At 52.4% G+C, this 53,740-nt stretch carries 61 protein-coding genes (1 of these 61 cut by a window edge); 27 read left to right on the top strand and 34 right to left on the bottom strand.

Annotated elements, in window-relative coordinates:
• A protein-coding gene (locus ACZ5ER_RS09340; protein WP_464935186.1) for a DEAD/DEAH box helicase crosses the window boundary here: on the bottom strand, positions 1–2,560 show its 5' portion. It extends 224 nt beyond the left edge of the window; the window shows 2,560 of its 2,784 coding nt (coding positions 1–2,560); its start codon is at positions 2,558–2,560; the stop codon falls past the left edge of the window.
• A 102-nt stretch (positions 2,561–2,662) separates the two neighbouring features.
• On the opposite strand from ACZ5ER_RS09340, the gene ACZ5ER_RS09335 reads away from it, so the two are divergent.
• From ACZ5ER_RS09335 to ACZ5ER_RS09325, 3 genes are read left to right on the top strand one after another with little or no spacing between them, the layout of a single operon-like run.
• Positions 2,663–4,882 (top strand): DEAD/DEAH box helicase, encoded by a 2,220-nt coding sequence (locus ACZ5ER_RS09335; protein ID WP_050003663.1) that lies wholly within the window; start codon positions 2,663–2,665, stop codon positions 4,880–4,882.
• Complete coding sequence (locus ACZ5ER_RS09330; RefSeq protein ID WP_464934287.1) at positions 4,879–7,788, top strand: hypothetical protein; 2,910 nt, start codon at positions 4,879–4,881, stop codon at positions 7,786–7,788. Before ACZ5ER_RS09335 ends, ACZ5ER_RS09330 begins: the two co-directional genes overlap by 4 nt.
• Entirely contained in the window at positions 7,788–9,038 is a 1,251-nt protein-coding gene (locus ACZ5ER_RS09325; RefSeq protein WP_464934286.1) for a hypothetical protein, read from the top strand. Before ACZ5ER_RS09330 ends, ACZ5ER_RS09325 begins: the two co-directional genes overlap by 1 nt.
• Here ACZ5ER_RS09325 and ACZ5ER_RS09320 read toward each other — a convergent pair.
• Positions 9,035–10,882: a hypothetical protein gene (locus ACZ5ER_RS09320; protein WP_464934285.1), complete on the bottom strand. Its 1,848-nt coding sequence runs from the start codon at positions 10,880–10,882 to the stop codon at positions 9,035–9,037. The two genes, ACZ5ER_RS09325 and ACZ5ER_RS09320, sit on opposite strands and share 4 nt — an antisense overlap.
• Before the next feature lie 103 nt (positions 10,883–10,985).
• On the opposite strand from ACZ5ER_RS09320, the gene ACZ5ER_RS09315 reads away from it, so the two are divergent.
• The 3 genes from ACZ5ER_RS09315 to ACZ5ER_RS09305 all read left to right on the top strand — a co-directional run bounded on the left by ACZ5ER_RS09315 (position 10,986) and on the right by ACZ5ER_RS09305 (position 13,641).
• Positions 10,986–12,470, top strand: a complete 1,485-nt coding sequence (locus ACZ5ER_RS09315) for an MFS transporter (protein ID WP_464934284.1) — start codon at positions 10,986–10,988, stop codon at positions 12,468–12,470.
• 72 nt (positions 12,471–12,542) lie between these two features.
• The gene (locus ACZ5ER_RS09310) at positions 12,543–13,046 is read left to right on the top strand and encodes a hypothetical protein (protein ID WP_464934283.1); all 504 of its coding nucleotides are present in this window, start codon (positions 12,543–12,545) and stop codon (positions 13,044–13,046) included.
• Complete coding sequence (locus ACZ5ER_RS09305) at positions 13,039–13,641, top strand: hypothetical protein (RefSeq protein ID WP_464934282.1); 603 nt, start codon at positions 13,039–13,041, stop codon at positions 13,639–13,641. Before ACZ5ER_RS09310 ends, ACZ5ER_RS09305 begins: the two co-directional genes overlap by 8 nt.
• Before the next feature lie 12 nt (positions 13,642–13,653).
• Here the strand turns inward: ACZ5ER_RS09305 and ACZ5ER_RS09300 are convergent, their stop codons facing one another.
• Entirely contained in the window at positions 13,654–14,790 is a 1,137-nt protein-coding gene (locus ACZ5ER_RS09300) for an iron-containing alcohol dehydrogenase (RefSeq protein ID WP_464935185.1), read from the bottom strand.
• A 118-nt stretch (positions 14,791–14,908) separates the two neighbouring features.
• On the opposite strand from ACZ5ER_RS09300, the gene ACZ5ER_RS09295 reads away from it, so the two are divergent.
• A complete protein-coding gene (locus tag ACZ5ER_RS09295; RefSeq protein ID WP_464934281.1) occupies positions 14,909–15,226 on the top strand; it encodes a hypothetical protein in 318 nt (105 codons plus the stop codon).
• Here ACZ5ER_RS09295 and mtnA read toward each other — a convergent pair.
• A complete protein-coding gene (gene mtnA, locus ACZ5ER_RS09290; protein ID WP_464934280.1) occupies positions 15,218–16,291 on the bottom strand; it encodes an S-methyl-5-thioribose-1-phosphate isomerase in 1,074 nt (357 codons plus the stop codon). The two genes, ACZ5ER_RS09295 and mtnA, sit on opposite strands and share 9 nt — an antisense overlap.
• A gap of 56 nt (positions 16,292–16,347) precedes the next feature.
• Between mtnA and ACZ5ER_RS09285 the strand changes: the two genes are divergently transcribed.
• Positions 16,348–16,878 (top strand): NTPase, encoded by a 531-nt coding sequence (locus ACZ5ER_RS09285; RefSeq protein WP_464934279.1) that lies wholly within the window; start codon positions 16,348–16,350, stop codon positions 16,876–16,878.
• Here the strand turns inward: ACZ5ER_RS09285 and ACZ5ER_RS09280 are convergent.
• The 3 genes from ACZ5ER_RS09280 to albA form a co-directional block, all read right to left on the bottom strand.
• Positions 16,875–17,399, bottom strand: coding sequence for a CBS domain-containing protein (locus tag ACZ5ER_RS09280; protein ID WP_464934278.1), 525 nt, complete (start codon positions 17,397–17,399; stop codon positions 16,875–16,877). The genes ACZ5ER_RS09285 and ACZ5ER_RS09280 overlap by 4 nt on opposite strands.
• A 38-nt stretch (positions 17,400–17,437) precedes the next feature.
• The gene (locus tag ACZ5ER_RS09275; RefSeq protein ID WP_464934277.1) at positions 17,438–17,998 is read right to left on the bottom strand and encodes an ArsR/SmtB family transcription factor; all 561 of its coding nucleotides are present in this window, start codon (positions 17,996–17,998) and stop codon (positions 17,438–17,440) included.
• A 76-nt stretch (positions 17,999–18,074) separates the two neighbouring features.
• Positions 18,075–18,350: a DNA-binding protein Alba gene (albA, locus tag ACZ5ER_RS09270; RefSeq protein WP_013467275.1), complete on the bottom strand. Its 276-nt coding sequence runs from the start codon at positions 18,348–18,350 to the stop codon at positions 18,075–18,077.
• Positions 18,351–18,555: 205 nt separating this feature from the next.
• Between albA and ACZ5ER_RS09265 the strand changes: the two genes are divergently transcribed.
• The 4 genes from ACZ5ER_RS09265 (at position 18,556) to purB (ending at position 22,487) form a co-directional block, all read left to right on the top strand.
• Positions 18,556–18,939 carry a hypothetical protein gene (locus ACZ5ER_RS09265; protein WP_464934276.1) on the top strand — a complete coding sequence of 128 codons (384 nt, stop codon included), beginning with the start codon at positions 18,556–18,558 and terminating at the stop codon, positions 18,937–18,939.
• A 38-nt stretch (positions 18,940–18,977) separates the two neighbouring features.
• Positions 18,978–19,616, top strand: coding sequence for a hypothetical protein (locus ACZ5ER_RS09260; protein WP_464934275.1), 639 nt, complete (start codon positions 18,978–18,980; stop codon positions 19,614–19,616).
• A 20-nt stretch (positions 19,617–19,636) separates the two neighbouring features.
• On the top strand, positions 19,637–21,043 hold the full coding sequence (locus tag ACZ5ER_RS09255) for a hypothetical protein (protein ID WP_050003651.1): 1,407 nt from the start codon (positions 19,637–19,639) through the stop codon (positions 21,041–21,043).
• An 88-nt stretch (positions 21,044–21,131) separates the two neighbouring features.
• Positions 21,132–22,487: an adenylosuccinate lyase gene (purB, locus tag ACZ5ER_RS09250; protein WP_464934274.1), complete on the top strand. Its 1,356-nt coding sequence runs from the start codon at positions 21,132–21,134 to the stop codon at positions 22,485–22,487.
• 1,569 nt (positions 22,488–24,056) lie between these two features.
• Here purB and ACZ5ER_RS09245 read toward each other — a convergent pair.
• Positions 24,057–24,410, bottom strand: coding sequence for a DUF134 domain-containing protein (locus tag ACZ5ER_RS09245; protein WP_050003649.1), 354 nt, complete (start codon positions 24,408–24,410; stop codon positions 24,057–24,059).
• Positions 24,411–24,482: 72 nt separating this feature from the next.
• Here ACZ5ER_RS09245 and ACZ5ER_RS09240 point away from each other — a divergent pair, with 72 nt between their 5' ends.
• Positions 24,483–24,938, top strand: a complete 456-nt coding sequence (locus tag ACZ5ER_RS09240; protein ID WP_050003648.1) for a 6-pyruvoyl trahydropterin synthase family protein — start codon at positions 24,483–24,485, stop codon at positions 24,936–24,938.
• Here ACZ5ER_RS09240 and ACZ5ER_RS09235 read toward each other — a convergent pair.
• Positions 24,935–25,459 (bottom strand): hypothetical protein, encoded by a 525-nt coding sequence (locus tag ACZ5ER_RS09235; RefSeq protein ID WP_464934273.1) that lies wholly within the window; start codon positions 25,457–25,459, stop codon positions 24,935–24,937. The genes ACZ5ER_RS09240 and ACZ5ER_RS09235 overlap by 4 nt on opposite strands.
• Before the next feature lie 171 nt (positions 25,460–25,630).
• On the opposite strand from ACZ5ER_RS09235, the gene ACZ5ER_RS09230 reads away from it, so the two are divergent.
• Positions 25,631–25,936, top strand: a complete 306-nt coding sequence (locus ACZ5ER_RS09230; RefSeq protein ID WP_464935183.1) for a PPC domain-containing DNA-binding protein — start codon at positions 25,631–25,633, stop codon at positions 25,934–25,936.
• Here the strand turns inward: ACZ5ER_RS09230 and ACZ5ER_RS09225 are convergent.
• The 5 genes from ACZ5ER_RS09225 to ACZ5ER_RS09205 all read right to left on the bottom strand — a co-directional run bounded on the left by ACZ5ER_RS09225 (position 25,908) and on the right by ACZ5ER_RS09205 (position 29,159).
• The gene (locus ACZ5ER_RS09225) at positions 25,908–26,486 is read right to left on the bottom strand and encodes a DUF998 domain-containing protein (RefSeq protein ID WP_464935182.1); all 579 of its coding nucleotides are present in this window, start codon (positions 26,484–26,486) and stop codon (positions 25,908–25,910) included. The genes ACZ5ER_RS09230 and ACZ5ER_RS09225 overlap by 29 nt on opposite strands.
• A gap of 178 nt (positions 26,487–26,664) precedes the next feature.
• A complete protein-coding gene (locus ACZ5ER_RS09220) occupies positions 26,665–27,150 on the bottom strand; it encodes a NifB/NifX family molybdenum-iron cluster-binding protein (RefSeq protein ID WP_464934272.1) in 486 nt (161 codons plus the stop codon).
• Between the two features lie 55 nt (positions 27,151–27,205).
• On the bottom strand, positions 27,206–27,448 hold the full coding sequence (locus tag ACZ5ER_RS09215) for a hypothetical protein (protein WP_050003643.1): 243 nt from the start codon (positions 27,446–27,448) through the stop codon (positions 27,206–27,208).
• A gap of 57 nt (positions 27,449–27,505) precedes the next feature.
• Complete coding sequence (locus ACZ5ER_RS09210; RefSeq protein ID WP_464935181.1) at positions 27,506–28,117, bottom strand: NifB/NifX family molybdenum-iron cluster-binding protein; 612 nt, start codon at positions 28,115–28,117, stop codon at positions 27,506–27,508.
• Between the two features lie 88 nt (positions 28,118–28,205).
• On the bottom strand, positions 28,206–29,159 hold the full coding sequence (locus tag ACZ5ER_RS09205; protein ID WP_464934271.1) for a radical SAM protein: 954 nt from the start codon (positions 29,157–29,159) through the stop codon (positions 28,206–28,208).
• Positions 29,160–29,238: 79 nt separating this feature from the next.
• Between ACZ5ER_RS09205 and ACZ5ER_RS09200 the strand changes: the two genes are divergently transcribed.
• From ACZ5ER_RS09200 to ACZ5ER_RS09175, 6 genes are all read left to right on the top strand, one after another.
• A complete protein-coding gene (locus ACZ5ER_RS09200) occupies positions 29,239–29,883 on the top strand; it encodes a class I SAM-dependent methyltransferase (protein ID WP_464934270.1) in 645 nt (214 codons plus the stop codon).
• A 159-nt stretch (positions 29,884–30,042) separates the two neighbouring features.
• Positions 30,043–31,656 (top strand): ABC transporter substrate-binding protein, encoded by a 1,614-nt coding sequence (locus ACZ5ER_RS09195; RefSeq protein ID WP_050003639.1) that lies wholly within the window; start codon positions 30,043–30,045, stop codon positions 31,654–31,656.
• Entirely contained in the window at positions 31,653–32,594 is a 942-nt protein-coding gene (locus tag ACZ5ER_RS09190; RefSeq protein WP_464934269.1) for a FecCD family ABC transporter permease, read from the top strand. The genes ACZ5ER_RS09195 and ACZ5ER_RS09190 overlap by 4 nt, the downstream gene beginning before the upstream one ends.
• Complete coding sequence (locus ACZ5ER_RS09185; protein WP_050003637.1) at positions 32,581–33,405, top strand: ABC transporter ATP-binding protein; 825 nt, start codon at positions 32,581–32,583, stop codon at positions 33,403–33,405. The genes ACZ5ER_RS09190 and ACZ5ER_RS09185 overlap by 14 nt, the downstream gene beginning before the upstream one ends.
• Complete coding sequence (locus ACZ5ER_RS09180) at positions 33,402–34,130, top strand: hypothetical protein (RefSeq protein WP_464934268.1); 729 nt, start codon at positions 33,402–33,404, stop codon at positions 34,128–34,130. Before ACZ5ER_RS09185 ends, ACZ5ER_RS09180 begins: the two co-directional genes overlap by 4 nt.
• 4 nt (positions 34,131–34,134) lie before the next feature.
• Positions 34,135–34,875: a Rossmann-like domain-containing protein gene (locus tag ACZ5ER_RS09175; protein WP_464934267.1), complete on the top strand. Its 741-nt coding sequence runs from the start codon at positions 34,135–34,137 to the stop codon at positions 34,873–34,875.
• 31 nt (positions 34,876–34,906) lie between these two features.
• On the opposite strand, the gene tsaA is transcribed toward ACZ5ER_RS09175, so the two are convergent.
• The 6 genes from tsaA to ACZ5ER_RS09145 form a co-directional block, all read right to left on the bottom strand.
• Positions 34,907–35,398 (bottom strand): tRNA (N6-threonylcarbamoyladenosine(37)-N6)-methyltransferase TrmO, encoded by a 492-nt coding sequence (gene tsaA, locus ACZ5ER_RS09170; protein WP_050003634.1) that lies wholly within the window; start codon positions 35,396–35,398, stop codon positions 34,907–34,909.
• 213 nt (positions 35,399–35,611) lie between these two features.
• Positions 35,612–36,145, bottom strand: coding sequence for a DUF2250 domain-containing protein (locus tag ACZ5ER_RS09165; protein WP_050003633.1), 534 nt, complete (start codon positions 36,143–36,145; stop codon positions 35,612–35,614).
• A gap of 98 nt (positions 36,146–36,243) precedes the next feature.
• Entirely contained in the window at positions 36,244–37,506 is a 1,263-nt protein-coding gene (locus ACZ5ER_RS09160) for an RNA-guided endonuclease InsQ/TnpB family protein (RefSeq protein ID WP_464935180.1), read from the bottom strand.
• 35 nt (positions 37,507–37,541) lie between these two features.
• Positions 37,542–37,976 carry an IS200/IS605 family transposase gene (tnpA, locus tag ACZ5ER_RS09155; protein WP_464934266.1) on the bottom strand — a complete coding sequence of 145 codons (435 nt, stop codon included), beginning with the start codon at positions 37,974–37,976 and terminating at the stop codon, positions 37,542–37,544.
• Between the two features lie 93 nt (positions 37,977–38,069).
• Complete coding sequence (locus tag ACZ5ER_RS09150) at positions 38,070–38,204, bottom strand: hypothetical protein (protein ID WP_265100826.1); 135 nt, start codon at positions 38,202–38,204, stop codon at positions 38,070–38,072.
• 3 nt (positions 38,205–38,207) lie between these two features.
• Positions 38,208–38,615, bottom strand: coding sequence for a NifB/NifX family molybdenum-iron cluster-binding protein (locus ACZ5ER_RS09145; protein WP_464935178.1), 408 nt, complete (start codon positions 38,613–38,615; stop codon positions 38,208–38,210).
• A gap of 73 nt (positions 38,616–38,688) precedes the next feature.
• On the opposite strand from ACZ5ER_RS09145, the gene ACZ5ER_RS09140 reads away from it, so the two are divergent.
• The 4 genes from ACZ5ER_RS09140 (at position 38,689) to ACZ5ER_RS09125 (ending at position 41,353) form a co-directional block, all read left to right on the top strand.
• The gene (locus tag ACZ5ER_RS09140; RefSeq protein WP_050003630.1) at positions 38,689–39,558 is read left to right on the top strand and encodes a P-loop NTPase; all 870 of its coding nucleotides are present in this window, start codon (positions 38,689–38,691) and stop codon (positions 39,556–39,558) included.
• Positions 39,558–40,448, top strand: coding sequence for a nucleotide-binding protein (locus ACZ5ER_RS09135; protein ID WP_050003629.1), 891 nt, complete (start codon positions 39,558–39,560; stop codon positions 40,446–40,448). The genes ACZ5ER_RS09140 and ACZ5ER_RS09135 overlap by 1 nt, the downstream gene beginning before the upstream one ends.
• Before the next feature lie 62 nt (positions 40,449–40,510).
• Complete coding sequence (gene pfdA / locus ACZ5ER_RS09130; protein ID WP_050003628.1) at positions 40,511–40,933, top strand: prefoldin subunit alpha; 423 nt, start codon at positions 40,511–40,513, stop codon at positions 40,931–40,933.
• An 84-nt stretch (positions 40,934–41,017) separates the two neighbouring features.
• Complete coding sequence (locus tag ACZ5ER_RS09125; protein ID WP_050003627.1) at positions 41,018–41,353, top strand: PRC-barrel domain-containing protein; 336 nt, start codon at positions 41,018–41,020, stop codon at positions 41,351–41,353.
• Here the strand turns inward: ACZ5ER_RS09125 and ACZ5ER_RS09120 are convergent.
• The 3 genes from ACZ5ER_RS09120 to acs are packed head-to-tail and all read right to left on the bottom strand — an operon-like array spanning position 41,350 to position 44,144.
• Positions 41,350–42,057: a metallophosphoesterase family protein gene (locus ACZ5ER_RS09120; protein WP_464935177.1), complete on the bottom strand. Its 708-nt coding sequence runs from the start codon at positions 42,055–42,057 to the stop codon at positions 41,350–41,352. The two genes, ACZ5ER_RS09125 and ACZ5ER_RS09120, sit on opposite strands and share 4 nt — an antisense overlap.
• 32 nt (positions 42,058–42,089) lie before the next feature.
• Positions 42,090–42,692 (bottom strand): hypothetical protein, encoded by a 603-nt coding sequence (locus ACZ5ER_RS09115; RefSeq protein WP_464934265.1) that lies wholly within the window; start codon positions 42,690–42,692, stop codon positions 42,090–42,092.
• 60 nt (positions 42,693–42,752) lie between these two features.
• Entirely contained in the window at positions 42,753–44,144 is a 1,392-nt protein-coding gene (gene acs / locus ACZ5ER_RS09110) for an acetate--CoA ligase alpha subunit (protein ID WP_050003624.1), read from the bottom strand.
• A 437-nt stretch (positions 44,145–44,581) separates the two neighbouring features.
• Here acs and ACZ5ER_RS09105 point away from each other — a divergent pair, with 437 nt between their 5' ends.
• Entirely contained in the window at positions 44,582–45,043 is a 462-nt protein-coding gene (locus ACZ5ER_RS09105) for a phosphate-starvation-inducible PsiE family protein (RefSeq protein ID WP_464934264.1), read from the top strand.
• A gap of 93 nt (positions 45,044–45,136) precedes the next feature.
• A complete protein-coding gene (gene fen / locus ACZ5ER_RS09100) occupies positions 45,137–46,156 on the top strand; it encodes a flap endonuclease-1 (protein WP_464934263.1) in 1,020 nt (339 codons plus the stop codon).
• On the opposite strand, the gene ACZ5ER_RS09095 is transcribed toward fen, so the two are convergent.
• From ACZ5ER_RS09095 to ACZ5ER_RS09075, 5 genes are all read right to left on the bottom strand, one after another.
• Positions 46,153–47,052 (bottom strand): transcription initiation factor IIB, encoded by a 900-nt coding sequence (locus ACZ5ER_RS09095; RefSeq protein WP_050003621.1) that lies wholly within the window; start codon positions 47,050–47,052, stop codon positions 46,153–46,155. The genes fen and ACZ5ER_RS09095 overlap by 4 nt on opposite strands.
• A gap of 22 nt (positions 47,053–47,074) precedes the next feature.
• A complete protein-coding gene (locus ACZ5ER_RS09090; protein WP_464934262.1) occupies positions 47,075–47,368 on the bottom strand; it encodes a hypothetical protein in 294 nt (97 codons plus the stop codon).
• Between the two features lie 14 nt (positions 47,369–47,382).
• Positions 47,383–47,721, bottom strand: coding sequence for a DNA-binding protein (locus tag ACZ5ER_RS09085; protein ID WP_050003619.1), 339 nt, complete (start codon positions 47,719–47,721; stop codon positions 47,383–47,385).
• Between the two features lie 75 nt (positions 47,722–47,796).
• Positions 47,797–48,249: a 30S ribosomal protein S19e gene (locus ACZ5ER_RS09080; protein ID WP_050003618.1), complete on the bottom strand. Its 453-nt coding sequence runs from the start codon at positions 48,247–48,249 to the stop codon at positions 47,797–47,799.
• Between the two features lie 3 nt (positions 48,250–48,252).
• A complete protein-coding gene (locus ACZ5ER_RS09075; protein ID WP_050003617.1) occupies positions 48,253–48,663 on the bottom strand; it encodes a YhbY family RNA-binding protein in 411 nt (136 codons plus the stop codon).
• Between the two features lie 111 nt (positions 48,664–48,774).
• Between ACZ5ER_RS09075 and ACZ5ER_RS09070 the strand changes: the two genes are divergently transcribed.
• On the top strand, positions 48,775–49,389 hold the full coding sequence (locus ACZ5ER_RS09070) for a DUF7411 family protein (RefSeq protein ID WP_050003616.1): 615 nt from the start codon (positions 48,775–48,777) through the stop codon (positions 49,387–49,389).
• Here the strand turns inward: ACZ5ER_RS09070 and rpl18a are convergent.
• The 6 genes from rpl18a to ACZ5ER_RS09040 all read right to left on the bottom strand — a co-directional run bounded on the left by rpl18a (position 49,373) and on the right by ACZ5ER_RS09040 (position 53,674).
• Positions 49,373–49,606: a 50S ribosomal protein L18Ae gene (gene rpl18a, locus ACZ5ER_RS09065; RefSeq protein ID WP_062370322.1), complete on the bottom strand. Its 234-nt coding sequence runs from the start codon at positions 49,604–49,606 to the stop codon at positions 49,373–49,375. The genes ACZ5ER_RS09070 and rpl18a overlap by 17 nt on opposite strands.
• A 45-nt stretch (positions 49,607–49,651) precedes the next feature.
• Entirely contained in the window at positions 49,652–50,338 is a 687-nt protein-coding gene (locus ACZ5ER_RS09060; protein ID WP_050003614.1) for a translation initiation factor IF-6, read from the bottom strand.
• 27 nt (positions 50,339–50,365) lie between these two features.
• Positions 50,366–50,635, bottom strand: coding sequence for a 50S ribosomal protein L31e (locus ACZ5ER_RS09055; RefSeq protein WP_050003613.1), 270 nt, complete (start codon positions 50,633–50,635; stop codon positions 50,366–50,368).
• A gap of 10 nt (positions 50,636–50,645) precedes the next feature.
• Complete coding sequence (locus ACZ5ER_RS09050) at positions 50,646–50,801, bottom strand: 50S ribosomal protein L39e (RefSeq protein WP_042690350.1); 156 nt, start codon at positions 50,799–50,801, stop codon at positions 50,646–50,648.
• A gap of 90 nt (positions 50,802–50,891) precedes the next feature.
• Positions 50,892–52,295 (bottom strand): CGP-CTERM sorting domain-containing protein, encoded by a 1,404-nt coding sequence (locus tag ACZ5ER_RS09045; RefSeq protein ID WP_050003612.1) that lies wholly within the window; start codon positions 52,293–52,295, stop codon positions 50,892–50,894.
• An 86-nt stretch (positions 52,296–52,381) separates the two neighbouring features.
• Positions 52,382–53,674: a dicarboxylate/amino acid:cation symporter gene (locus ACZ5ER_RS09040; protein WP_464934261.1), complete on the bottom strand. Its 1,293-nt coding sequence runs from the start codon at positions 53,672–53,674 to the stop codon at positions 52,382–52,384.
• Positions 53,675–53,740 lie beyond the last annotated feature (66 nt).

Genomic DNA, 53,740 nt, shown 5'->3' with positions numbered 1-53,740 from the left:
GCTTCCTGTAAACCCTCTCCTCTTTCTTATCTAACGGTTTTCCATGGCGAACTTTCTCCAGAACCGGGAGAAACTCCTCCGCGTCGATCGGGTGGGCAACAGCCAGCATTCTCGAACCGCAGCGCGGGCACTCCCAGTACTTAATTCTCTCCTCCAGGCGTGAGACCTTCGTCTTCGAGTTCCAGCCGCAGTTGGTGCAGACTAAAACGACCTCGTGGTCGAGGAGCCTCTTCTTAAACAGCTCAAGTATCTCGTCCCTCTCAAGGACGCCGGAGAGCAGGAACTCCCCTCCGACGCTCATGTTAAGCTTAGCCAGCGTTGATGGCTCTCCCCTCAGCTCGGTCTTCACCCTAAGGGTGCCCCGCTTAAGCATTTCAAGCAGGAGCTCACCCTTCCTCACGTTGACCTTATCGTGGTAGAGCTCGTTGAGTGTTTCTTTCTCAATCACCGTGCCCTCGAAGAGCCTTTCAATCCTCCTTATTTTCGCGTCCCGTCTCAGCGCGCCGAAGCGCTTTGCTACGTTCATCATCCTCCAGCGGTAGGCGTGGGAGTCTCTTATGGCGCGGGAAACTATGAACTCCAGACTCTCTGGCTCCTGGTAGAGGTAGCCCTTCACCTCCTCAGGGTTTAGCTGGAACGGTGTCTTGAAGACTATCGCGTGGGCCTGGGAGCGGACTGAGAAGACTCTCCCATACCTCATGATTAGGAGGGAGTGAACCAGCTGGCCAAGGGCCTCGTTCGCCCTGTTCCCGAAGTCAGCGTGGATTATCGTAGCCTTCGGCGTGCTCTCGACGACTATATCGCGGTCGGTGGAGAAGGGTTCGTCCTTGATTTCTTCGAAGGCCCTTCTAAGTTCCTCCTCTTTGAACTCGACCCCTTTCAGGAGATCCTTCGCTTTCTCAAAGTCGAAGGCAAGCTCCCTCTTCAGTCTGCCGACGTCAAGGGCAACTCTGAACGGGACGGGAATCATCTCACCCTCCCAGCTCGGTATCGCGCTCTCAAGGCTCCTGCTCTCGCGCACCTTCAGAAGCCTCGCCTCATCGTCTATCTTGAGCACAATCCAGCTCCGCCCGTTCATTACGAACTCCATACCCTCCTCCAGATCCATCACAAAGCTCTCGTCCAGTCTGCCTATGATGTGCCCGCTCTTCGCGTCAAAGACCCTCCATGAGACCTCATCGGGAATCGTCGAGAGGTTTTCGTAGTAGTACTGGAATGCCCCGCGCCTCAGGTAGAGCAGGCCGCTCTCCTCGTCGTAGCCGACCAAGTGAGCGTCCTCCAAAACGCGGAGAACGTCGAGGTAGTCGCTCCAGCTCAAGTCCCTGTAAACGTACGCCCTCCTTGCTATCTCATAGGGCCTCTCGCGTGGAAGCTTTTTGTACTCTATGAGCAGGCCGACAACAAAGTGGGCCAGAACGTCCAGCCCTCCCATCGGCTCGACCGCCTCAAAGCGGCCTTCGAGGGCGTGCTTAGCTATGACAAGGCTCTGAAGGTAGTCCTCGACGTTGGAGGTTATGATGTAGCCCTCGCTGACCTCGCCAATCCTGTGCTTCGCCCTCCCGACGCGCTGGACGAGCCTGTTGACCTGCCTCGGGCTCATGTACTGGATTACGACGTCCACGTCGCCGATGTCTATTCCCAGCTCCATTGAAGAGGTGCATATCAGCGCCCTGATTTTACCCTCCTTCAGCGCCCTCTCCGCCTTAACGCGCGCCTCCCTCGAAAGCGAGCCGTGGTGAACCTCAACAGGCTTTCCCCAGGCCTTGAGGCGGTGTGCTAAAATCTCCGCGAACTGGCGCGTGTTGGTGAATATGAGGGCCTTTCCGTGCTCCTCGACTATCTCCCACAAAAGTCTAAGCCTCGCCGCTATCTCTGGCGAGAGGCTCAGTTTCTCGGCCAGCTCCATGGCCTTTTCAGTAGGCTTTGGATATAGCACGTGGAAGCGGTAGCTCTTCTTCCAGCTCGGCCTGACTATGACGTCCGCCTTCAGCCACTCTCTCACCTCGTCCTCGTTGCCCACCGTTGCAGTCATACCTATCCTTCTGAAGTCGGCTATCTCGGCCAGGCGCTCAAGGTTTAGGAGGAGCTGCGCCCCGCGCTTGTTGTCCACGAGTTCAGCGATTTCATCAACAATCACGAACTTCACGTTCTCTAGGTGCTTTCTAAGAGACTTAACCGTCAGAATCACCGCGAGAGTTTCGGGGGTTATGATGAGCATCTGCGGGGGGTTCTTCGTCTGCTTTGCCTTCCTGTAAGCCGAAGTGTCACCGTGTCTGACCTCGACCGTTATCCCTAGCTTCTTTCCCCACCATTCGAGCCTCTCAAGCAGATCCCTGTTGAGGGCCTTGAGGGGAGCTATGTAGAGCGCCGAGATAGGTTTGAGCCCCTCCTCGAGTATCTCGTTGAAAACCGGCAGGACTGCCGCTTCTGTCTTTCCAGAACCAGTTGGGGCGATAATCAAAACGCTCTTTCCGGAGCTAACCTCTCTAAAAGCGTCTTGCTGGAGCCTGTTGAGCCTTCCAAAGCGCTCTTTGATGACCTTCTTGAGGAGGGTGTGCATGGTTGGCATTCGGGTTGAGTCTATAAAACTTTGTTGTGTTTTTGATCAATAGTTGGGGGAATCTTTTTAAATCCCAATAGCGTTTATACGCTAGGTGATTGCATGGAAGCTATTTATGTTAAGTGTTACCATGCTCTTTTAAAATCCGAGTTTAATGTTTATGTTAACAGTACGGAAGTAAAGAGCAGTGAGTACAAAGCGGGGACTCTGAAGCTTGGCATTGAGACTAAGAGTTTCTCCAGAGATCGAATAGTCCAGCTCTTCTCAAGATACACCGACAGGCCCGATGAATGCTTTAACGGGCTTGTCAAAAGAGGGTTCATAGTGAAAGTCGGAAACGGCTACCGTTCCCTACATATGGACGTTGCCATCAGGAGTGCGTTTCTCAGAACTTCCCCCAACTCGCCTCCCTATGTGGTCAGCCCCAGGTTGGCGCTCTACGAGATTCCCATACCGTCTAATGAGGACCGCAGGATTTCCCCGGGCAGGCACTACAGGGATGAAGGCTTTAAGAAGGTTGAAAATGTCCTCGTGAAGAGCATCGTCGGCTTTTTCGGAGAAAATGGGACGAAATACGCTGAGATATACAAGGAGTTTCTCAGAAGACATTTCGGCGACGGCGGTCTCGATGCGTTTCAGGCCCTCGCCCTTTCTAGACTCCTCAGGGAAGGCTATCCCCCTGTTGGTAAGACCTTCATAATCACCGCTCCCACAGGTTCCGGAAAGACTGAAATCTTTACCCTCTACATGATAGCCAAGCTTATCAAAGCTGTGATGGACGGTACTGAGGAGCGCGTGGTTCTTGTTTATCCGCGAAAAGCCCTCTCCGTTGACCAGGCAGGCAGGATTATCGAGATGTTAAAGCTATTGAATGACATTCTTAGGAGGCACGGCATAGAGCGGAGGATAACCTTTGGAATCAGAGATGGAGAAACACCCCGCGATTTGGGTAAACTTAAAGAGTTCCTCAGGGAGTCCAACTCGTTCAGGGGCATACTTGGAAAGGACAAGAATAAGTTCGTTTACGAGATAAGAGATGGAAAAGCCGTGGTTTCCAAAAATGGTGTTGTTTACGACTTCATAGTTCCACTTCGGAGGGACATGGGCGATAATCCACCAACGGTTCTCGTCACAAACACGTGGGCCCTTGAAACGCGCCTCTTGGATAACACAAAAAAAGACATCGGAGCCAGGTACTTTGAAAAAGTCTCCCTGGTTGTTTTCGACGAAGCGCACGAGTACACAGGCCTTGGAGGGGCCCTCGTTGCAGGTAACATCGAGCTGATGGCAAAGGTTAGCAAGATGCCTCTGGACATTGTTCTTTCCTCTGCAACCGTTCCCAATCCAAAGGATTTCGCAGAAAGGCTTTCCGGTCGGAGCAATGTTGTCCACGTGGATTTCAGGGAGCACGTCAAGGTCCTTGAAGGGGACTATGGAGTTAAGTTCAAGGGCAAACGCCTAGTCCTCATGGGAATATATGACATCCTCCCCACAGTATCGTGGAGTACCTACGCCCAGCTTTGGGCCGTCTACATGTCATTCCTCCACTACTGCTACTCCAATGGTGGAAAGAACTACTGGCCGAAGTCTCTAATATTCATACAGAATATCAAGGAGATACGCAGGGTTAAAAGAGGTTTTGACAACAACATCTCCCTCGGTGAGCCGAAGGACCACCTTTACCTGTTTGGAGATAGACGGCCTTCCACCGACCCATTCTCGTATACCCATTATGTTCCTCCAAGTCTATGGGGGTACCTTGACTCCGTTTTTACTAATGAGAGTCCTTACCTCAAGGAACTCCTTGATAAAGTGGCGATGATGTATAGCGAGCTTCCTAAGGGGGAGCGTGAGGCGATCATAAAGGATCTGAAAGAGCCAAAATCAAACCTCGCGACCGTTCTGACGACCTCGTCCCTTGAGCTTGGAGTTGACTACGATGGGGTTTCTTTTATTCTCAACGTTGGCTTTGAGAACCCAATATCTCTAAGACAGAGGATTGGAAGGGGCGGTCGTTCAATGGAGTCCATGAGGACCGTCTTGGGCATAATCCTCACTAAGAAGGTGCCCACTGAGGCGTTCCTTCTCTATGATCCAAACATCTGGGATAAGCTTCACCCGATGCAGAGACAGGACGAAGGACAGCTCATAGTCTCGACCGAGAATCCGCAGGTCAAGGTGAGGAACCTTCTCACTGAGGCAGTTGTTAATCTTGCCCTCGCCGGAGAACCAACGTATGCCTCAGATGAGGCGCTCAAAGGTAAGGACAGGATGGTGGAGTTCCTCAAGAAGGTTCTAGATAAGGTGGAGGGTGGGTTATGACCGGTGAGTACAATTACCTGGACCTCATTCGTTCCGTTGTTGATTTACTCTCCCGTGACCTCGACGAGGTAGAAGAAATAATAGAAAGTGCCCGCGTTAGGGACGAGGTCCCCTTTGCAGTCATAAAGGCGAGGCGTGCGATTGAGGACCTCATGGAGGACGTTAAGAACTTTGAGCAGGAGATCGAGAGTCCGGAGGCTAGAGAGGTCCTTGAGGAGCTCATCATTAAACTGCAAGAAGCTCTTGAAGCACTTAATAGGTGTCAGAATGGCTCTGAGAAGTGCTACTCTGGCAATGAAATTGATATGGAATGCGTTGATTGTCACTACAAGGTTCTGCGGGAAGTTCGTAGGACTCTTCTTGAAGTTGAGGATGATTTAGATAGCATAAGACGCAAACTTCGCAAGACGGGCGAGAGGGGGTCCCTTCTTAGGTCCCAGAAAGAGAATCGTAAAAAGTTTCTTGGAGACGCAAGTAGGTTGCGTGATTTCATTGAGGACACCCTCACTGAGCGTGCGAATGAACTCAACGCCATAGCTCAAGTGCTTGATAATGTCTCAAACCCCACCAATCTCTTTGAAAACATAGACGATAGGACGGTCTTCATACTCAGACTCCTTCTTGAACTATCTGAATCCGGGGTGTATGTTGGTGAGGTCCTGAGCGCTCTGACTGGTTTGAAGTCGGTCACGGCCGATCCCGTTGACCGGGAGGTTAATATTAAGCTTCCCTCCAAGAATTCAGAGACGAGTTATTATGAGCAAAGTCTTCCTCTTCAGACCCTCTTCTATCGCTATCCCCCCTTCGAGCCGATATCCCTAGAGGACAGAGATGGCATCAGTGGTTCCCATGTCTGGTTCGTCAAAATCAAGAACACTGACTACTACAATCACAAGGGCTATATGTACGTTCATCCCCAATCAATAAAGGACTTGGGTTTTGATCCAAGAAACCCTGTCCACGATGCCACCATTAGTGACACCCACGAGACGATGGGGGCAATCTATCCCGAGCATGTCTTTAAGATTAAACCCGTGAGTGTTTTAGAAGCCAAAGATGGCTACATAATCCTGGCGGTCTCAATCAATCCGAAAAAACGGGAGAGAGTTTACATAAAGTACGGCTCCGAGTTCATTAAGGAAGTGCTTGAGAAGAAACTGAATAAACAGAGTATCAGGGACATCTACGTTGACGAGCTTAGGAAAAAAGGTCACAGGGGTAAGGTCTACGAGCCCACAGACCTCACCTACACGTGGTACTGCACTTCTGGATATGGCCTCTCAACCGATCCCCTTGACGTGAAGTGTCCCTTCCGTAAATGGTGCAAGTATGGTAACGAATGTGGGGGCAGAAAGTGGAAGTGGACGAGACGCATCTTTCCAAAGGTCTTCCTTGACGTTGAGAGGAGTTACAGCGGTGTTGAAAACACCAATGGTCTATTGTCTCCGATAGTCATGAGGAACGTCCGGATTGAGGAGGAGTATCCCTCCGCCCACCTTTCGATGCCCGAATCTGGCCTCCCGGTCGTGTTCAAGTTTAAAGTTCCCTTCAGAAGGTCGCTTCCTAAGACCAACGTCATAGGCTTCAAAATTGCCCCCGAGTTCCTTGAGCTGGTCGTTAGAACGGCCCTCGATGAGAGGGCCCTCCGTTCTCCTGAGCTTGCCAAGGTCCTCACGTATGAGCTTTGGAAAGGCGGTCCTGAGGTCAAGCTCGGTGATGTTCTACTGACCAAGTTCTTCATTTACGATAAGGCCGAGAAAGGCTTCAGGACCTACGACCTCCTGAGGAAGAGGAGCAGCAGTCTACTCAAGGAATATCTCCGGATGAGGGAGAACCTCCTCGTCAAGAGCATGCCATACAATAAGAGATATTTCAGGAAGTTCCTCGAGTGGGCCACCAAGACGGTACTCCACTCCCTAGCCCACGCGTTTCTTTCCTACGTTTCCGTGGAGCTCCAGATTGAAACAAGCAATCTGGTTTACCTCTACGATGAGAGGGAAGGGTTGGTTCTCGTGGCCGAGAACAGCCCTATTGGAGCCATAGACATCATCGGCGCCCTCAACGAGTGGTGTAAGGCTAACGGGTACGGAGACAGAAACTGTTATAAAAACTTCATCGAGAAATTCTTTAGAAAGGAGCTGGAGTTCCTTCGGGAGCACGAGGAGGATACGGTTCAGTACGCTGACAGGGTCAAGTCCGTTGTCTCATCGGTTTCCAGAGAGGACGATCTTAAAGACCTTAGAGATGCTATAATAAATCTCTACAATGAGTTCATCGAAAACGGTCTAGTACTCGATGTCCATAGCCTATCAACTCATCTTCTCCTCTCTTCAGCCGGGGAGACAAACCTTGAAAAGTTGATAGCTGAAAAGGAGCTTGGTGTAGACACCAAGAAGGCCCACCGCTACTTCGATGATATTCTCCTCACGGCAGTTCCCAACTACTGCATTGACGGCTGTACAACCTGTGTTGTAGTGGATAGAGGCTGCACCGAGGGACTCGGCCAGACCTACACGGTTTCGAGAAAGCTTATGGAGTTCACCATTGGGGTTCTCCTCGGGGAGTATCCCCTTCGCGGACCTGGGGGGAGCTACCTTAAAAAGCTCCTCGGCATTGCGAGAGAGAGTGTGGAAGCAATGTCTCCTTACCTAGATGATGAAGGAATTGAAACCCTCATTGAGCTAGCCGAGAAGGGAATTCACGTGAAACTTTCAACGAGGCCAGAGTTCGTTCGGGAATACGGAGAGAAACTCAGAAAGGCAGGGATTGAAGTCATGGAGATCAGGAACGAGCACGACAAGTGGTACTGTCTCGACGGGTGGCTACTCATAAAACCCACCGCAAACATGAACCTTGAGTCCGAGAACTATAACAGTTTCGTCATAAAGCTCGGACGGTGTTGGTAATGGAGTTCTTCGCTGAGGTTGCCAAAATAGATGCGGAACTTGAGAGGTTGGGCAACGCCCTGGCCGTTCCCTTTCTTTACGACCTCTATGTCCCATATCACAAACGGTTTGTAGATCTACGCTCTGACATAATTAGGGAGTTCTTTGTGTCATATTCAATGTATCCCGTTGTTATGTTGGGGACCCCTATAATTAGGGGCATTCGAACAACAGCGGACATAGATTTGTCCAGTAGTGCCGTTCATATAGAAACTCTCAAAAGAAAGGGCAAATCTTATGGGACTGACTTTCCTGGAAGTTTTGTAACCTGGGGGAACGTTCACGAATTTCTTAATGACTCCAAAATCCCTCTCGAACTAATCCAACTTCTTTGGTACTTTGCCGTTCTAAGGGCCAAGCCCCTTGGTATTCCCCACGACAAATCTAAAAGGTATTACAACAACATAATTCCCAGTCCCCTTTCTATCTTCACGATTCTTGATAGAGATAATCAGCCATTGGTGGTTTCTCCCTTCTCAGCAGTTATGGTTCTGGAAGTTGAGAAATCCCCTTCGGAGTGGGTGCCCTACTTCCCCGAGACATTTCATGTCAGGCGTGCTAGGGCCTACACCTTCGTGACGGACGGAAGGCGCGTCCGCTTTGCGGGACCCTTTAGGACGTTCGTTCCCGACGTGGACGGGATAAACGTGGGGATTGAACCTGGGGAGGCACTTCTTGACTACTACCTTGGGCTTGCTGTGTTTCCCTTCCGGGGCAACTCTATCGGATATGTGAGTAGTATCTATGGAGGCAGATCTTCACCGGGCTACTTCCTCGTTTTTGGGCGCCTTCCATTCAGTTCAGAGATATACTACCTCCTAAACTTTGGGAGCACTGGAGACTGCGGAAAACGTAGAATCGTGGGAGAAGGAGACTTTAGGCTATGGGCCGAGGATTTCAACAAGGCCCTGACTGTGCTTCACACGAAAATGAACTTCAGGGAGGAGTGGACAGGGGACATGTTCTTTAAGCTCTACAGAAAATGGGTAGAAAAATCCAACTCTCTGCTGGGAAGTTACGAGGGTCATTTTCTTCTGAAAGCCCTGGCATTGGGAATTAACCCCTTTGAGGAGTCTCTGGATGAGATTCTTAGGCACCCACGGGACCCGCTCTTTGAGATTCCTCATCCGGTATCCCTTTCGAAGGTCTCGAAAGACGCGGATTTATTAATAAAGAACCTACTTAAAATTGGATTAGGAATTATGATTTAGAGAACCACTACCTCCACCTCATCATTATAAATCCTGCGTATTGCATTTGAGAGTGCCTTCATGGCTGACTTTTCAACTTTCTTATCCAAAAATATAGCATTAGAAGCCCTTTGTAAGGGTTTGGTAAACACTATTCTGCTTTTCGTAGGTTTTTCTCTTGTGAGTATGACTACAAAGACACCCCTCAACCTGGACCTAGCAAGCCTTCCGGGGGGCTCTCCAATTACCCAGTAGGAAACGCTCGGATGTAGTCCGCTCTCAACGGAAGCCTGAAGTATATTCTCCCAGTCAATCACGGATTTTCTGTTATAGAACAGCACGACTCTTCCACTGGGGGTTAAAACCCTCTCAATGTTGGAGAATACAAGCTTCATGGCTTCTCCAAAGCCTGTCCTATCGCGGGGTATCTCGTTCCTTTCCACATTATCCAGGATTACATCGTTTGATATTCCGACGATTTCATCGAACACGCGCATTGCACCATAGTGAACTATCGAGAGCGAGGCATAGCTCCTAACGGTGTCCATGTATGGCGGGTCCACTATCGCTATATCAATGGGCCTGTCTGGCACAAACGTTCTGGCATCGCCTATCTTCGCCTCTACAGCGACGTCTCTGCTAATCCTAAGCTCGCTACTGGCTATGCGAACCGCCCTCCTTATCGAGGACGCCAAGGCGTTTCTAGCGAGTGGAGCCAGTTTTTCAGGAACCCTCGCTAGGGGATTAGTCTCGACTGTGTACTCAGGAACCCAGTAGGTTTTCATGGCAACCGCCGGTACAGGCTCTCCGATTGGAGAATGCCACTTAGCGACAAGGCTTGACGATTTCGCGCTCTCACTGAGGAACACAGAGAAGATTTCAATGAGCTCTTCATCCAATCCTAGTTCCTTGCAGGCCTCGGCAAAGGCAACGAAAGTTGCGAGCTGTCTCGTGGTAAAGAGCTGTGAGAAGCGCTTAATGCCCTCACGCTTTAGCCTTCTCCCTTCCATCAGGTCCTCTAGCGGAATTGGATCGAGGATTTTGCGGGCTTTGTTCGCTTTTCCCATAGCTTTAAAGTGACTTTCCCGAAGCCAATTTAGGATTTCCCTGGCGTCGAGGACCCTTTTTCTCCATTTTTTCCCATCTCTCTCGCGAACCTCAGCGGCCCATATAGTGTAACCGTCCTGGGTAGGATATCCTTCGCCCAAGCGAAACTTCGGTTTGTGAGTTACCTCAAAGGATCTTCCACAGTGTGGGCACGTTTCCTTTTCAGAGCTCCTAGGAGATTCAAAAATAGTGCCACAGTAGGGGCATCTTAAAATCCTAATGGGCTTTCCGTTTCTGCTGTACTTGTCGATCCACGACGGAATCTTTCCCTTAGTTATAAAGATATAGGAGACAATCTTTCCTTTCACATTCCATGACCAGCCAGTTTCAATTAGCTTTTCTTCGGTTTTTCTGAGAATAGTTTTTCCTTTTGACTCAATTTCCTTGGCATCTACTTTGCCTTTAAGCAGATTCGATGTTGATTTGGCTATTCTAACCGCAACTGGATTGATGTCTATCCCTATGGAATGATAGCCCATTATGGCCGCTTCAATTATACCAGTTCCCCCACCCATGAACGGCTCATAGAAGACTTTTCCTCTAGCAAGGATTTCAATGGCCTTTGGGTTATCAAGACTTTCACGAACAAGCTCTTTTGAGTCTGTTAGGTATGAGGCCAGTATCGCCCTGTAGAGAATGGCAAAGCGCCTCGACCACCAGCGGTGAAGACTGTGATGGGGTAACCTCTGACCCTTTTCGATAAGAGCCTTTTCGACAATCTCTGCCGTGAACTCTGGTGTCATTTTATCCAGCAACATTGTAACCCCCACACCTGAATGTGGATGACGCCTAAAAAGTTAGCGCTCGATGAACCGTTACCTTTATAAAACAACATATCGTCCGACATGTCGGTGAAGAACCATGGACGCGATGAAAAACGGTGAAACCTACGACCTCAGCTACGCGAAGAAGGCGATGCTGGTAGTCGTCATCCTTCCACTCCTCGTCATGTACACAGAGGCGATGCTGACGCCCGCTTTGCCCACAATACAGAAGGAGTTCGCGATAAACCCCAACGACGTCAGCTGGGTTCTGACCATCTACCTGCTCGTTGGAACGGTCAGCGTGGCCCTCTTTGGAAAGCTCGGCGACATGTACGGCAAGAAGAAGATGTTCCTCGTTGCACTGGGCTTCTACACACTCGGCGTCATCCTGAACGGCTTTGCGCCAAGCTTTGAGGCGCTCCTCGTCACGAGGGCAATCCAGGGCTTTGGAATGGCCATATTCCCGCTCGCCTTCGCCCTCGTCCGTGAGGAGTTCCCGCCGAGCATGGTGCCTCAGGTTCAGGGAATGATAAGTGCCATGTTTGGAGTCGGTATGGTCATAGCCCTGCCCCTCGGCGCCTGGGTCACCGAGAACTGGGGCTGGAGGTGGACATACCACACGGCGGCCCCGTTCGCAGTCCTAATGTTCATCCTCGCCTGGAAGGTTCTCCGCGAGAGCCGCTACATCAACCCCGGAAAGCTCGACTGGCAGGGCGCTCTGCTCCTCGTCTGGGCCGTCGTGCCGATGCTGGTCGGTGTAACCCGGGCCCCGAACGTCGGCTGGACGGCGACTCAAACGCTCCTCCTCTTCGCGGTCTCGATAGTTGGCTTCATACTCCTCGGTATCTGGGAGAAGAGGGTGGAGAACCCGCTCCTTCCCCTCGACATCATAACCTCGCGCAACCCTGCCATAGTGAACGTTGGAATAATGTTCGCGGCCTTCGGTATCTCCATGATGAGCCAGGCGAACACCTACATCTTCCAGATGCCGGAACCCTACGGCTTCGGCAAGACGATACTCCAGAGCGGCCTCCTCATGACCCCTCAGGCCCTCGTGATGCTTATACTGGCCCCGCTCGCCGGAAAACTGATGCCAAAGGTCGGCGCAAAGCCAATAGCCCTCACGGGCGCTCTGGTGGCCAGCGCTGGCCTTGCGTTCATGTCAAAATACGCTACCGGCCTCTCACTGTGGCAGTACGTCGCTATGATTGCAGTAGTCGGAGCGGGGATAACCCTCATGAACATCTCGCTGATAAACATCTTAGTCTTCAGCGTCCCGCCGAGGATCATGGGCGTCGCAACAGGTGCAAACAGCCTCTTCAGGAACTTCGGTTCGACCTGGGGGCCGGCAATAGCGGGAACAATAATGAGCACCTACTACGTCCTCTTCCACCCGCCGGGGGCTCCGGAGTTCGTGCAGATTAAAATCCCAACGGAGGAGGCCTACTCGGTGCTCTTCGGCGGGGCGGCAGCGGTTTACCTGTTCCTGGCGCTCCTTGTCCTTGCAACGAGAGAAGTCATGAAGGGCGGAAGGATACATGAGGTCGAAAATGAAGGGGAAACAGAAATAAATGTCGCCTAAAGAATCTTTTCATATTTTCCCCTTTTTGGTTGATGAGAATTTTTATAAGTTTTAACACCTCTATGTTACTTGGTGGTACCTAGTATGTCTTATGCATTTCCTATTAAATACTATCCAGATACTGCTGGTGTTGTTATGAGCTCCCGCCATAATATTGCAGGGATTGTTTTTGAAAGATATATTGAGGGTATGGTTTACAACTTCTTAAACAAGAAGAATCTTCACTTGGTAAGTATGTATACTAGAACTACTTTTCCAAAACTGTTCGAGAATGCCGGTCTTTCTACTGAGAACTTGTATATCATTAATGTGGAGGGGTCTATTTTCCTCTACGAAAACTCAATAACAAAGTGGTTTTACGATAAACGCTTGAAGTGGCTAAGTGAATTCCATAAAGCGTGGTGGTGGGAACGAGAAGCGGCAGATAAAGTTTTGTCAGGGGATTTCTCAAAGATTGTAATTCAACCGTTTTCTAAGGATCGACATCGACCCGATTTTCTCTTTGTTGCAAAGAAGAAAACAGACATTCACATTTTTATTGGAGATGCAAAATACAGAAGTGGCAAGTATGGCTAAAGGTTGGGATATAGAGCATATTTATGTATTCGGTAATCAACCACGTGTTGGTCATCTCTCGTATTCAACAGAATACCTTGAAGATGATTATGGAAACAGCTCAGAGGAGCTTGTTAAATATCAACTGTGGGAGGGGAAAGTTAGTAGGATCCCAGATAAGTTTTTTGGAAGTGCCCTTGAGCTGGAACTTTATCCCAAAGGTCGGACTGATGGCTCTCCAATGTTCACAATCAGATACATTCCTGTGGCCCAATTAGTTACAAAGGGTCTGGTGGATCCTCAAATTAATGTGGTTGTATGTCCTCGGTATGCTGGAACGAAAAAAGGAGAAACAGATATCACACCACCTTATTTTGTATTATCTAATATTTTTCGAATGAGGGACTCTCCATATGCCAAATTTTATTTTAATGACGGGACTTCATTGAAAGGTTATGTGATATACAAAGGAACAGTTGGAAGTGGTACTCCTCTTACTGAAAAAGATGCATATAAAATACATTCGGAGTTCAAGTACGCACAAGTTGGAACTAACGTTTTGATTGGAGCACCTAGCGCCTCCCGAGGAAAAATACAGAGATGCAAAAGATTTTAAAAAATTCGTGTTTTACTCCTTGTAAAATGCCCTCAGATACAGCTCCTTTATCTCCTCTGGCTTCGGCTCGACGGGGTTGAAGGCTGTAAGCCCGTCGCGGTAGGCCTTCTCCGCCATCTCGTCGAGCCTCGCCATAAAAGTTTCTTCATCAACGAGCTCGCCCAGTGTGGGCACTCCGAGCATCTCGTTGAGCTCCTTAACGACCTCGATGAGGTCTTTTGCAGTCTGGAAGCCGAGCTCCCTCGCTATCTCCGCGTAGCGCCTCCTTGCGTAGTCGCTCCTCTTGGCGTTGAATTCCATCACGTAGGGCAGGAATATTGCGTTGAGCAGGCCGTGCGGACCGAGCCAAGCGGCCTTGTGGCTCATCGCGTGGCAGAGTCCGAGGCGCGCGTTCAGGAAGGCGATGCCGGCCATAGTCGCCGCGTAGTGGACTTTCTCGCGGGCCTCTTCGTCGCCCTTGACCGAGAGCGGAAGCCACTTGTAAACTGTCTTTATCGCCCTAATCGCCATTGCGTCGCTGAAGTCGTTTGCCACCTTGGTGGTGTATGCCTCTATCCCGTGGACAATGACGTCTAGACCGGAGTTTCTGGCGACTTCCCTCGGCATCGTCATCGGCAGGCGGGGGTCGAGGATCGCCACGTCGGGCGCTATCTCTGGTGTGACTATGTTATACTTGACATCGCCCTTCTTCAGAACGCTGGCAGCGGAGACCTCGCTTCCAGCCCCGCTCGTTGAGGGTATCGCTATGAGTCTCGTCTTCAGCTTTGGAACAGGCTTTGGCTTTGAGAAGCGGTCAATGAAGGCTATCTCCTCGAATTCCAGCTCGGGGGCGTCGTAGAAGACCTTCAGAGCCTTGGTCGCATCTATTACGCTTCCTCCACCGAGGGCAACGAGAAGGTCAGGTTCGAACTCCCTCACCTTCGGCAGGAACTCCTCTATTGTTTCCACGCTCGGCTCCGCCGGAAGGCCGGTTATCGAGAAGACCTCCGCACCGGCTTCCGTCACGTAGTCCTCGGCCTCGCTGAGAAAACCATGCCTCTTCATCGAGTTGCTCGACAGAACGAGAACCCTCTCGTGCCCCTCAGCTTCCTTTTTGAGCTTCTCAAGGGAGCCCCTGCCCTCGATGATTCTCGTCTTGAGCCAGAACATTGTACTCACCGATAAAAATTGGGTACATTGACTTTTAACGGTCTCGATGATGTTAACTTCTCGTTTTCAACCTCCCGTTCAAAAAAGGCCTTTAAGCTGCCCTTCTTTACTATCTCCGATGCTCGTCAGGGGAAAAGTGGTGGGGAAGGAAGGGACGGCCCGTTTTGAAGCCCGGAAGGGTGAAGAGGGAATATCGCTCAGGGTGGAGTTTCCAGACGGAGAGCCAATCGACTACTCTATCGACTGTCCCTGTCTGGAGCCCCTTGAACTCCTCGGCCTCCTTCTGCCTGCCATAGAAGAGAGGCTCGGGGAGATAGATGCAGTCATCGTGGAAGAAGCCGTTGAGGACAGGAAATCCGTTTTAGACAAGATTAAGAAGCTTCTGGGAAAAGAGAAACGAAAACCAATTGATAGGGGCGCCCATCAGTCATTCTAACTCTTTGAACAGCCTCTTCAGGTTCCTCTCAAAGGGCGGGTAGACGATGCCCCTGTCCGTTATTATGCCGGTCAGGTACTTGTGCGGCGTCACGTCGAAGGCCGGGTTGTAAACGTCCACGTCCGGTGCTATCTTACAGCCGCCGCAGGTGAGAACTTCCTCCGGCTTTCTTTCCTCAATCGGTATCTCCTTCCCGCTCTTCAGGCTCATGTCAATCGTCGAGAGCGGGGCAACGGTGAAGAACGGTACCCCGTGCTCCTTCGCGAGGACGGCGAGGGTGTAGGTGCCTATCTTGTTGGCGAAGTCGCCGTTGGCCACTATCCTGTCGGCGCCAACTATTATCGCGTCAACCCTCCCCTGCTGCATCACGAAGCCGGCCATGTTGTCGGTTATCAGCTTGAGCGGGATTCCATCGTAGTGGTACTCCCACGCGCTAAGCCTGGCCCCCTGAAGGACGGGCCTCGTCTCGTCCACCCAGAGGAGCTTGAGTGTCCCATCGCGGTGCATCACCCTGAGAACAGCCCCAACGGTTCCGAGCTGGACTGTAGCCAGGCTTCCGGCGTTGCAGTGGGTTAGGACGTTCCCTTCCGGCAGAGCCTCGGCACCGTAGTGGCCCATCCTAAGGTTCGCCTCAACGTCCTCGTCCGCTATCTTCTGGGCCTCGGCCACAATCATGCGCTTTATCTCGTCGAGCGGGCTCTCAAGGTTCTCCTCGACGAGCTTCTTAATCCTGTTGAGGGCCCAGAAGAGGTTCACAGCGGTTGGCCTCGTGTTCTTCAGGGTCTCGTATGCCCTGTAAAAGCCGTCCATGAACTCGTCCTTGGTCTTGGCCTTCGTCGTGTCCGCATAGAGGGCCAGCCCGAAAGCGGCTGAAGCCCCAATCGCCGGCGCACCGCGAACCTTCATCGTGACTATCGCTTCGGCTACCTCCTCAACAGTTCTCAGCTCAATCGTCCTGAATTCCCTCGGGAGTAGGGTCTGGTCGATCATGATGACCTTTCCAGTCTCGTAAGTCACGCTCCTCGGGAGCTTCGTGAGTTCCTCCGGTCTGTACCTTATCTCCACGGCGATCACCCCAAAGGGTTTAAGGGAGGAACTTAAAGCTCCTTCGGTGATGGAAAATGGTCAGGGTTTTTGTAACGGGCCCGGCTGGAGTCGGGAAGACGACCCTCGTGGAGAGGGTGGCAAGGGAAGTCGAGAGATGGGGCTACATCGTTGGAGGCATGATGACGAAAGAGGTGAGGAGAGGCGGAAGGCGTGTGGGCTTTAAAATCCTCGCCCTCGACACTGGAGAAGAAGGCACCCTCGCGAGCCTCCGCGGGACTTCTCACCTTCCGGGTGTTCCCTTCGGAAAGTACGTCGTCCATGTTGACGAGCTTGAGAGGGTAGGTGTTTCTGCTATAAGGCGCGCCCTCGTTGAGGCAGACCTCATTGTCATAGATGAAATCGGGCCCATGGAGTACAAGAGCGATGAGTTCCTCCGGGCGGTGGGCGAGGCCCTGAAGTCGGACAGACATCTCCTCGCCACAGTGCACAGGAGAATGGCGGACAGGTTCAGGCCGCTCGGAAAGTTCCACGTCCTTAGCGTGGAGAATAGAAATAGAGAGTTCGGAATAATCCTGGACGAGATAATGAGGGGGCTGAGGGGTTAAAGGTTGAGCTCGTCCTTGCAGGCCTCACAGACCCACTTTTCCTGGCCTTCGATGTAAACCTTGTAGAGGGGGCCGTACTGACCGCAGATCTCACAGATGCCGTAGACATCAGTCTCCTCGACGGCTTCCTGCTCCTCCTCGTTGTTCATGCTGTTGAGGGCGGCGAGCAGGTCTGCGGCAGTTACAAAACCGAGGGGCTTCCCGAGCCTGGTGACGAGGAGCCTCCTGATGCCCTTCTCCATCATCTTGTCGATTGCGTCGCTTATGTCGTAGTCGTCTTCGATGGTTATCGGATTCTTTGTCATGACCTCTCGGACCTTGACGGTCTTGGGATCCCGCCCTCTGGCAACGACCTTGTCAAGGATGTCGCGGTCAGTGATGACACCGACTATCTCGTCGTTTTCAACGACGACTGCGCTTCCAACCTTGTGCCTTGAGAGTATTCTGGCGACCCTCTCGATGGTGTCGTCGGGTTTTACAATCACTGCTTTTCTCTTGACAACCTGCCCTACGGTCATCATTGGCACTCACCTCTTGGTTGGGGGTTGATTTGAGTTTCTTAAAAACGTTTCCTAAGGAGCCACCCCGCGGACACGACGATTGCAAAGACTATCACAGCCAGGAGAACAGGGAGATAGCCTGACGACGCTGTCTGTCTAGTGGTTTCTGAAGAGAGTATTTTTATGGGCTCCGATTGCGCTGAAAAACCCCTCTGGGACCCAAGATATCTTTCCGAGAGCCAGTAAACGATGACCGAAAGCCCCGTCGCTACTGAGAGGGTTATCACCTTCAGCCTGTCCAGAGTTGAGAGCCTCTCTCCCGCGGGCCTGGGTAGCAGAAGAATCGGCCTGCTTGAAGCCCTGTAGAGCTTTACCTCCTGCAGTCTTTTCCCGTACTTCTTACCGGAGACCTCAACCAGCCCCACGCGGAGTAGCTTATCAAGATGATATGAAACTGTGGATATTGGCATGTTGAGCTCCTTCGCAATCTCGCTCATCGAGAGCTCGCGCTCGCGGAGAAGCCTCAGAATGGCCATCGCTCTTTCATTGGCGAGAACCTGCGCGAGTTCTCGAACCCGCTCATCGGTAACGTCTATGGTCTCGTACTCCAACGGGTCCACCAGAAGGGGTACGAGACGGTGCTATTAAGCTTTACTTCCCTAGAAGAAACCCGAAGGAAAAGGAAAGGAGTCAAATTCACGGCTTCTCGAGAATGATCTCGATGGTCGAGGTGTTGGCGGTCCTGCCGTCGGCAGTCGGGAGCTCCTCGGTGCCGATCTTGATCTCCTTGACCCTGACCTCTGGGAGGAACCTGTTCCTGACGATCTCGGCGACGTCAACGGCCCTGCTGATGGCCCTACCGCGAGCCTTGATGCTGACCTCCTTAGCGCCCTCGTTGAACTGGGTTATCACGGCGAGGACGTAGTTCATAACCGGCTTCTTTCCGATGTAGACGACGTGCTCCTCAGCCATTTCTGGCACCTCCGGAAGTTTTGTCATCAGCCTATCGCGGGCATAGGGTTAAATACTTTTCGGTTTATGTAGCTCTGAAACATGGAGCTTTCTGCATTTTTGAGTGGGGTTTAGTGGAATGATGCCGATTAAAACCACGTCTATTTAGCTTTGTTAAGTAGATTAAGTGGTAAAACTTGTAAAGCTATGATATCATGCCGATTCGGTGATTTACTTGAAAAGAATCATTGGACTGTTAATATCGGTTTTAATATTTGGATTGATAGTAAATCCAGCACTTGCCTTGGGGGAAGCAACGCAAGGGACAAACGCTGGGGTTAAAACATATGAAATCGAAATTTACGGAGTTCCAACAAGGGTAACCATAGCCGAGAACTCCCTACTGAAAACTCCTGAAGAGGTTAAAGCCTTCATTGAAAGCCACGTCAGCAGAGAGGACTTTTTGAACGGTGTTGTTGTGAATGTTTCCGAAGTCTCCTCCGGGAATTCCCCACAAAGCGAAATGACAAAGGAATTCACTGTAAGTTCTCTAAAGGAACCCCTCAGTGTTGGACGCTCCTTTCCAGTGTTCTCGAGGTTTTCTCCATAGGTCCTTTTATCCTCAGCGGCCCTTATGCGTTGCTTGCAATGGCGATAATAGCAGCTGCAATTACCGTCGCGTATGCAGTATACGGTGACGAAATCAGCGATGAAGTTCGTGAAAAGCTCGACAGTGCTTACCAGTACTTCTACAATTACATTGAGGAGAGGAAGAAGGATGAAAAAACGATTCACATATATGAAAGAGAGTTTCACGGTGGTCTTCCGAAAAGAATTTACGTGAAAGACTTCGTTCATAAAAAGGACTTTAAGGTCACTGTCGGGGAGCTAACTGGCGCAATTCTCATTGTGCCTTCCGGTAGGCTTGCCCTCAATGCAACCGTGAAAAATTTGAAGGAAGGCAACTGGGAATTAGCGGCTTTAAAGGGAATAAGGTTCATCATCGGCGCAACAGGAGAAGCCGTAGCATATCTCGCAATGAGTAAGGTCTATGGAGCTACAAATATTACTACTCCAGAAAAGCCTAATGAAAAAGGTCCAGATTTTCCCTATGTCGAGATTCCCAACATTCCATTAACCAAATGGGAAGCAAAAGGAACCACCGTCTTCAGGGTCACCACATTAATTCGGGATGGATACAACCGCAATCTGGAAGGCCAGCCGGGCATAGTCTCCGTTTACAGAATGAAAGGCTCAAATCTTTACGTGGCATTTATCTACGGGTAGTTTCCAAGGAGGTGTAGATAATGAATATCCTCTCTATCGCAGGGAACTACGTCTTGGCTAAAAATATGTGGGATGGCATAAAGAATGGGAGGAGTGTAATAAGTGGAAAACCACTCTCCCAGGAAGAAAGTGCAAAACAACTAAAAGAGCGACTACCGCAGATACTCTCTGGGTTTTCATGGGGGGTTATCGGGTTTTTTGGAAATGATGAGATAACTCTTAGAAAAGAACTTGGGCCTGCTATTATACTGTTGGGAACTCACAACAGAGATTCGATCCTCACTGAAGCATGCTCGTATCTCAAGGAAGTAATGGAGTACTCAAAAAAGGTGAACATTGACTTAAATCGTATTTTAGAGAATGATCCAGCTATTCAAACCAACTTTAGAATCGCGAGCCTTCTGTGCAAACTCCACTCCAAAGCAATCCAAAAGGATGAGATTTCTTTACTGTGCAGTTTGGTTATTCCGAGAGCTACACAAGGTATTTTTCGCCAAGTTCTCCTCACTCTCAAGAAGTATCTTGAATCTCAGGGTTATGATGTTCCGGAAGAACTCATGGAGGCCTTGAACAAGCTTCCCAAACCTAAAGAGACCGATTACTGGGAGGAGTATCAGAAAACGCTGAAGGAATTCGGGGAGAAAGGCAAAAAGTTCCACGAGAGGGCAAAGGAAGAATGGGAAAAAATCGAGAGGGGAGAGGCTGAAGATTTAATAGGCTCCCTTCAAGAGGTAATCTGGAACCTGAGCGAGGGGGTAGTTTACAACTTCGCCATGCGAAAGTTTAAGCTCGTAAAGGAAGCTTACGAGATTTTTCTAAAGGCACACGAATTTGCGAAAGAGAACGACCTGTTCAAGACGAGGCTCAGCGAGGATGTATGGCTTGGAAAGCTCAAACGCGTGAACCTCAAGTGGGGCAACGACATAAAATGGCCCGAGGATTACAGGGTTATCTCTAACAGAATAATTAGACTGACGAGAATTGCCGAGTTCATGATGTGGAAGCGCAGGATTCCCGAATTCCTCTATGCGAACCCGTACATTAACCTCGGTGCGGATTACGAGCACAACGATCCGCCGCTGTGGGCGTTAACAAGGGGGCTTATGATGATCCTACAGCACAACCGCTCCAAGGGGGTTCTCCCAAGTGTAGAGCTTCAGGAGGAAGTTCTAAACTACGCCTTGAGGCTTAACCTCCTTTGGCCAGAAAAAACAGAAGCCTTGGAGTGTAAAGACGGGATCTGCATAGTCTTTAGAGGCGAACTCAATGAAAAAGCAATTAAAGAGTTAAAAAGAAACGCTTGGGACGATGACATCGTATTCTACCACGGAAAGGGCATCTTGATAAGCTACTCAAGAAAAAGAAAACTGGGATACGCATGCGGAAAAAACCTAACTGAGGAGCTGATTCGAAAGCTGGTAAAGTGAGCGTTATGCTTTCCATTTCATTCTTGGCACAAGAATGTTAAATCAAACCCTTTTTAAACTCAAATACTTACACCTGTGTGGTGATACAATGGCGGTTCACCCCATTGACTATCGCTACGGAAGTAAGGAAATGAGAAGCATCTGGGACGAGAAGAACAAGCTCCAGAAGCTTCTCGATGTCGAAGCCGCCCTGGCGAGGGCGCATGCGAAGCTCGGCAACATCCCTGAAGAGAGCGCCCGCGTGATTTCCGAGAGGGCCAGCACGGAGTGGGTGAAGCCGGAGCGCGTCAAGGAGATAGAGGCCGAGATACACCACGATATAATGGCCGTCGTTAAGGCCCTAAGCGAGGTCTGTGGCGAGCACGGGAAGTACGTTCACCTCGGCGCGACCTCCAACGACATAATCGACACCGCGAACGCACTCCTCATAAAGGAGAGCCTTGAGCTGATAGAGCGCTATCTCAAAGAGCTCCGCGACATTTTAATGAAGCTCGCCGAGGAGCACAAGTACACCGTCTGCATAGGAAGAACCCACGGACAGCACGCGGTTCCGACAACCTACGGCATGAAGTTCGCCATCTGGCTCGACGAGGTTCAGAGGCACCTTGACCGACTTGCTGAGATTAAGGAGCGCGTCCTCGTGGGCAAGATGCGCGGTGCAGTGGGAACTGCTGCGTCCTTCGGGGAGAAGGCCCTCGAGATTGAAAGGCTCGTCATGGAAGACCTCGGCCTCAAGCCCGCGCTGATAACCAACCAGCTCGTCCCGAGGGACCTCTACGCGGAGCTCATGATGTTTCTGGCATTGGTTGCCTCGACCCTTGACAAGATTGGCCTTGAGATAAGGAACCTCCAGAGAACGGAAATCCTTGAGGTAAGCGAGCCCTTCGGCAAGAGGCAGGTGGGCTCATCAACGATGCCCCACAAGCGGAACCCTATAAGGACTGAGAAGGTCTGCGGGCTGGCAAGGGTCATCTATTCGAATGTCATCCCTGCCCTGCTGAACAACCCCCTGTGGCACGAAAGAGACCTCACGAACTCCTCCGTCGAGCGCGTTATTCTGCCGGAGACGTTTGTCCTTCTCGATGAGATGCTCCGCGTCACAATCAGCGTCCTTAAGGGGTTGGAGTTCTTCCCAGAGAACATCAAGCGCAACCTATACCTGACCAAGAACCTCATAATGGCGGAGCCCCTAATGCTGAAACTTACCGAGAAGGGAATGGGCAGGCAGGAGGCGCACGAGCTCGTTAGGCAACTTGCGATGAGGGCGTTCAAAGAGGGAAGGGACTTTCTCGATGTCGTGAAGGAGAGTGAGGAAATCATGAAGTACCTTAGTGATGAGGACTTAGCTTCTCTAAGGCCTGAGAACTACATTGGCGTTGCCCCCCAGATAGTTGACAACGTAATAGCCTCGGTAAGGAGCAAAATTGAGAAAGAAGGCCAGTGAAGTCCCGGTTCGCTGTTTTCTTCTCTTTATACTTCTCTTCTTGGTAGTTTTTGTCGAAGTTATCTCTCGGATTTTTGGGCAAATTTTTACGTTTAGCTTGTATAGCTTTTATTTACACTAATAAGATTAATTTTTGGAAAATAAGAATTTTCTTTAATAGTATGATTTTGAGTAGTTGTTAAAATGAATTTTGTATAGCTTTATAAATTAACACATTTATTGATAGTTGTAATATTATGTTTAAGTATAGTAGAAATTTTGGATTTTAAACCATTGTAAGAAGTAATTTTTGCAACCACATAGTGCCTTGGGTCACGCGGAGTTTGACTCCCTGCGAGATGGCCTTGGTTTTGAGACCTAATTGATACAATCCTTCCCAACCTACTACTTTTAATTGTAACTAGATTCTGGAGTAAAGAAGCGGGACTTCACGAGTAAAAACTGGCCAACTTGAAGAAGCCTATCGAGCCGCAGGGTCATCTATCATATTATCCCTACCTCTGCAACCTTTGATATTGACATCAGAAATAGTTGTAATAGTCGTAGGTATCTGGGCGCCTTCTGTGTTATACTTTATGGGGTGTACTTATCTCATCACTGGATTATGGAGTTTTCTTAAATGTTTGTCCTCAATGGGCGGCACCTGTGAATCCATCTTCTTCCAAGATAATGCTTATCTTTGTCCGCTGTTTTTAGATATAAGGTACATTATATCTAAAATTTGGGCACAGACCTGTGCATTACAATCGCTTCAGTATATGTGAAAGCTAGGCAAAAGTTAACTCCGTTGTGGAGACCTGGTTTTAATGTGACTGCTCATCTTTTAGCTTACACCCGCAGGAAGTCGTTGGACAACCCCTTAGTTTGGAATCCACTTTGGGGTCTTGTTGTTTAATTCCCAGTTCTTGTTCTGTGACCAGTCGACAGTACCCTGCTGTTAGTCTCGTAATGAGTATTGTAACTAGACTTCTTGGAGCATCAAAACGATATCTCACTGACTCTACTCATACTCCTGTGCTTTCTTATGGTTCAGAGGCCTTGTGGGTAGTGCCATATGCTCATACTGAAGCTTTTCAACAGGTTGCGCGGATATAATTCAATCTAAACAGGGGCAACCTCAACAGTCCGGGTCCCAACACTGTGCTCATTGCTACTTTTTGACTCTGATCCACCGAAATGTGAATCTGTTACTTCGCAATGTAGCATCGATCAGAAATGCATACTCTCCAGAAAAGTTGGTGTTTTTTATTGTAAGTTTATGTGTTATTATGTGTTTCAATGGTATATTTTTTGGAGTTTTAACTATTGTTAATTGTTTTTTGATTAATTTTCAATAATTGTATTTTAAAAACTATAATTACATATTAGTTATGTAACAACTTCAACAAGTTCTTATAAAAACTTTTTTGTTCTTTTTGGTTCTCAATACTTTTTCTAGTAAAATATCTCCGAAAAAATTGAGAGATAAATCTTGCACAAAATTAGGTGTGCCTAAAACTAAGAAAACCGTTAAATACCTCCTACTGGCCAATAACTCGATTAGAAAAGATGTTTTTACGAATGCTGGCCTTACAGGCCTTCTTCGTCGATGCCCTTTAGGGCCTCGTTTCCTTGGGGCAGGATTATCAATTCCCTGCCCTCCACGAGCATCTGGGCGACCTTTTTTCTGGCCGAGCTCAATGCCCTCCACACGGTTCCCCTTGAGACTCCCATCCTCTTTCCCGCTTCCTCCTGAGTGAGTCCCTCATAATCAACCAGCCTAAGAGCCTCAAACTCCTCGTAGGTCATGAAAATCGGCGGTTTTGGTTGTCCTACAGGGGGTAGGGCCGGATAGAAGTGCCTAACCTGCGGAATGAAGCCTATCATTCTCATCTTCCGCCTTCTGCCCCGTCCTCGTCCCCATCCTGGCCCTCCTCTTGGCATTTCTAGCACCTTCAACGGGTTTGTCCAGTTAGAGTTATAACCTTAACGGAGAACTTTCAGGTCGGTGAAAGCATGTTCAGGGTCGTGGAGAGAAAGATAGGCTGGCACAAGGACTTCGACAGTTCGCACTTCCTCGCCCTTCCCTACGACAGCAAGTGCCTCCGCATACATGGCCACACCTACAACGTTGACGTGGAGATATGGGGCGACATCAACGAGAACGGTATGATATTCGACTTCAACCACCTCAGCAAGCTCATAAAACTCCTTGACCACAGGATTCTCGTAAGCGAGGACTGGGTTGTAGAGAAAAGAGGGGGAAGAGTGGTCGTCGAAAAGAACGGCAAACGGCTTGAGCTCCCTGGGGAGGAAGTTGTAGTCCTAAACAAGCCCAACGTCACGGCTGAGTACATAGCCGAGTGGTTTGCTGAAAGGATAGCAGAAAAGGCAGGGGACAACGTGAAAAAAATCCTCGTCAAAGTGTGGGAAGACCCAAGGAGCTATGCCCAGGTGGTTCTTGAGCGTTAGTCTTCTTCTATCTTCTTTCTGAACTCCCGAACCCGAGTGAGTAGCTCGTCGTAGTATTCATTGTTGAACTTTTCAGAGGCTTCCTCAACGAGGCTTTCTACAAGCTTCGTATAGGAGAGGGCTGTTTCCTTGTCCTCGTGCTCTACTATAATGGGCAACATAGTCACGAGGTAGCCGACAAATGAGCCAAGGATTCTGTGCCAGTCTTCCGTTAGACCATTCTCGGTGAGCCAGCCCTTGAGCGTCAGGAAGACCTTTACGGTCGGCTTTACGACGGCATACTCACCAAAGCGGCGGTAGCGTATGAGGAGGTACTGGAGGAGCGAGAGGAGCACATGTCCAACGGCTTCTTTACCAACCGTTTCCTCTGCTAGCCGCTGAAACGCTGGAAGGCCTTTCTCTCCACTCTCAAGGAAGGCTTTGAGAAGATTCGGGTATGGAGGAGCATACTGGCGGAAGTCCACCTCTTCAAGCTCTTCCAGTTCGGGTAAAATCGCCATTATTGCTTCTTTGATTCTCATCTGACCACCCAAAGCGTTAAATCATGGCGGTTTTATTAGCTTTGAGGTGGGAATTATGGAGTTCAAACCTGGAAGGGTCTTCCTTCTTAGGGTTCCTGAGGGAGAAGACCTGCTCGGTTTTGTGAAGGGGTTCGCCGAAAAGAACGGTATAACGACCGCGATGGTCAGCGGATTGGCTCGCTCAGAAACCCTGTTGTTGGCTACTACTCGGAGGAAACCCGGAACTACAAGAAGATTGAGCTCGCTGGGACATTCGAGCTGCTCACGCTCCTCGGCAACATCAGCGTAAAGGACGAGAAGCCCTTTGCACACCTTCACGTCACACTTGGCAATGCCAGCGGAGACGTTTTTGGAGGGCATCTGATAAAGGGAGAAGTCTTCGTGGCCGAGCTCTATATCCGGGAACTTCTGGGTGAACCGCTTGTAAGAAAAGAGAGGGGGAACAACCTCAGCCTCTGGGACGAGGAGCCCCTCTGAACTTTTTCCACATCACAACATAGTGCCAGATTATCACTCCAAACGCCCCGATGAACTCTGCGGGCGCGACACCTGGATAGCGGTTCTTTGCCCAGAGTGCGAGGGCCCAGCCCACTGCAAACAGAACCACACTGAAGAGTCCGAGATCCTTCTCCTCCGCGAGGCCGAGCCCAATACCTGCCACCAGGAAACCGAGGCTCGCAAAGATGAAGAAGCCCCAGCTGACGTAGTAGTGGGGGCTTGTCCCCTCAGGGAATATGCCTATCAGTGACAGAAACACTAGACCGAGAATGAAAATCCCGATTCCGGCTTTTTGCACTGTGCTTGTGGCTTCTTTTAAGAGGCCCGTCGCATAGTAGATTGCCAGGGCCGCGGAGACAACGAGCGAAACGTTGAGAACCCAGTTGTGGTGCAGACCGACTTTTCCTAGGTCACTTATGGCGTTCCCTGTGAGCCTCCACCACGAGCGGTGGATGAGAATGGCGACCCCGATTCCGGTAAGGGCGACTATTGGGGCGAGAACCCCGGCAAGAATTTGGCCCCTTCTCATAGTTACCACCGTCAAAAATAATGTTGAGGAATTGAAAAGGATTTCTCAGAATGCCGAGTTTAGTCTTCCGCAATCAACAGGAATCACAGTATTGTTGGTGTATTGGTAAAAAGATTAAGCGATCTTCAGAGCAGGAAGAGGTCAGCGGGTTTCAACAGGTGAAGAATAAAAGGGAGGTTCACCAGGAACCCCTGCCGTATCCGCCGCCCATTCCGCGACCCATACCGCGACCTCTTCCCATTCCTCCGCCTCTTCCCATACCCCTGCCCATACCGCGTCCCATTCCCATGCCGCCACCGGGGCCCATTCCCGCTCCTCCCTGGATTCCGGGCTGGAGCTCACCGCGGAGGAGGGCCTCAACGGCTTCCCTAACGGTCATGGTTGGTGGGGCGGAGTACATCCTTACCCCTGCCGCCTGGAGGACGCCGTAGGAGTTCGGCCCGAACTGGCCGGCTATTACGGCATCGGCTCCTTGATCTATGACGAACTGGGCCGCTGTGACTCCAGCTCCCCTCGGCTGGCTGTAGCCAGGGTTCTGGACGACCTGAACGTTTACTATCTCGCTGTTCTCGACGTCAACTATGGTAAAAGTGGGCGTTCTACCAAACGCCGGGTTCACCCTGTCGTCGAGTCCTCCGGTTACAGTTGAGACTATAATCCTCATTCACGTCACCTCCAGATGAATTAGGAAAACCGAACTTAAAAAAGTTTGCATAAGCTCAAAACAGCCGTCCCCATCCCCAGAAGCGGCGCCCCAGGAAAGACCTGAGGAGCAGGAGTATTGCCAGCCCCAGGGCGTATGGAAGCGCCACGAGGAAGAGCTTGAACAGGAAGTACAGGATTCCAAGCAGGAGTAACAGGTCAATTATACCGTAAGCACTGCCAAAGGGGCTGAATGGGTAGAATCCGTATCTCCCCCTGCCGTAGCCCCTTCCCATTCCTCTTCCCATACCTCTTGGCATTTTCCTTTCCTCCGTGCGGTCTCAAAGCTTGCGCTCATAAGAGAAAAAGAAAAGGCTTCACCACCAGCCGTAGAGCCAGCGGAGAGCCCTTCTGCTGGGCTGGCCTGTCCAGGGGCAGTAACCGAGCCTTGCACCCCAGCCTCTGCCACCTCTGCCCCATCCACGGCCCCATCCGCGGCCTCTTCCCCAGCCGCGGCCCCAGCCTCTACCCCAACCGGGGCCGAAGCCGTAGGCTGGGTAAGCTGGGTACGCGGGTGTTGCTGGGTATGGCCCGTAGGCGGGGGCCGGTGCCGTCGGTGTTGCCGGGACAGGTGCCGCTGGAGCCGTGAACTGGCCGGCGCTTCCGCTGACCACTGCCTTTATGGCCTCCTCTACCGGGGTTCCCGGGGCGACCTGGTAGAGCTTTATTCCGGCCGCCTGGATTGCGCCGAGGGCGTTCGGGCCGACCTGCGGTGCGATTATCGCCTCGACGCCCTCGTTGATGAGGGTCTGGACGGCCATTGGACCGGCCCCTCCGCCGGCCATGGCGGCACCATTCTGGATGACCTTTTCACTGATGATGTTTCCGTTCTCGTCAACGTCCGCTATGTAGAACGCCGTAGCGCGGGCAAAGACAGGAGCAACTGTGTCGTTCCTCCCTCCACCGTTGGTTGGTATCGCGATCCTCATATCCACCACCTCACTTCTTCTCTATTATTTTGTGCATATGCACAGCATTTAAAGTTTTCGGTTGCCCTAACATTTGGAGGCCGATGTCTCACCGTGTTTCTCTGCTCTTCAACCGCCTCATGTAAAACTTCTTCCCTTCATATTCCAGCTCTATGAGCTTGTTTTCCCGAATCAGCTTTTCGATGATGCTCCAGTCGGCGTTCGCCTTCCGCAGGAACTCTCTCACGGCGTCTTCCCTCATGGGATGGACGGCGGTGATGCTGAGTAAATCCTCCTCCACGTTTCCGGTGAATGTGAACGCATTTCCCTCGTAGCCTATGAGGTACTCCACGCGGTCTTCGCCGAGAGCTTTGCTGAAGGCCTGAAATGCCCTGTTAATGACTTCCTCTCTCGCGGGTCTCACCCATGGCTCGGCCGGGGGTCTTGTGGGAACGGCTATGTAGGCCGTGTCCGGCTTTAGCTCCTTTAAAAATTCTGCTATCCGCTCGAACTCATCTCCGTAGTCCACGTTGTCTATTAACATGGTTTCAGTCACGAGCTTTCCTTTGAACTCCTCCCTGAACTCAAGCATCCCCTCAAGGATTCTCTCCAGGCTTAGGCTCTTGTGGGGCCTGTCAATTTTTCTCCAGGGGGCCTCGCTGACGGCGTCCACCTTCAGCGAGACAAAGTCCAGCTTTAGGAGGTCTTCCCTCACGTCCTCACGCCAGATTAAGGAAGCGTTTGTGAGGGTGGCGAGTTTTATCCCGAGCCTTCTGAGAAGGTCTATCTCCCTTCCAAGGTTGGCATCGAGCGTTGGCTCCCCGTCGGGGACGAAGGTTATGTAATCGATTTTCTCCCCCCGTTCCAGGGCTTCGTTGACTTTCTCGGAGACTTCCCTGAATATCAGCTTCGGGTCGTAGAAGGCCCTCCTCTCGATTTCCATCCTCAAAGTTCTCCCTATCTGGCAGTAAACGCAGGCATAGGTGCAGACCTTATCGGGAATGTTGTTTACTCCAAGGCTCTTCCCAAGCCTCCTTGAGGGAACTGGGCCGAATGCTATCATACCATCACCGGGATTAGGTTGGCCTAAAAGCGTATAAGGTTTTTGAGCCCATTCTCCCATATGTCGGGGGGTGTACGGGATGCCAAAAACGGAACCCTTTGAGAAGTTCACGGAGAGGTATGAGGCCTGGTTTGAGAGGCACGGATACGCTTACCTCTCCGAGCTTGAGGCTGTTAGGAAGCTTCTGCCGAAAGAAGGAAATGGGGCGGAGATTGGCGTTGGAACCGGCCGCTTCGCGGAACCGCTCGGGATAAAGCTCGGCGTCGAGCCTTCGAAGGCCATGGCGGAGATAGCCAGAAGGAGGGGCATAGAAGTCATCGAGGGGGTTGCCGAAAGCCTTCCTTTCTCCGATGAAAGCCTCGACTACCTCCTAATGGTTACTACAATATGCTTCGTTGACGACCCTGAAAAGGCTTTACGCGAGGCCTACCGCGTTCTGAAACCTGGTGGAGCGCTCATAATAGGCTTTGTTGACAGGAACAGTCCGATAGGGCAGGAATACGAGCGAAACAAAGAGAAAAGCGTTTTCTACCGCGAGGCGAGGTTCTTCTCCACGGAGGAACTTCTGGAACTGCTCAAGAAGGTCGGCTTCAGGAAATTCGAGATAGTCCAGACTCTCTTCCACAGGCTCGACGAAATTAAAGAAGTTGAGCCCGTCAAGCCGGGCTACGGTGAGGGGAGCTTTGTGGTGATAAAGGCCGTGAAGGAGTATTCATCTGATTAAACTTTAGATTAGGCAGGTAAGAATCCCCCGCACCATCTTTTTTGTGCTTTGGCGTGGACATTGAGGTCTCTTTAGTAAATAACACCATTTAACGTAAACTCTTTTGTTTGCCTAAAATGTTAAATATTCCGCGTATGTGGACTCGTCGGAGGGATTCAGATGAGGAAAGTTGCTTCCCTGTTCATAATCTCGGTTCTAATATTGAGTGTACTCTCGGGAGGGTGTATAAGCTCGGAGACTTCAACATCTAAAACTTCGAATACTTCCTATACCACGGCTTCCGTATCGCTCTCAGCCTCCTCAAAGGAGGTAGTTTTGACCCTCGTTGGTCCCGATGGAACCAAAAAGTCGTTGACGTTCGAGAACCTCAGGGAGTTCCCACAGGTTGCCGGAAGGGGTGGGCTGAGAACGAAGAAGGGCTCAATAAAGAACGTCGGTGTCTACAAAGGAGTAGCTCTCGTTGACCTTCTCAAAAAGTTCGGCTGGCTCTCAGAGGGCCATAACTACATCATAAAGGCGGCTGACGGTTATACCCTGACGGTTGACTACGATTTCCTTCTGGGTAAGGGCGTACCGCTTTATGATGAAGCGGGAAATCCGACCAACGGCTCCATGGTCCCAATCCTGGCCTATGAGTTTAATGGAACACCGATAGAGTTCGCGCTGGACGGGAAAACTTACACACTCAAGCTGGCTCTGGTCGGTAACGAGACGCTCATCACCCCTGGAAACCGCTGGGTCAAGGCCGTCGTTGAGATTGACGTCGTTAGGAAGTCTTCCTCCGGGGAAACGGAAGGGGACGCAGGCTACGTCATCGTCAAGGACTTCCGGAACCGAACGGTTAAGGTCAAGCAACCTGTGAACAGGATGGTCTCGCTCTACGGTCTGGCCACCCAGATGGTCTACTTCCTGGGCGTCGAGGACGGGAAGAAAATCGTTGGGAGCACCCCTCTGGCGATAAACGACCAGTTTATAGCCCTGATAGACCCGGACGTCAAGAGCAGGATGGTATTCGTTGGCAGTCCAAAGAGCGCCAATATCGAGACTGTAAAGGGGCTCAACCCGGACGTCGTTCTGACCGCATACTGGGGCGACGAGAATATAAACAAGGCCCTTGAAGGGCTCGGCATTCCGGTAATAGCACTCAACCTTGAGACTATGGACTCATACCTTAAGAGCCTCGAAATCGTAGGAGATGTTCTCGGAAAGGAGGAAAAAGCCAAGGAAGCCGTCTCCTACTACAGGGAGGCCGTTGCCTTTGTAACCAACAGAACCTCAAAGGCAAGCGGGAGGCCAAGGGTTCTCCTAATTCAATATAGCATGAAGGACAAGGCTTTCAAAGCGCCCGGAAAGGAGTACTTCCAGAACAGAATGATAGAGATGGCCGGTGGGGACAGCGTCTCAAAAGACCTGCCGGGAGGATGGAACACCATCAACGTTGAGCAGGTCGCGAAGTGGAACCCGGACGTTATAATAGTCGTGAGCTACTCCCCCAAGAAGCCGGCCCCAGAAATCAAGAGGGAACTCCTGAGCGACCCCGCCTGGAGCCAGATAAAGGCAGTGAAAGAAGGCAAAGTCTATGCCATGCCCAACGACGGCGAGAGCTGGGATTACCCCGCCCCCAAATGGGTTCTGGGCCTCTACTGGCTCGCCAAGGTTCTCCACCCGGAGCTTTTCAGCGACCTCGACGTCAAGGCAAAGGCTGACGAGTTCTATGAAAGATGGTACGGGATAAATCCTAGCGATGTAAATATAGTAGGTGATATGCCGTGAAAAAAGCGGTTTGGCTTTTCCTTTTGGTTTTCCTTGTTTCACCTTTCGTCGGCAGGTTATACTTCTCGCCGTTTACCCTGAGCCCGCTTGATAGGACGATACTGCTTGAGATCCGCCTGCCAAGGATTCTGGCCTCGGCCCTCGTCGGCGCCTGCCTCTCCCTCGCCGGATTGACGTTTCAGAACGTCTTCCGAAATCCCCTCGCGGGCCCGAACCTCTTGGGGGTCACAAGCGGTTCCGCTTTTGGGGCAGTCATCGCGATACTCCTGGCCCAAAGCCCCTACGCAATCCAGCTCTCCGCGTTTGTCTTTGGCCTAATCGCCGTCGTCATCGTGTGGAAGCTGTCGAGGTTCATAGGAGATGGCCTTTTGAGCCTAATCCTCGCCGGGATAGCCGTTTCCGCCTTCTTCTCCGCCCTCGTCGGCTTCGCTAAGTACCTGGCGGACCCGTATGATAAGCTCCCGACGATAGTCTTCTGGCTCCTCGGGAGCTTTGCCGGCCTCCGCTGGGAGAGCATAAAGTTGATGCTCGCCCCGATTGTCGTCAGCATAACCGGCGTACTGCTCCTCCGCTGGCCTCTCAACGTTATGAGCCTGAGCGAGGAGGAGGCAAAGTCCCTGGGCTTAAACGTCCGGTTTTACCGGGCCCTTTTTATAGCGCTCTCAGCCCTCGGAATCTCGGCTTCAACGGCCATGGCGGGAATGATAGGCTGGGTCGGGCTGGTGAGCCCCCACATAGCGAGGCTCCTTGTTGGGCATGATAACAGGGTTCTCGTTCCCACATCGGCCCTCGTGGGGGCATCACTTCTTCTCCTCTGCGACGACATTGCGAGGAGTGTTGCGACCTTTGAGCTTCCTCTAGGTGTTGTGACGTCGCTCATCGGCGCGCCGGTGCTCGTGCTCATACTCGCGAGGAGGCGGTGGCATGTTAAGGGTTGAGGGACTGAGCGTCTCCTATGGTGGAAAGGACGTCTTGAAGGGGGTTTCCCTTGAGCTCAAATCTGGGGTGGGTTGCCTTCTTGGGCCGAACGGTGCCGGAAAGAGCACGCTGATGAAGTGCATCGCCGGAATCCTGCGGCCACGGGGGAGGGTGATACTCGACGATACTGACCTGCTTGAGCTGCCCGAGCGGGAGCGCGCGAGACTGGTCTCATACTCGCCCCAGGAGTTCTCCGTGAACTTCCCCTATACCGTCTTTGAGGTCGTTCTGATGGGCAGAAACCCCTACGTGAGCCCTGTGACCGGTCCAACAACGGAGGACGAGAAGAAGGCGCTTGAGGCACTGAAGGCCCTCGGAATTGAGAATCTCGCCGAGAGACCCTTCATCGAGCTAAGCGGCGGCCAGAAGAGGCTCGCGATGATAGCCAGGTCAATTGCCCAGGATGGAAGGCTGTTCCTCTTCGACGAGCCGACTTCCTTCCTGGACTTCAGGAACCAGTACCTTGTTCTCTCGGCCATAAGGGAGCTTGGAAGGAAGAAGCTCGTTCTGATTTCCCTCCACGACCCGAATCAAGCCTTTGCATTCTGCGACGTGGTCTTTCTCCTGAAGGACGGTTCTCTAATGGCCTCAGGTGACCCCAAGATTGTGATGACATCCGAAAACCTCTCAGAACTGTATGGGCTCCCTGTTGCAGTTGGCGGAGTTGGGGACAGGATTGTAGTCTTTCCCAAGGTAAATAGGAGCGTTTTGCGGAAAACGGAATTATTAACGAGAAGTGTTATTAAGGACCGGTCGGAGGCACGGTTATGAGACGGTTTGTTCCCCTGCTCCTCGCGGTCATCGCCTGCGCCTGCCTCTCTTTCCAGCACGGTGCGGAGAATGCGGGAGTGCAGACCATCTACGTAATCGGTGATGGCGTCAGGGCCTACACGGTTGCTAATCTGGAGAAGATGCCCATGAAGGAACTCAAGATACCGGACTTCGCCCTCGGGCGCTCCGTGGGCTGGAAAGGTGTTCCCCTCGGTGAGCTCGGCTCCGGAAGAGTTGTGAACGTCATCAACAGGGATGGGGAAATAGTCAGTATACCCGGCAACGCGAGCGCCGTACTCGCCCTCTACCGCGATGGGGAGCCCTTCAACGGTTCGCCGCGGCTCGTCATGCCTCTGAACTATGGGTGCAAATGTCACTGGCTTCCGAACGTAACTGTGCTTGAGTTTGTGAAGGGCGCCTCACTCCACATCTACGGCGACGTTGAGAACGAGCTCTGGCTCACGGGCAGAACCCTTGGGCTCTATCACTCGCCGGAGGCAGTTGCCAACGGGAACATCTCAAGCGTTCCGCTCTCGTGGGCCATAAGGCTTGCGAATCCCTGGCCTGAGGCTAAGAAGGCCTACCTTGTCTTTGAGAACGAGACAGCCGAGTATTCGCTGGATAAGCTCCTCTCTGGAAGTTTTACGCTCCGTTTCAACGGCACAGCTTTTGAAATCCCTGAACTCGGGATAGATGGCCTCGTGGAGATTAGAGTTGGGGGGTGATTGAATGCTACTTGGGAAAATAAAGAAAAAAGCCTTGGAACTTACTGATGGGCTTGAGCTGGTTGACTTCGGCTTTGCCCTCCCTTACACGTGGGTTCTTGTTGAAGGCGAGAAGGGAAAGGCACTCGGCGTGGCAATGACCCTGCCAGAAGAGGTTCAGCGCTACACGAACTCAATAAGTGAGCCCTCGCTTGAGGCCTTCATCAAAAAAGCCGACAGCCTCAACGTCATCGAGCGCACGTTGGGCCTTGCGGCAATAAACGCGGTCTCGCAGTACCACATAGACCTCAGCGGCGCGGAGTGGGTCGATGTGCTTGAGATCCTCCCGGAAGATGCCGGAAATGTCGCACTGGTCGGCAACATGCCCCCGCTGGCCAAGGCCCTGCGCGAGAGGGGCTATGAGTTATACGTCTTCGAGCGGAATCCTAAGCTCTGGGATAAAGATACTTACAGCGACGCCCTTGAGTACTACCTGCTCCCGGAGATGGACGCGGTCATAGCGAGTGCAACCTGCCTTGTCAACGGAACTATTGATATGCTCATTGACAGGGCAAAGAGGGCGAAGCTCTTCGTCCTGACCGGGCCGACCGGACAGCTTCTGCCAGAGTTCCTCAAGGGCACGCGCGTTACTCATCTCGCGGCCATGAAGGTGGTCAACTTTCAAAAGGCCCTGCTCGGCCTGAAGCTCGGCTCATTCAGGGGCTTCGAGAGGGGGAACAGGAAGTACGTGGTTGAGGTGCCATGATTTGTGTTGTTGGCAATTCAGTGAAACTCCTTTATCCCTCTTCCTTTACGAACCTGCCGTCGTCTCTGGTCTCCGAGAGCTTGTGAACGTTTCTCTCCAGCCAGCCCGTTCTCTCGACGGTTCTGATGTCAAACTCCGGCACGTATGGCTTTATGTCGAGCAGAGGCGTCCCGTCAACGATGTCAACGTCCTCGATGTGGAGCACGTTTCCCTCAACACTGATGAGCCTCACTATCGAGAGGCCTATTGGGTTTGGCCTGCTCGGTGCGCGGGTGGCGAAGACTCCATGCTCCTCATCGTCCATGTACGGCCTGACGAGGAGCTTTCCGGGCTTCGCGAGGTGGAGGTGGTATATCAGTATGATGTGCGAGAACCCTTCGATGTCCTTCAATCCCGGCGAGTACTCCGGGAAGAGCTCCACGGTTCCTCTAACTCCTCTGGCGGCAGAGGGCTGTATTGGAACGCCCTTTGGCTCCTTGAAGGGGCTGTGGATGACCCCGATAATGCGGTACGTTACTTCCATCACTTTCCTTCCCCGGTGTGTGTTCGACAGGAGAAGTTTAAAACCCTTCTAGTGATGCTTTGTTGTGGAGAAATAAGAGGAACCTCTTAATAGGTTGCCCATATATCTGAATTCATAGCTCCTCTCCCTGCTCAGACAATGGGACAAATGCCTACATTCGGGAAAATATCCTGAGAGATTCGTGGAATTGAAGGCGGAGAGCATCATCAAACTCTAACCACGAAGAAACTCCCACAATCGCCTGAAGAACTCCGTTTTTCTCCCTTTCTCAGTTACGAAGCGGAGGATCTTCAGCCCTTCGAGGGTCTCACCGTCAATACTCACCCTTCTACCCGCTTCGTTTAGGTCTTTGCTTTCGGCGAGCGCTTGGATGGCCTTCCACCCGTTTGGGAAGAGGCCGTCGAAATATCGCTTAAGCCACCTCTCATCAATCGAACGGACGAAGAGCTCACCTTCGCGGGAGAGGCGGTAGTAGGTGTGGTGCTTGTGGACCTCGAAGGCCTTTTTGAAGCGCGCCCTGCTCCTCTTTATCGCGCTCCCCGAATCGCGCTCAATCAGTCTGAGCTCAAGAAGGTCGTTTATAGCGTCTTCTATAAGCTCAAGGGGCAAACCGCCCATCTTAGCCATCATCTTGGCGTAGTCCACCCCGGCTTTCTTCAGGTGGGTCAGAACGTAGAGATGAACGGGCAGGAGTTCAAAGCCCCGGTAGGAACCTGGGCGTCCTTTTTGCGTATTCTCCCCACTCATCGCCGAACATCTCCTCAAGGGCTTTCTCTTCCTCACCTATAAATTTCATTACGGCAATCCACTGACCTCCTTCCCGCCGTGAAGGGCGAGGGTTTGGCTTAACCCCTCGCCAGTGATGGGGAGGTTCGAGGGGTTCTCATTAGGGCAACCCTTGAAAAGGGTTCTTCGAACCCCTCGGGGAGGGCCTTCCCCCCGTTACCCCTCCTCTGAGCATAAAGCCTGCCCAGATTCGGGGTTATGGTCCTCACAACCTTCCTCAAAATGTTAAACGCTCCAACTAAGTCTGCATTAAAAACAAGCCCCGTTGCGGGACACTTAAATAACCCACGAACAAAACGAGCCCCCTCGTGAGGCTTCCCGCAAACGGGACAAACCTTAGACGTGAAAGCCTCATTAACAACCACAACACGAATACCATACTCTTCCGCAACTTCAATCAGGCGTTTAATAACGTAATTAAACCTCCAAACGTGAGAGCGGAGGAAGTTCTGCCTTTTACCCTTGTCAGAATTCCGAGCTATGCCCTTTGGATAACCAACGACGATTCTATTAACTCCCAACTCGTAGAGCTTCCTAACCGTTCCTCTTACGGCAGTGTTGATGTAGTGTTTAGCCTGAAGCTTAGCCTTTTCGTGCATTCTCCTGAGTTTTCTACTCGTCTTGGCTCCCGATTTATTGAGTTTTGACTGGTAGTCAGCAATCTTCTTCCTCCAGTAGAAGTCAATGCTTTTAGGCGGTCTTCCATTGACCAGAAAGCTTTCTCCATTCTCGACATAGACGGCCATGAGATTGTTCACTCCCAAGTCTATGCCCGCCGAGAGGCTTCCCTTTGGAGTTCTTGGAACTCTTACCCATTTTTCGTCTTCGAGTTTTTCCTCGACTGTAAAGCTCACGTGAGCATACCATTTTCTCCTAACGGGGTCGTAAGTGATTTCTAACCGCCCCTGCTTGCCCTTCAGGTGAATTCTTCCCTTAAACTGGACTTCGAGGCGTTTAAACTTGCCAAGACCCTTGAGGATTAGTTTGTTCCCTTCAATCTTGTACTGGTCGTTTCTCAGGACGATTAAGGGTTTTCTCTGCCAGCCTTCTTTGAGATAGTTTGGTGGTTTGGGCTTAAGCCAAGAGGGAAGTTCACCATTCCGCTTTTTTCGGAGGAGGGAGAAGAAACTCCGCCAAGCTTCGGCGTTTTTCCTCGCTATTTGCTGGACGGTTGCTGAACCGATTTCCCGTTTAAACTCCCCATAAACGGTTTTCTCGGTTCTGTTAAAGTCCACGATTTGGTCTTTGAAGTATTGTTGTCGCCTCAAGTAGTTTACTCTGTTCCAGACTTTTGCTCCAGTATCGGCTAACTGATGGAGGATTTTCGCTTGTTCTTTTGAGGGGTGGAGTTTTAACGTTACTGTCCTTTTCGTTTTAACTCACGCTCCCATTGGGTTTCAACATAGTGCTTAACAATCTCGTTGGTTACATAACCAACGGAGGCTACAAAGTAGGAGCGTGACCATAAGCGACCGTTGGTCGTTTTTGCCCTCAATTCGGGGAATTCTTGGAGGAGTTTTCTGGCGGTTTTACCTTTTAAGTGGTTAATTATTTTGGCTGGTGAAAGGTTTGGCTTTGCCCTGAGAAAAACGTGCACGTGGTCGGGCATTACTTCGATGGCGATAACCTCACAATTAATTTCCTCGGCATACTCCTTGAGCATTTGTTTGAGCCTCTCGGCAACTTTTCCGACGAGAATGTCTCTCCTGTATTTTGGAATCCATACAAAGTGATAGGCTAAGTAGTGTTTTGCGTGTCTCGTTCTTGAAAGTATTGGTATTTCTGGCTTCATTGTGAACCCCTTAATGTATGGTATGCATTATGGCTTAAATACTTTTTGCTTTCTTGTTTGATTGCTCGTTGGGTCGTTTATTGCATCCCAGCCCTAAAGGGCGAGGCTTGCAAAAGAAAAATGCAACCTTGGATTCCAAACACCATAGAGTGAGTTCAGGTAGAACGCGAGGAGGGCATAAGGAAAGGCGAAAAGGAAGACCTTGGGCACTATCCCAAGGAACCTCATAACTCACTCCTCTATCGGCGGCTTCTCGGCCTTCTTAGCCTGCACCTGCTCCCACAGGTCGTCGAAGTTTTCAATGACCCTCTGGAGGGCGAGCTTTAAGTCCCTCGTCCTCGTGAAGAAGGCCACCTTGTTGGTCTTGTCCCTTATGCGCAGGAAGTTCGGCCCCATTCTGAATGCCGCCAAAACATCAACGTCGAGGAGCTGGCTCACAACGGCCTTGAACTTCCTAGGGTCACCATGACCTTCGTCGTGCTCCTCAAAGTCCTTGGCTTTGTTAGGTCTCTTTTCGAGGAGCTTTACACTCCCGTCCTCGCAGACTTCGTAGATTGCGAAGAACTCTGAATCACCGTAGTGCGCGTCTATCAGCCTCTCATCGTCTTCCATTCCGAACGCGACCTTAAGGCACCTCATGAGCATCACCGTTGTGAGCGTATGCACAAAGCTTAAAAGCTTTTAGGTTAGCCTAATTCTCGGAGGTGAGAGCTTGCAGATAGCCGTGAGCGGTGGGAAAGGAGGAACTGGAAAGTCAACGGTCGCAATTAACCTCGCGGTCGAGCTTGCGAGGCGCTTCAAGCTGGTTTTAGCTGATCTGGACGTGGAAGCACCAAACGACCACCTGCTTTTGGGTGTTGAGCTGGCCAGCGAGGAACCAGTCAACCAGTTCATGCCAAAGTTTGACTACTCCAAGTGCACCAAGTGCAGGAAGTGCGCCGAGGTCTGCGAGGAGCACGCGATAGTCACGCTGAGGGACGGGACACCGTTCCTAATGCCCAACCTCTGCTCTGGTTGCAGGGCCTGTGAGATAGTCTGTCCCGTTCCAGGGGCCATTCAGGAGGCCTTCCGTGTTGTCGGCCACACCTACGTAACCGAGACGCCCTACGGTTTCACCCTCGTCACCGGAAAGCTCAGGGAGGGTGAGGAGCGCTCGATGCCCCTCGTTGTCGAGGCCAAGAGGCGCGCGAGGAACCTGGACTACGACCTCTTGATGGTTGATACAGCTGCCGGAACCGGTAATACGGTCTCAAAGGCAATAGAAGGCTCAAAACTCCTTATCGCTGTTACCGAGCCGACCCCGCTTGGAATTCACGACACTGAGCTTATCCTCCAGCTCGGAAGACTGATGAACCTCAAGACGTGGGTCGTTGTCAACAGGGCAGACCTCGGAGACGTCGAGAAAGTCAGAGAGAGGGCCGAGAAGTACGGCGCAGAGATAGTTGCCGAAATCCCGTACAGCGAGAACATAGTGAAAAGCTACGTCTCTGGAAGGCCAGTGGTGCTGGAAGACGTCCCGGAGTCGAAAATCTTCCGCGAGCTGGCTGAGAAGGTTGCCGACTTCCTCGGGGGTGGTGAGTGATGCAGGTTGCGATTGCGAGCGGTAAGGGTGGCGTTGGAAAGAGCACGATTACTGCCTCGCTCCTCTACTTCCTGAAGGACAGGTATAAGCTCATAGCTGTTGATGCCGATGCAGAGGCACCGAACCTCGGTCTCCTCCTTGGTGTTGAGGAGTGGGAGGAAGAGCGCGAGCACATAGGTGCGAAGATTGCGAGGATAAACCCGGAGAGCTGCGTCCGCTGCGGCATCTGCTACGAGCGCTGTCCCTATGAGTGCATTTACATCGACGAGGACGGCAACTACGTCGTCAACGAGCTCACCTGCGAGGGTTGCAACGTCTGCGGCCTTGTCTGTCCCGTCCCAGGAACCATAACCCTGGAGGAGGCCCGTTCGGGAGTCATCAGGAAGGGAACCACGAAGTACGGCTTTCCGATTATTTCGGCCCAGCTCGACGTCGGCAGACCGGAGAGCGGGAAGCTCGTAACCGAAGAGAAGGAGTGGGCGAAGAAGCTGATGGACGAGCTTGGCCTTGAGCACATGATTGTTGATTCAGCGGCTGGAATCGGCTGTCAGGTAATAGCGAGCATAGGTGGGGCCGACCTGACGATACTGATTGCCGAGCCGACACCCGCTTCCCTCAGCGACGTCCAGCGCGCCTACAAGGTCGTCCAGCACTTCAGACAGCCGGCTTACCTCATTATCAACAAATCCGACCTGAACCCAGGCTTTACCGCGCTCAGGGAGTGGGCCGAAAGCGAGGGGATTCCAATACTGGGAGAGATACCCTACGACAGGGCGATTCCAAAGAGCATGTCAATGCTCAGGCCCGTGGTGGAGGCCTTCCCCGACAGCCCGGCGAGTAAGGCACTCAAGGAGATTGCCCAGAGAATTGCCGAGGAGATTCTCCGCTGATTCTTCCTCCTTTTTAGCCCAAACCTTAAAAGCTCATTTCCATAGTTTCTCCGGTGATAGCGATGGTCGAGAAGGAGATGGAAAAGCTTGCTTATGAGTATCAGCTCCTGCAGGCACAGGCACAGCTCCTTGCCCAGAACCTTGAGCTCCTTACCCTGGGAATGAACGAGTTCAAGGCCGTCAGGGAGACCCTTGAAGGGCTTAAAAAGACTGAGGGAGAAGCTGAGATTCTCGTTCCAATTGGCGCAGGTTCGTTCCTAAGGGGCAAAATAACAGACAAGGAAAACGCAATCGTCAGCGTTGGGGCGGGCTACGCTGTCGAGAAGAACCTCGACAGCGCCATCGAGTACCTGGACGAGCGCATCAAGGAGTACGAAGAGGCAATAGCAAGGACTCAGGATGCCCTGAAGAAAATTGAGGCACAGCTCGGAGAACTCGCGAGGAAGGCCCAGGAGCTCCAGGCCAAGCAGGGCACGAAGGTTTGACTCCCTCTTTTTATAGATTCCTTTGGAAAAGGTTTTATACGTTGGTCCCAAATGCCTACACGATTAACCCCAGAGGTGGCGAAGATGGTCAAGATAATGGCATCCAAGCTTAGGGATGTTGAGCTTATAACTGACACTGGAATAAGGCTCGGCTGGGTCTACGACTTCAGCTTCGATGAGGAGACCGGAGAAATCCTTGTTATCGTTGCCGAGCCGGACGAAGACCTTGACACTAGCGAGTTCGTGACCGACCACGAGGGACTTCTCCTGATTCCCGTCAGTGCCGTGAAGAGCATTGGAGAGGTCATAATAATTGACGCCAGCAAGCTCGCCGCCCGCTCCAAGCTCAAGCGCCTCCCGAAGCCCGCCCAGTCAAGGGCAAGGAGCGTCCTTAGCGGCGGCCTGAAGAAGAAAGACTAAAGGCCTTCATATAGCCTATCCGCCAGAAACCTCGGCAGTCCCGCGTCTATTATCTTTCTGGCCGCTTCTTCCACGTCATATTCAACCCTGTGAAATTCAACGTTGCCGGGCGGCTCTCTTTCCGTATCTATTATGGCATAGCTCGCCCTCCAGTCCCCGTCCCTCGGCTGGCCGACCGAGCCTGGGTTTATTATCCTTCTTCCTTCGACGACCTTCAGCATTGGCACGTGGGTGTGGCCGACCAGAAGGTCGTCCTGGCGGACGTAGCTCAGAACGGCCTTGAACTCCTCATCAGGGAGCCACGGGAAGAGGTATTCCTCCAGAGGAGCCCTTGGGGAGCCGTGAATGAGCAGGTAGCTCCGTCCGGTGTCGTCTGTGAAGAGCTGCCTCACAGGAAGTTGCCTTAGGAACTCAAGGTTTTCTACGGTCATGACCCTCTGGTGCCAGCGAACGGCCTGCCTCGCGTAGGGGTTGAAGCCCCACTCAGCACCGAAGGCTATCGCGTTGTCGTGGTTTCCGCGGACGCAGAGAAAAGTCCGCTTTTTCATCTGCTTCCTCACGAATTCCACGACTTCATTCGGAGAAGCGCCGTAGCCCACGAGGTCGCCCATACAGAGAACGGCATCAGCGTGCTTTATCTCATCCCAGACAGCTCCAAGCGCCTCAAGGTTAGAGTGAATGTCGGAGATGAGCGCTACGATCAATGCCACCACCGAAGGAAAATGGGAGAAGGGACTTAAAACTTCATCCCGTAGGCAAAGAGGGCGATGCCCGCGAGCATCAGGCCAAGCCCAAGGGGAAGCTGGTACTCTGGGGAACCGCTGGCCCGGCAGGCCTTTACAATCTCTTCGTAGTGTTCAGTGCAGTATTTGAACTCCTTGTAGGCTGCAGGGTCGTCGTAAACGGCCATTTCCCTTATCCTCGTCCCGTTCTCTACGAGTATTCCCCGGATGTTCCTCCTGTAGAGGGCGTCCCCCACTTGGAGGGTGCCGTTAATGTAGGTCGCCTCAATCTCTCTGAACTCCCTCCTCGGAAAAATCGTGAGCTTCCCGCTGACGTTGAACCCGGCCCTGCCGGAAACTTTCAGGTAGAACTCCTGCAGGGGGACGAAGTAATCGCTCAGAAAGACGAAATAGCCCCCGCTGGCATTGTAGGTGACGTTTGGAGGTGTGGCATCTGGAGGCCACACGAAAACATCCCCTGAGTTCGCCTTCAGCTCAAGGGCGGGAAACGTGAAAGGACAGGCAATTCCAGAGCAGTTCGGCCGGTCGTAAGTCGCGGCAAGGACGAAACCTATTGTGAAAAGAACGATTCCAAAAAGTTTCAGCCAGCGCTTCATTACAACCCTCTTTGAATTACGCTACGGAGGTATAAAAAGATTTTGGGAAAGAAGCGAAATTCACTTCTGCTTGGCCTTCCACCTGCTCCAGCGGTAGAGGGCGGCGAGAGCCTTTATAGCCCTCTCCGGCTCCGGGTAGGCCGGGATTCCTTCCTCGTTGAGCCTGTCGATGGCTTCCTTGGCCTCGATTCCACCAACGATGGCAACGACGAGCGGCTTCTTCCTTCCGCTGGCGTTGTACTCGCGGATGACTATGTCGGCAAGGTCACGCGGGTCAAGAACCGCGGTCTGGCAGTAGAGGACGGCTATGCTGTGCATCTCCGGGTGGGCAAGGGCGTCCCTGATGGCACCCTCATAGCCCTCGGCGCCGGCCATGCCGGTGAGGTCAACCGGGTTCTTGTAGCTTCCGAAGGGTGGCATGTGGTTGGCGAATATCTTGAGCTCTTCGAGGTTGTCGTAGAGGTGGAGTCCCTCTTCCTCGGCCGCGTCGGTGGCCATAACACCAATTCCACCGCCGTTGGTGATGATGACGACGTTCTCTCCCTCGGGCTCAGGTAGGTTGCTGAGGGTTCTCGCGTAGTCGAAGGCCTCACCGATGGTGTAGGCCCTTATTATGCCGGCCTGCTTGAAGGCGGCATCGTAGACCTTGTCGCTTCCGGCGAGGGAACCGGTGTGGGAAGCGGCGGCTTTAGCACCGCGCTCGCTCCTTCCGGCCTTGATGACGACTATTGGCTTGACCTTGCTGACCTCCCTGGCGGTCTCCATGAACTTTCTTCCGTCCTTGACACCCTCCATGTAGATGAGGATGGCCTTGGTGTTCTCGTCCTCCTTGAAGAACTCGAGGAGGTCGGCGTCGTCTATGTCGCTCTTGTTTCCAACGCTGACGACCGCTGAAAGACCGACCTTCTCTAGGATGGTCCAGCCCATGAGGGCAATTCCAAGGGCTCCGCTCTGGCTGATGAGGGCGAGCGGGCCGGGCATGACGTCGGTCGGGCCGAAGGTGGCGTTGAGCTTCTCCGGGGTGTAGACGACACCGAAGATGTTCGGGCCGAGAATCCTCATGCCGTACTTGTGGGCGGTCTCAACGAGCTGCTGCTCGATCTTCTTGCCCTCCTCGCCGAGCTCACCAAAGCCGGAGCTGATGATCGGGAGAACCTTAACGCCCTTCTTCCCGCACTCCTCGACGACCTGCGGGACGAACTTGGCCGGGACAACGATAACTGCCATGTCAACCTCGTCGGGAACGTCAAGAATGCTCTTGTAGACGGGGAAATTTCTTCCGCTTATCTCAATCTCGCCGCCCTTGACGTTGACGGCGTAAATCTTGCCCTCGTAGCCGTACTCCACGAGGTTCTTCATAATAGCGTATCCTATCTTGCCGGGCTTTCCGGAAGCGCCGATAACGGCGACGCTCTTGGGCCTGAAAAGTGCTTCAATCTTCGGGTCTGCCATCTTTATCACCTCTGATGACATTCACGCTTTTACGTCTCTGACCTCCTCCCCGCCCGTGGGCGGTTCGGTTTACGGGCAATCATTCCCTACTCCCGTCACCGGTTTCGGGTTCGCCCGAAGGCCCGGTCTTGGGCCCGTTACCCCTACCGGCAAAGCCGGATTGGGGTTATCACAGGGGAATCGCCACGGGAGTCCTAACTACTCACTTAGTTCTGAGTGGACACCTTTCCAGTGGGCGAAGTTTTCAAAAGAAAAGACATAAAAGCCAGTTAAAACCTTTCTCTTCTCTTTTTGCCGATGTTGGGCTCGACGGACGTTTAAAGACCGAAAGTTCCCAACCGATGTTTCAAAATTCTCGGTGAAGATTTCTTAGGCTTTCAAAGAACCCTTAGGATTGTCGAAAAGTTTTTAGCGATTTAAGTGACTCCTCTTGGGGTATGACTATGGTCAAGAGGCACCGTGACCCCGGCGTCATCGAGAGCCTCCTGCTCAAGTGGCTCAGCGTGCTTTTTGACATAGTTGTGATAGGCTTGGCGACGGTAACTATGGGCTACGTGGTTTATCTCATGGCCAACCTTATTACAGAAAGCATGCACGCCTTTGACGTCGAGGAAGTTCTTCACCAGATAGTCCTTATCATAATCTTCCTTGAAATATTTGAACTGCTCACCATGTACGTCACTGAACACCACGTCAGCATGCGGAACGTCGTCGAGCTCGGTGTCCTGGCAATGGTGAGGAAGATTATAATCACCCTCGACTACAACAAGCTCGGCTGGCAGACGCTCTTCGGTATTGCGGCGCTGATATTTGTTATGGGCTGGATCTACGTGCAGGAGAGGCAGAGGAGGACGAAGCACGAGGAGTTCCTCATCGAGAAGGGTCTCTACCGCCGATGAGGAGCCTTCCCCTCTCTGATGCGTGATGAGCAACCCGGTAGGCCGAGGCAAACCCTAAATACTTCCTTTCCCACTTTTCTTGGGTGAATCACAATGGGAGTCCAAATCGGCGAGCTGATTCCCAGGAAGGAGATTGAGCTCGAAAACCTCTATGGGAAGAAAGTTGCTATAGACGCGTTCAACGCAATGTACCAGTTCCTCTCAACAATAAGACAGCGCGACGGAACACCGCTCATGGACTCAAAGGGGAGGATTACCTCTCACCTCAGCGGGTTCTTTTATCGGACGATCAATCTGATGGAGGCAGGAATAAAGCCAGCCTACGTCTTTGACGGTGAGCCCCCCGCATTTAAGAAAAAAGAGCTTGAGAGGAGGCGCGAGGCTAGAGAAGAGGCCGAGGAAAAGTGGCACGAGGCCCTTGAGAGGGGCGACATAGAGGAGGCCAAGAAGTACGCGATGAGGGCGACGAAACTGAACGAGACCCTGATCGAAGACGCCAAAAAGCTCCTCCAGCTTATGGGAATACCCGTCGTCCAGGCCCCAAGCGAGGGTGAGGCCCAGGCCGCTTACATGGCACAGGAGGGCAAGGTATACGCCTCCGCGAGCCAGGACTACGACTCGCTCCTCTTCGGGGCGCCAAGGCTCGTGAGGAACCTCACGATAACGGGAAGGAGGAAGCTTCCCGGAAAGAACGTCTACGTTGAAGTGAAGCCAGAGCTCGTGGTTCTTGAAGAGGTACTCAAGGAGCTTGGAATTGACAGGGGAAAGCTCATTGAGCTGGCAATCCTCGTCGGCACGGACTACAACCCCGGCGGAATCAAGGGTATCGGGCCAAAGAAAGCCTTAACGATAGTGAAACGCTCAAAAGACCCGCTCAAGAAGTACCAGAAGGAGAGCGACGTTGATCTGTATGCGATAAAGGAGTTCTTCCTTGACCCGCCTGTTACTGATGATTACGAACTTAAGTGGCGCGAGCCGGACGAGGAGGGAATCCTGAAGTTCCTCTGCGACGAGCATGACTTCAGCGAGGAGCGCGTTAAAAACGGCCTTGAGAGGCTGAAGAAGGCAGTAAAAGCAGGAAAACAGAGGACGCTTGAGAGCTGGTTCCGCTAAAGCGGTATCTTGAGGTTCAGCTTGTCAACGAGCTCTTTATAGCGGTTCCTGACGGTGACCTCGGTGACGCGCGCGACCTCTGCGACTTCCCTCTGTGTCCTTTTCTCCCCTTCGAGGAGCCCTGCGATGTAGAGCGCCGCGGCGACGAGACCGGCTGGGCTCTTTCCGCTCGTGAGACCCCTTTCGTAGGCCTCTTCGAGTATCTGGATGGCCCTCCTCCTTACCTTCTCGCTCAGACCGAGCTCGTCGGCGAACTTGTTCACGTAGTCGGTGGGCTTGACGAAGAGCTTCTTTGGAGTGAGGTTGAGGTGCCTTGCTATGAAGCGGAAGCTCCTTCCGATTTCCTTTTTGTCGACGCGGGAGATGTCGGCTATTTCGTCGAGGGTTCTCGGAACTTTCAACAGCCTGCACGCGGCGTACACACAGGCCGCTATGACTGCCTCAATGGAACGGCCTCTAATCAGGCCCTTTCTGACGGCTTCCCTGTAGAGCCTCGCGGCCTCCTCCTCAACGTGCCTTGGAAGCTTGAGCTGGCTCGCTATCCTGTCAAGCTCGCTCAGTGCAAACGCGAGGTTACGCTCGGCGGCGTCACTGACCCTCAGGCGGCTCTGCCACTTCCTGAGGCGGTACATCTTCTCCCTCATCAACCCGGTGAGGGAGCGGTCCACACCTATGTCGGTGGAGAGACCCTTGTCGTGGAGGAGTATGCTTTCGGGAGCTCCAACACGCGCCCTCTTCTCTCTCTGGCTTGGGTCAAAGGCCCTCCACTCGGGCCCCTCATCTACCACGTTCTCTTCGATGACGTAACCGCAAACCTTACAGACTATTTCACCCCTGCTGGGGTCATAAATGAACTCGGTAGAACCACAGACGGGACAGACTCTTTTCCCGCTCACTTAAACACCCCCGGCCGGCCGGCTATTTGCCAAGCCCCTTATAAACCTTAACTTTCGGGAAGATGAACTTCAGCAGCCAGAGCAGGTCTTCTTTTTGGAATGTTATCCTCTCCAAAACCCTGACGTCCCAATCATCTTCCACTATGTTGGCGTATATCCACAGGAAGACCGGGTTCTCCTCGCTACCCACGTGGCGGTTTTTGTACAGGACGTCCGCCGTTCCGTCCTCGTTCACGCGGACGGACACAACCTTCCAGGTGTCGAGACTGACCTCCCCCTTTTCGTCCAGTATCTTCACTATCTCCCGCGCATCCATTGATGCACCGTCCGCTACCACTTAATCCTGAAGTCCCTTCTCGTCCTCGCGTCAATCTGGGCAAGGATTTTCTTAAGTTTGGCGTCATCAAGGGGCTCCGTTATCTGGCCTGCCTGATAGAGCTGGGCAAGTACGAGCTCCACCTGCCTCGCGAGTTCGGGCCTGACGAGCTTGACGCGCCCGAGCCTTTCCCTCGCCTCGGGGGTCAAGACTTTCCTCATTATTGCATCGAGCTGGGCCTCAAGCTCCATTTCCCTCTGGAGGGCTTCCTCCTGGGCCTTCTGCTGTTCAAGGTACTTCTTCTGGAGCTCCATGAGCTTACGCTTCCTAATCTCTTCTATGTCCTCCGCCATTCTCTCACCTCCGGTTGAGGCTCAGAAGTCGAAGTTAAAAATGTATTGGGTAGGGTGTGAGAAAAGGGACGGAGCTCAGTACTTCTTGAGCTCCGGAATCTGCTCCTCGAGCTCCTTCTTGAGCTCGGTGGCGATCTTGTCGAGGAAGCTCTGGCCCTTGGGGGTTATGACCCTCCCCTCGCCCGGAACCTTCTGGACGAAGCCAGCCGCCTCAAGCTGCTGGAGGGCCTTCCTTATGATGCTTCCGCCGGCCTTGTAGAAGTGCTCCGGGGCGTGGCCGCGGTTCTTTCTGCCGCCGTACCAGGTCCTGAGCCTCTCAATTCCGACGGGCCCGTCAATGTAGACCTTCCTGAGTATGCTGGCAACCCTGTAGTACCACCAGTCGTCCTGCTCCGGGAGCCTCTCCTTGTGCCTGCCGGTCTTGACGAACGGGGCCCACTCCGGGGGCTTTATCTCCTCTATCTCCTTCAGCGCCTGAGCGACCCTCTCAACGAGCAGGTCACCGGGAACGTCATAGACAGTCGCCATTTTTCAATCCCTCCCCTTTCTAAACTTCTTCCTGAAGTTAGCGATGTCGAGCCTGACTTTACGGGCGGGTTCCTCCCGCCTCTCAGCCGACGCCTTTCTTTCAAGGCGCCTTAAATACCTTTCCCAGCCTTCCCTCGGTTTGAACAATATAAACCTTTTGCCCCTGACGTCTATCAGCTCGCTGTCCGTCAGCTCCGCGACTTTCTCTGCTAGGGTTTTCCTGTCCAGTCCAGTCGAGATGAGCGCGCCCTTCCTTATCTCAACCTTCAGCACGCCGTCCTTCTCAAGCTGGGTGTTTATTTCCTCGATTACACTCTCAGCCAGGCCCTTCTTCCCAATCCACGCTCGCGGCTCGATATCGTAGTATCTCGCACGCAGAGCCCTTCTCACCTTGCCGGGTAAGCGTTTCTCCATCTCTCTCACCTCTCTTAACATCTCGCCCGAAAGGGCCTTAAAAAGGTTGGCCTTTTAAAGATATTTCCCCAGCAGGATAAAGAGCTTAACTGACGAAAGCTGGTGATGGCTATGAGGGTGCACCACCTGTACTCAGGAGGAAAGGACTCCAGCCTGGCCGCTTGGATACTAAGCCAGATGGGCTACGAAGTCGAGCTGGTGACCGTTACCTTTGGCCTGCTCGACAACTGGAAGTACGCGCAGGAGACCGCCGAGAGGCTCGGTTTTAGGCACAGGGTTCTCAGTCTCCCGTTAGAAGTCCTTGAGAAAGCTGCCGAGATGGCGGTAAACGACGGCCACCCCAACAACGCGATACAGTTCATCCACGAGAGGGCCCTCGAAGCCCTAGCTTCCCTCCCGGAAGTGGAGAGAGTGAGCGACGGGACGCGGAGGGACGACAGGGTTCCGCTCCTCGACCTCCCGAAGGCCCGCTCGCTGGAGGACAGGTTCAATGTAGCTTACATCAGGCCTCTGCTCGGCCTTGGTTACAAGACGATACGCGAGCTTACCGAAAGGCTTTTCGTTGTGGATATCCGAGAGAGCGAGGAGCTGCAAAAAGCGGACTACGAGGTGGAACTGAGGCACCTGCTCCGCGAGAAGGGGATTGACCCGCTGGAGATATTCCCAAAGAGACACTACCAGTCAAGGGTTTTGGGATGGAAAAGAGAAATCAGAGCTCAAGGCTGAGCCTTCTGACGACAGGGTCTTCGGCCTCTTCGGGCTTTATCTCCTCGATGCTCTCAATCCATATCTTGCTCCTCGGGACGCGGTGCTTGCTGCCTATGTCGGAGTAAACGAGCTCTTCGACGTGCTCGGGCTTGAGAGCGCGGTACTCCTTGGTGAACGGCTGTTTGAGCTTACCCCTCTCAAAGACTCCCTTAACGCGGTAGACCTTGACCTCCATTTTCATCCCTCCTTCAGCGGGCCTTTGAAGGTGAACTTTTAAGCTTTATCCGAGGAAGCCGAGCGCCTCCTCAATCTTCACAATCTCAGGACCGGTCGTGAGGTGTCCGACGACGACGCCGTGCGAGTTGGCTATCATACACGAGCCGACGAAGGGGACGCCCATGTTGGCGGTTCCGACGTAGACGTCAACCTTGAAGAGGTCGCTCAGCCACTCAAGCTCCTCGTCGGTCGCCTCGGGATGCACGAGACCACCTTTGTTCGTGACAACGCCGACGCTTCCAACGGATATGTAGTCGGCTATAACTCCCCTCTCGACTGGAACGCCGAGTATGTCCTCGATTTTCTTGGCTTCTTCCCTCGTGAACTCCTTGCTGACGAGGGCGCCCCTGTCGTTTGCCAGGATCAGGTTCCCAAGGGCGGTAAGCCTGCTCTGGAAGGGGACGACCTCCATGTCAATCCCGTATTCTCTGAGCTGGGCGTTCATGAAGTCGAGCTCGGCGTCCCAGATGTACCACGGGACTATGAGAGCGTTTGAGTTCCCTGCAACAAACACACCGACTATGCGGGACTTCATTATGCTCGTCTCGATGAGCGGAACCTTCAAAACCTCTCTGAGGACTTCAAGCTTCTTCTCGCCAAGGCCCTCCCTGATGACGGCTACCCTGTCGGTAGCGAAGCCGTAAACACCAAGATACGGGGAGTTCTCAAAATCGAGCCTCTCGATGTGCATCTCGTCACCTCTAAAAAGTGGTTAAAATCAGGCGAGGGAGACCTTGGCAATCCTCTTGCCTTCTTCCTCTTCGACGACGACCTTGACGCGGAGCTTGCTGGGTGGCTTTTCTATTCCACGCTCCCAGAGCTTCTCGTTGACGTCGGTGCCGATGACTACCTCGTCGGCCTTGGCGTGCCTGGCTATCCACTCGCGGACGAACCTGGCGGCCCTCGGGGCCCTCTTCCAGCGCGGAACGCGCTTCTTTATCTTCTTGATCGGGACTACGAACACGACTTCCTCACCGGGCTTGATCATTTAGACCACCTCACTCCTTGAGCTTGGTTCTCCTCCAGTGCCTCCTCTTCGGGTGAGTGAGAACCTTCCTGTTCGTCTTGACGATAACCCAAACAGGAACGCGCCTGTTCTGCTTGTTAGCCTTTGCAAGCCTGAGCTTCTTGGCGAGTGGCTTGTTCCTTGACATGGTCACACCTCCCCTCGCAATGCCTGTTGATGCTTTGAGAATCCGTTTTTAAGCTTTTTCGTGAGGTTCGTAAGGGGAAAGAAAAGAGGGTCAGCGCCTCCGCCTCAGGAGAAGCGGGAGCACTGCAAGGCCCACCACGAAGGCGGGCCCGCAGACACCGCTGGCCTCTTCAGCCTTGACGACATAGCCAAACTCGACTTTTTCGGGAACCTGCGCCATGAGGGCCCGGTAGTCATCTGCCGGAACGCCGTAGCGGAGGTATACATTGCTCTCTATCAGGACTTCGTTCTCGCTGAGCTTGGTGACCTTCATTACAACGCTTCCTGCGTCCGTCTTGGCCTCTATGTTGCCTGGGAGCTTTGTGAACTCGTAGCCCTCAGGGAGCTTAATCCTTGTGACTTTGGTCTCGTTAAGGGCCGCGTTGAGCCTGTGAGAGAAGCTTATGTTCCCGAATTCGAGCCTCGGGTCGTACTCATAGATGTATGTGTCATTGACCTTGCTGACGAACCCCTGAAGGTTCCAGCGGTATCTCACGACGAGGGGACCGGTGGACTCGACGTTCTGTATCGAGACGTTGCCAGACAGGACGTTTACGCCCCTGCTCTGGAACGTCCGAGCGTAGCTCTGGTAGAGACTCTGCTCCGCCTGCTGGAGTCCGAGATACGCAAACTGGGCTTTAAGGTAGTTAACGTATGATTCGGGCTCGACGTACTCTTCAACGCTTTCGAGAATCGTTCTGTCCTCATCAACGGTTATGTTGTTGTATATCCGCATCACCCAGGTGGAGTATTCCTCAACTCCCGCCTTTCCACCGTATTTAATGGTAACCGGGCCGAGCTTTGAGTACAGCACGGTCAGGTCGTCCGTTGTAACACCGTCTTTGAAATATATGACCGAGTGCGCGGTGATTGTAGTCCCATCTACCTCAACATCAAGCTGTATGTAGCTTCCGCCGGACTCAACCTTGAAGCCCTTGGTGACGTTTTTGACCTCGGCCCCTTCTGGAAGGTGGACTGTAAAGTAGTTTTCAAGGTGCATTGAGCCGTTGATTGTAGTCGGGTCAAACTGTGAAAGGTCAAGCACGCGGAGAACGTCCAGAGAAACCTCCCAGGCGTCGTCGTAGGAGTAGTAGCGCGCGAGGCCGGGGATTACGCCGCTTATCGCGACCGTGATGGGGCCGGTTGTATCGTGTCCCGAAATTTCCACTGTAGCGTTTTCAAGGGTAAGCCCAAGCCGTGAAAGGGCCTGCTGTTTCTGGGAGAGGAACATTCTCGTCGCGTTTTCAACTCCCACCTCAAGTATGCTCTCCTTAGTTCCGTTCAGTGCTTCTTCGGGGCCGTACAATGTGGTCTTCAGCGACACGTTGGCGCTTCCGTCCCAAGAGACCCAGTACTCATTTTCCTGCACCTCTTTGTATTCGCTGGACGCCGAAACTCCTCCGGCAACAATTCCAGCGAGGAGAATAGCAACAACCAAAAATCCAAACTTCCTCATGTATCTTTACCTCCAGCTGTCCTGCCTCATAGAAACGGGAGAGGGTATATTAAGTTTGCCCAAGAAAAGCGGAGAAAAGAAAGCGGTCAGTCACGCCACTTGCTCTCGTCGAGCTCTCCCTCGGTCTTAGCCACGATCGTCGTCCCGGCCAGGTCTCCGGTGACGTTGACCATCGTCCTGCCCATGTCAAGGAGGGCGTCAATTCCGAGTATCATGGCGTATGCAAGGGCCACTGGACTGCCCGCGCTGAGGTCGAGGCCGACGCTCTGGAGAACCATCGCAAGCATTATCGCTCCAGCTCCCGGGACGCCGGCGGTCCCAATCGAAGCGAGGACTGCAGTAAGGACGACTATCAGTTGCTGGCTAAGTGTGAGGGGCTGGCCGATGGCATTGGCGACGAAGAGCACTGTTACACCCTGGTAGAGCGCCGTTCCGTCCATGTTTATCGTCGCGCCGAGCGGAAGGGTGAAGGAATAGATACCTTTGTCAATGCCCATCTCTTCATCTGCCACGCGCATCGTGACTGGAAGTGTGCCGCTTGAGCTCCTCGTGACGAAGGCAGTCAGCATGGCGTCTTTGGCTTTCCTAAGGAACCTGACCGGGTCAATTCCAAAGACCTTGAGCAGGATAAAGTAGGTTATGCCTATCTGAAGGATTAAGCCAAGGTAAACTGCCGCGACGACCTTGACGAGCGGGCCAACGACTTTGACTCCCTGAGAGGCCATAACGTAGGCTATGAGGGCAAAGACACCTATCGGGGCGTACTGCATGACACCACCAACTATGAGGTACATTGCCTCGGCCAGACCGTCAAAGGCTCTCAGGAGGGTCTCCGCTGACCTCTTAACGCGCTCCTCCTCCCTGTTCATGAGGTAGGTTATCGCTATTCCAAGGACTATGGCGAAGAATATCACCTGGAGCACTGCCCCGTTGGTCAGCGACGCGAAGGGGTTTGTCGGCACTATATTGAGGAGCGTGTCCACCAGGGAAGGCGGCTGGGCCTCAATTGCCTTGCCGGTGCCTGAGCCGAGGTCAATGTTCGCGCCGACGTTGAAGATTCTGCCAACGATGAGACCAAAGAAAACCGCCATCGCAGAGGTGACAAGATAATAGACGACTATCTTGAGGCCAACGCGGCCGAGACGGGCGGGGCTTATGCTGGCCGCACCGACGACAAGAGATGCCAGGATAATCGGCATGACAAGCATCTTCAACAGGCGCACAAAGAGGTCACCGAAGGGCTTTATATACGTCTTCACTGCCTCTGCATAGCCGTAGTGCCCCGCTATAAGTCCAAAGACGGCACCCAAAATCAAACCATAGAGTATTTTCCACAGTATTGGATACTCTAAATACCTTTTCAGCAGTCCCTTCCCCACTGTCTCACCCCCATTTAGCTGACTAATTGCCAGCAAGATTATTTACTCGATGGGTGGCATATTAAT

Source organism: Thermococcus marinus (assembly GCF_055389025.1).
Note: the sequence above shows the minus strand (reverse complement) of the source record. Positions and strands in the feature narration are given on the sequence as shown.

Coding starts and splice junctions, on each gene's coding strand:
- ACZ5ER_RS09285 (WP_464934279.1), top strand. CDS start 16,348: ATGGTCAGGGTTTTTGTAACGGGCCCGGCTGGAGTCGGGAAGACGACC.
- rpl18a (WP_062370322.1), bottom strand. CDS start 49,606: ATGGAGGTCAAGGTCTACCGCGTTAAGGGAGTCTTTGAGAGGGGTAAG.
- ACZ5ER_RS09145 (WP_464935178.1), bottom strand. CDS start 38,615: ATGAGGTGCCTTAAGGTCGCGTTCGGAATGGAAGACGATGAGAGGCTG.
- ACZ5ER_RS09105 (WP_464934264.1), top strand. CDS start 44,582: ATGACTATGGTCAAGAGGCACCGTGACCCCGGCGTCATCGAGAGCCTC.
- ACZ5ER_RS09200 (WP_464934270.1), top strand. CDS start 29,239: ATGCCAAAAACGGAACCCTTTGAGAAGTTCACGGAGAGGTATGAGGCC.
- ACZ5ER_RS09125 (WP_050003627.1), top strand. CDS start 41,018: ATGGTCAAGATAATGGCATCCAAGCTTAGGGATGTTGAGCTTATAACT.
- ACZ5ER_RS09280 (WP_464934278.1), bottom strand. CDS start 17,399: ATGATGACCGTAGGGCAGGTTGTCAAGAGAAAAGCAGTGATTGTAAAA.
- tnpA (WP_464934266.1), bottom strand. CDS start 37,976: ATGAAGCCAGAAATACCAATACTTTCAAGAACGAGACACGCAAAACAC.
- ACZ5ER_RS09300 (WP_464935185.1), bottom strand. CDS start 14,790: ATGTTCTGGCTCAAGACGAGAATCATCGAGGGCAGGGGCTCCCTTGAG.
- purB (WP_464934274.1), top strand. CDS start 21,132: ATGGCGGTTCACCCCATTGACTATCGCTACGGAAGTAAGGAAATGAGA.
- ACZ5ER_RS09060 (WP_050003614.1), bottom strand. CDS start 50,338: ATGCACATCGAGAGGCTCGATTTTGAGAACTCCCCGTATCTTGGTGTT.
- ACZ5ER_RS09325 (WP_464934286.1), top strand. CDS start 7,788: ATGGAGTTCTTCGCTGAGGTTGCCAAAATAGATGCGGAACTTGAGAGG.
- ACZ5ER_RS09115 (WP_464934265.1), bottom strand. CDS start 42,692: ATGAAGCGCTGGCTGAAACTTTTTGGAATCGTTCTTTTCACAATAGGT.
- ACZ5ER_RS09055 (WP_050003613.1), bottom strand. CDS start 50,635: ATGATCAAGCCCGGTGAGGAAGTCGTGTTCGTAGTCCCGATCAAGAAG.
- ACZ5ER_RS09195 (WP_050003639.1), top strand. CDS start 30,043: ATGAGGAAAGTTGCTTCCCTGTTCATAATCTCGGTTCTAATATTGAGT.
- ACZ5ER_RS09245 (WP_050003649.1), bottom strand. CDS start 24,410: ATGCCAAGAGGAGGGCCAGGATGGGGACGAGGACGGGGCAGAAGGCGG.
- ACZ5ER_RS09180 (WP_464934268.1), top strand. CDS start 33,402: ATGAGACGGTTTGTTCCCCTGCTCCTCGCGGTCATCGCCTGCGCCTGC.
- ACZ5ER_RS09165 (WP_050003633.1), bottom strand. CDS start 36,145: ATGAGTGGGGAGAATACGCAAAAAGGACGCCCAGGTTCCTACCGGGGC.
- ACZ5ER_RS09150 (WP_265100826.1), bottom strand. CDS start 38,204: ATGAGGTTCCTTGGGATAGTGCCCAAGGTCTTCCTTTTCGCCTTTCCT.
- ACZ5ER_RS09070 (WP_050003616.1), top strand. CDS start 48,775: ATGAGGGTGCACCACCTGTACTCAGGAGGAAAGGACTCCAGCCTGGCC.
- ACZ5ER_RS09050 (WP_042690350.1), bottom strand. CDS start 50,801: ATGTCAAGGAACAAGCCACTCGCCAAGAAGCTCAGGCTTGCAAAGGCT.
- ACZ5ER_RS09220 (WP_464934272.1), bottom strand. CDS start 27,150: ATGAGGATTATAGTCTCAACTGTAACCGGAGGACTCGACGACAGGGTG.
- pfdA (WP_050003628.1), top strand. CDS start 40,511: ATGGTCGAGAAGGAGATGGAAAAGCTTGCTTATGAGTATCAGCTCCTG.
- tsaA (WP_050003634.1), bottom strand. CDS start 35,398: ATGGAAGTAACGTACCGCATTATCGGGGTCATCCACAGCCCCTTCAAG.
- ACZ5ER_RS09210 (WP_464935181.1), bottom strand. CDS start 28,117: ATGAGGATCGCGATACCAACCAACGGTGGAGGGAGGAACGACACAGTT.
- ACZ5ER_RS09205 (WP_464934271.1), bottom strand. CDS start 29,159: ATGATAGCATTCGGCCCAGTTCCCTCAAGGAGGCTTGGGAAGAGCCTT.
- albA (WP_013467275.1), bottom strand. CDS start 18,350: ATGGCTGAGGAGCACGTCGTCTACATCGGAAAGAAGCCGGTTATGAAC.
- ACZ5ER_RS09260 (WP_464934275.1), top strand. CDS start 18,978: ATGGCGATAATAGCAGCTGCAATTACCGTCGCGTATGCAGTATACGGT.
- ACZ5ER_RS09320 (WP_464934285.1), bottom strand. CDS start 10,882: ATGTTGCTGGATAAAATGACACCAGAGTTCACGGCAGAGATTGTCGAA.
- ACZ5ER_RS09090 (WP_464934262.1), bottom strand. CDS start 47,368: ATGGATGCGCGGGAGATAGTGAAGATACTGGACGAAAAGGGGGAGGTC.
- ACZ5ER_RS09045 (WP_050003612.1), bottom strand. CDS start 52,295: ATGAGGAAGTTTGGATTTTTGGTTGTTGCTATTCTCCTCGCTGGAATT.
- ACZ5ER_RS09240 (WP_050003648.1), top strand. CDS start 24,483: ATGTTCAGGGTCGTGGAGAGAAAGATAGGCTGGCACAAGGACTTCGAC.
- ACZ5ER_RS09080 (WP_050003618.1), bottom strand. CDS start 48,249: ATGGCGACTGTCTATGACGTTCCCGGTGACCTGCTCGTTGAGAGGGTC.
- ACZ5ER_RS09305 (WP_464934282.1), top strand. CDS start 13,039: ATGGCTAAAGGTTGGGATATAGAGCATATTTATGTATTCGGTAATCAA.
- ACZ5ER_RS09185 (WP_050003637.1), top strand. CDS start 32,581: ATGTTAAGGGTTGAGGGACTGAGCGTCTCCTATGGTGGAAAGGACGTC.
- ACZ5ER_RS09215 (WP_050003643.1), bottom strand. CDS start 27,448: ATGCCAAGAGGTATGGGAAGAGGAATGGGAAGGGGCTACGGCAGGGGG.
- ACZ5ER_RS09255 (WP_050003651.1), top strand. CDS start 19,637: ATGAATATCCTCTCTATCGCAGGGAACTACGTCTTGGCTAAAAATATG.
- ACZ5ER_RS09330 (WP_464934287.1), top strand. CDS start 4,879: ATGACCGGTGAGTACAATTACCTGGACCTCATTCGTTCCGTTGTTGAT.
- ACZ5ER_RS09135 (WP_050003629.1), top strand. CDS start 39,558: ATGCAGGTTGCGATTGCGAGCGGTAAGGGTGGCGTTGGAAAGAGCACG.
- acs (WP_050003624.1), bottom strand. CDS start 44,144: ATGGCAGACCCGAAGATTGAAGCACTTTTCAGGCCCAAGAGCGTCGCC.
- fen (WP_464934263.1), top strand. CDS start 45,137: ATGGGAGTCCAAATCGGCGAGCTGATTCCCAGGAAGGAGATTGAGCTC.
- ACZ5ER_RS09085 (WP_050003619.1), bottom strand. CDS start 47,721: ATGGCGGAGGACATAGAAGAGATTAGGAAGCGTAAGCTCATGGAGCTC.
- ACZ5ER_RS09225 (WP_464935182.1), bottom strand. CDS start 26,486: ATGAGAAGGGGCCAAATTCTTGCCGGGGTTCTCGCCCCAATAGTCGCC.
- ACZ5ER_RS09175 (WP_464934267.1), top strand. CDS start 34,135: ATGCTACTTGGGAAAATAAAGAAAAAAGCCTTGGAACTTACTGATGGG.
- ACZ5ER_RS09315 (WP_464934284.1), top strand. CDS start 10,986: ATGGACGCGATGAAAAACGGTGAAACCTACGACCTCAGCTACGCGAAG.
- ACZ5ER_RS09235 (WP_464934273.1), bottom strand. CDS start 25,459: ATGAGAATCAAAGAAGCAATAATGGCGATTTTACCCGAACTGGAAGAG.
- ACZ5ER_RS09295 (WP_464934281.1), top strand. CDS start 14,909: ATGCTCGTCAGGGGAAAAGTGGTGGGGAAGGAAGGGACGGCCCGTTTT.
- ACZ5ER_RS09335 (WP_050003663.1), top strand. CDS start 2,663: ATGGAAGCTATTTATGTTAAGTGTTACCATGCTCTTTTAAAATCCGAG.
- ACZ5ER_RS09075 (WP_050003617.1), bottom strand. CDS start 48,663: ATGGAGAAACGCTTACCCGGCAAGGTGAGAAGGGCTCTGCGTGCGAGA.